Annotated in this window: 55 protein-coding genes (2 of these 55 cut by a window edge); 15 read left to right on the top strand and 40 right to left on the bottom strand. The window is 31.8% G+C overall.

The annotated features are described in order from the left end of the window. Both fdhF and ACRBBL_RS19510 read left to right on the top strand, forming a co-directional pair. A protein-coding gene (gene fdhF, locus ACRBBL_RS19515; RefSeq protein ID WP_431370765.1) for a formate dehydrogenase subunit alpha crosses the window boundary here: on the top strand, positions 1-948 show its final stretch. 1,785 nt of this gene lie to the left of the window's left edge; the window shows 948 of its 2,733 coding nt (coding positions 1,786-2,733); the start codon falls outside the window, past its left edge; its stop codon occupies positions 946-948. A gap of 98 nt (positions 949-1,046) precedes the next feature. Beyond that, positions 1,047-2,327, top strand: a complete 1,281-nt coding sequence (locus ACRBBL_RS19510; RefSeq protein ID WP_431370764.1) for an acetyl-CoA hydrolase/transferase family protein — start codon at positions 1,047-1,049, stop codon at positions 2,325-2,327. Between the two features lie 52 nt (positions 2,328-2,379). Here ACRBBL_RS19510 and ACRBBL_RS19505 read toward each other — a convergent pair whose 3' ends face one another. Next, positions 2,380-3,630 carry an alginate export family protein gene (locus ACRBBL_RS19505; protein ID WP_431370763.1) on the bottom strand — a complete coding sequence of 417 codons (1,251 nt, stop codon included), beginning with the start codon at positions 3,628-3,630 and terminating at the stop codon, positions 2,380-2,382. A 565-nt stretch (positions 3,631-4,195) separates the two neighbouring features. Between ACRBBL_RS19505 and ACRBBL_RS19500 the strand changes: the two genes are divergently transcribed. The 3 genes from ACRBBL_RS19500 (at position 4,196) to ACRBBL_RS19490 (ending at position 6,402) form a co-directional block, all read left to right on the top strand. Beyond that, the gene (locus ACRBBL_RS19500) at positions 4,196-4,762 is read left to right on the top strand and encodes a hypothetical protein (RefSeq protein WP_431370762.1); all 567 of its coding nucleotides are present in this window, start codon (positions 4,196-4,198) and stop codon (positions 4,760-4,762) included. Positions 4,763-4,961: 199 nt separating this feature from the next. Next, the gene (locus tag ACRBBL_RS19495) at positions 4,962-5,735 is read left to right on the top strand and encodes a sensor histidine kinase (protein WP_431370761.1); all 774 of its coding nucleotides are present in this window, start codon (positions 4,962-4,964) and stop codon (positions 5,733-5,735) included. Next, positions 5,728-6,402 carry a response regulator transcription factor gene (locus ACRBBL_RS19490; protein WP_431370760.1) on the top strand — a complete coding sequence of 225 codons (675 nt, stop codon included), beginning with the start codon at positions 5,728-5,730 and terminating at the stop codon, positions 6,400-6,402. The genes ACRBBL_RS19495 and ACRBBL_RS19490 overlap by 8 nt, the downstream gene beginning before the upstream one ends. 51 nt (positions 6,403-6,453) lie before the next feature. Here the strand turns inward: ACRBBL_RS19490 and ACRBBL_RS19485 are convergent, their stop codons facing one another. The 5 genes from ACRBBL_RS19485 to ACRBBL_RS19465 all read right to left on the bottom strand — a co-directional run bounded on the left by ACRBBL_RS19485 (position 6,454) and on the right by ACRBBL_RS19465 (position 8,225). Further along, positions 6,454-6,729 (bottom strand): RebB family R body protein, encoded by a 276-nt coding sequence (locus ACRBBL_RS19485; protein ID WP_431370759.1) that lies wholly within the window; start codon positions 6,727-6,729, stop codon positions 6,454-6,456. A 95-nt stretch (positions 6,730-6,824) separates the two neighbouring features. Further along, on the bottom strand, positions 6,825-7,040 hold the full coding sequence (locus ACRBBL_RS19480) for a hypothetical protein (RefSeq protein ID WP_431370758.1): 216 nt from the start codon (positions 7,038-7,040) through the stop codon (positions 6,825-6,827). 26 nt (positions 7,041-7,066) lie between these two features. Continuing rightward, complete coding sequence (locus tag ACRBBL_RS19475; RefSeq protein ID WP_431370757.1) at positions 7,067-7,405, bottom strand: hypothetical protein; 339 nt, start codon at positions 7,403-7,405, stop codon at positions 7,067-7,069. Between the two features lie 21 nt (positions 7,406-7,426). Continuing rightward, a complete protein-coding gene (locus ACRBBL_RS19470) occupies positions 7,427-7,987 on the bottom strand; it encodes a hypothetical protein (RefSeq protein WP_431370756.1) in 561 nt (186 codons plus the stop codon). A gap of 19 nt (positions 7,988-8,006) precedes the next feature. After that, positions 8,007-8,225: a RebB family R body protein gene (locus tag ACRBBL_RS19465; RefSeq protein ID WP_431370755.1), complete on the bottom strand. Its 219-nt coding sequence runs from the start codon at positions 8,223-8,225 to the stop codon at positions 8,007-8,009. 303 nt (positions 8,226-8,528) lie between these two features. Here ACRBBL_RS19465 and ACRBBL_RS19460 point away from each other — a divergent pair, with 303 nt between their 5' ends. After that, on the top strand, positions 8,529-9,947 hold the full coding sequence (locus tag ACRBBL_RS19460; RefSeq protein ID WP_431370754.1) for a glycoside hydrolase family 25 protein: 1,419 nt from the start codon (positions 8,529-8,531) through the stop codon (positions 9,945-9,947). Between the two features lie 232 nt (positions 9,948-10,179). Continuing rightward, positions 10,180-10,476 carry a hypothetical protein gene (locus tag ACRBBL_RS19455; RefSeq protein WP_431370753.1) on the top strand — a complete coding sequence of 99 codons (297 nt, stop codon included), beginning with the start codon at positions 10,180-10,182 and terminating at the stop codon, positions 10,474-10,476. 9 nt (positions 10,477-10,485) lie between these two features. Here ACRBBL_RS19455 and ACRBBL_RS19450 read toward each other — a convergent pair whose 3' ends face one another. The 15 genes from ACRBBL_RS19450 to ACRBBL_RS19380 all read right to left on the bottom strand — a co-directional run bounded on the left by ACRBBL_RS19450 (position 10,486) and on the right by ACRBBL_RS19380 (position 25,653). Then, positions 10,486-11,229: a LytR/AlgR family response regulator transcription factor gene (locus ACRBBL_RS19450; protein ID WP_431370752.1), complete on the bottom strand. Its 744-nt coding sequence runs from the start codon at positions 11,227-11,229 to the stop codon at positions 10,486-10,488. Between the two features lie 5 nt (positions 11,230-11,234). Further along, positions 11,235-12,968 (bottom strand): ATP-binding protein, encoded by a 1,734-nt coding sequence (locus ACRBBL_RS19445; RefSeq protein ID WP_431370751.1) that lies wholly within the window; start codon positions 12,966-12,968, stop codon positions 11,235-11,237. Then, positions 12,965-13,711, bottom strand: coding sequence for a hypothetical protein (locus ACRBBL_RS19440; RefSeq protein WP_431370750.1), 747 nt, complete (start codon positions 13,709-13,711; stop codon positions 12,965-12,967). Before ACRBBL_RS19440 ends, ACRBBL_RS19445 begins: the two co-directional genes overlap by 4 nt. A gap of 41 nt (positions 13,712-13,752) precedes the next feature. After that, on the bottom strand, positions 13,753-14,340 hold the full coding sequence (locus tag ACRBBL_RS19435) for a hypothetical protein (protein ID WP_431370749.1): 588 nt from the start codon (positions 14,338-14,340) through the stop codon (positions 13,753-13,755). A gap of 240 nt (positions 14,341-14,580) precedes the next feature. After that, positions 14,581-15,408: an alpha/beta hydrolase gene (locus tag ACRBBL_RS19430; protein ID WP_431370748.1), complete on the bottom strand. Its 828-nt coding sequence runs from the start codon at positions 15,406-15,408 to the stop codon at positions 14,581-14,583. Between the two features lie 221 nt (positions 15,409-15,629). Then, positions 15,630-16,370 carry a hypothetical protein gene (locus ACRBBL_RS19425; RefSeq protein ID WP_431370747.1) on the bottom strand — a complete coding sequence of 247 codons (741 nt, stop codon included), beginning with the start codon at positions 16,368-16,370 and terminating at the stop codon, positions 15,630-15,632. A 38-nt stretch (positions 16,371-16,408) separates the two neighbouring features. Next, positions 16,409-16,909, bottom strand: coding sequence for an N-acetyltransferase family protein (locus tag ACRBBL_RS19420; RefSeq protein ID WP_431370746.1), 501 nt, complete (start codon positions 16,907-16,909; stop codon positions 16,409-16,411). A gap of 1 nt (position 16,910) precedes the next feature. Then, positions 16,911-18,482 (bottom strand): N-acyl-D-amino-acid deacylase family protein, encoded by a 1,572-nt coding sequence (locus tag ACRBBL_RS19415; RefSeq protein WP_431370745.1) that lies wholly within the window; start codon positions 18,480-18,482, stop codon positions 16,911-16,913. Further along, entirely contained in the window at positions 18,476-19,624 is a 1,149-nt protein-coding gene (menC, locus tag ACRBBL_RS19410) for an o-succinylbenzoate synthase (RefSeq protein ID WP_431370744.1), read from the bottom strand. The genes ACRBBL_RS19415 and menC overlap by 7 nt, the downstream gene beginning before the upstream one ends. 237 nt (positions 19,625-19,861) lie before the next feature. Further along, entirely contained in the window at positions 19,862-20,581 is a 720-nt protein-coding gene (locus tag ACRBBL_RS19405; protein ID WP_431370743.1) for a hypothetical protein, read from the bottom strand. A gap of 441 nt (positions 20,582-21,022) precedes the next feature. Beyond that, positions 21,023-21,769, bottom strand: coding sequence for a LytR/AlgR family response regulator transcription factor (locus ACRBBL_RS19400; RefSeq protein WP_431370742.1), 747 nt, complete (start codon positions 21,767-21,769; stop codon positions 21,023-21,025). Further along, positions 21,762-23,306 (bottom strand): tetratricopeptide repeat-containing sensor histidine kinase, encoded by a 1,545-nt coding sequence (locus tag ACRBBL_RS19395; protein ID WP_431370741.1) that lies wholly within the window; start codon positions 23,304-23,306, stop codon positions 21,762-21,764. The genes ACRBBL_RS19400 and ACRBBL_RS19395 overlap by 8 nt, the downstream gene beginning before the upstream one ends. Before the next feature lie 252 nt (positions 23,307-23,558). After that, complete coding sequence (locus ACRBBL_RS19390) at positions 23,559-23,984, bottom strand: hypothetical protein (protein ID WP_431370740.1); 426 nt, start codon at positions 23,982-23,984, stop codon at positions 23,559-23,561. A gap of 288 nt (positions 23,985-24,272) precedes the next feature. Beyond that, a complete protein-coding gene (locus ACRBBL_RS19385) occupies positions 24,273-25,205 on the bottom strand; it encodes a hypothetical protein (protein ID WP_431370739.1) in 933 nt (310 codons plus the stop codon). A 145-nt stretch (positions 25,206-25,350) separates the two neighbouring features. Next, positions 25,351-25,653: a RebB family R body protein gene (locus ACRBBL_RS19380; RefSeq protein WP_431370738.1), complete on the bottom strand. Its 303-nt coding sequence runs from the start codon at positions 25,651-25,653 to the stop codon at positions 25,351-25,353. Positions 25,654-25,803: 150 nt separating this feature from the next. On the opposite strand from ACRBBL_RS19380, the gene ACRBBL_RS19375 reads away from it, so the two are divergent. Next, a complete protein-coding gene (locus ACRBBL_RS19375) occupies positions 25,804-25,980 on the top strand; it encodes a hypothetical protein (protein WP_431370737.1) in 177 nt (58 codons plus the stop codon). A gap of 72 nt (positions 25,981-26,052) precedes the next feature. Here ACRBBL_RS19375 and ACRBBL_RS19370 read toward each other — a convergent pair whose 3' ends face one another. The 6 genes from ACRBBL_RS19370 to prfB form a co-directional block, all read right to left on the bottom strand. Then, positions 26,053-26,619: a hypothetical protein gene (locus tag ACRBBL_RS19370; protein ID WP_431370736.1), complete on the bottom strand. Its 567-nt coding sequence runs from the start codon at positions 26,617-26,619 to the stop codon at positions 26,053-26,055. A 27-nt stretch (positions 26,620-26,646) separates the two neighbouring features. Beyond that, the gene (locus ACRBBL_RS19365; protein ID WP_431370735.1) at positions 26,647-26,946 is read right to left on the bottom strand and encodes a hypothetical protein; all 300 of its coding nucleotides are present in this window, start codon (positions 26,944-26,946) and stop codon (positions 26,647-26,649) included. 28 nt (positions 26,947-26,974) lie between these two features. Next, positions 26,975-27,571 carry an aspartyl/asparaginyl beta-hydroxylase domain-containing protein gene (locus ACRBBL_RS19360; RefSeq protein WP_431370734.1) on the bottom strand — a complete coding sequence of 199 codons (597 nt, stop codon included), beginning with the start codon at positions 27,569-27,571 and terminating at the stop codon, positions 26,975-26,977. Between the two features lie 161 nt (positions 27,572-27,732). Further along, the gene (locus tag ACRBBL_RS19355) at positions 27,733-30,171 is read right to left on the bottom strand and encodes a TonB-dependent receptor domain-containing protein (RefSeq protein ID WP_431370733.1); all 2,439 of its coding nucleotides are present in this window, start codon (positions 30,169-30,171) and stop codon (positions 27,733-27,735) included. Between the two features lie 133 nt (positions 30,172-30,304). Beyond that, the gene (gene arsC / locus ACRBBL_RS19350; RefSeq protein ID WP_431370732.1) at positions 30,305-30,646 is read right to left on the bottom strand and encodes an arsenate reductase (glutaredoxin); all 342 of its coding nucleotides are present in this window, start codon (positions 30,644-30,646) and stop codon (positions 30,305-30,307) included. 187 nt (positions 30,647-30,833) lie between these two features. Beyond that, positions 30,834-31,941, bottom strand: a protein-coding gene (prfB, locus tag ACRBBL_RS19345) for a peptide chain release factor 2 (protein WP_431370731.1) whose coding sequence is annotated in 2 segments (ribosomal slippage) — positions 30,834-31,877 and positions 31,879-31,941 — 1,107 coding nt in all. Because the reading frame shifts where the segments join, the coding sequence is not laid out codon by codon here. Positions 31,942-32,080: 139 nt separating this feature from the next. Here prfB and ACRBBL_RS19340 point away from each other — a divergent pair. Both ACRBBL_RS19340 and ACRBBL_RS19335 read left to right on the top strand, forming a co-directional pair. Beyond that, on the top strand, positions 32,081-34,507 hold the full coding sequence (locus tag ACRBBL_RS19340) for a zinc-dependent metalloprotease (RefSeq protein WP_431370730.1): 2,427 nt from the start codon (positions 32,081-32,083) through the stop codon (positions 34,505-34,507). Between the two features lie 99 nt (positions 34,508-34,606). Beyond that, on the top strand, positions 34,607-35,629 hold the full coding sequence (locus ACRBBL_RS19335) for a threonine aldolase family protein (RefSeq protein WP_431370729.1): 1,023 nt from the start codon (positions 34,607-34,609) through the stop codon (positions 35,627-35,629). Positions 35,630-35,688: 59 nt separating this feature from the next. On the opposite strand, the gene ACRBBL_RS19330 is transcribed toward ACRBBL_RS19335, so the two are convergent. Continuing rightward, the gene (locus tag ACRBBL_RS19330; protein WP_431370728.1) at positions 35,689-36,018 is read right to left on the bottom strand and encodes a YegP family protein; all 330 of its coding nucleotides are present in this window, start codon (positions 36,016-36,018) and stop codon (positions 35,689-35,691) included. A 248-nt stretch (positions 36,019-36,266) separates the two neighbouring features. Here ACRBBL_RS19330 and ACRBBL_RS19325 point away from each other — a divergent pair, with 248 nt between their 5' ends. Continuing rightward, the gene (locus tag ACRBBL_RS19325; protein ID WP_431370727.1) at positions 36,267-37,946 is read left to right on the top strand and encodes an OmpA family protein; all 1,680 of its coding nucleotides are present in this window, start codon (positions 36,267-36,269) and stop codon (positions 37,944-37,946) included. Positions 37,947-38,045: 99 nt separating this feature from the next. Here the strand turns inward: ACRBBL_RS19325 and ACRBBL_RS19320 are convergent, their stop codons facing one another. The 3 genes from ACRBBL_RS19320 to ACRBBL_RS19310 form a co-directional block, all read right to left on the bottom strand. Continuing rightward, positions 38,046-38,270 (bottom strand): hypothetical protein, encoded by a 225-nt coding sequence (locus tag ACRBBL_RS19320; protein ID WP_431370726.1) that lies wholly within the window; start codon positions 38,268-38,270, stop codon positions 38,046-38,048. 35 nt (positions 38,271-38,305) lie between these two features. After that, positions 38,306-38,491: a hypothetical protein gene (locus ACRBBL_RS19315; RefSeq protein ID WP_431370725.1), complete on the bottom strand. Its 186-nt coding sequence runs from the start codon at positions 38,489-38,491 to the stop codon at positions 38,306-38,308. A gap of 168 nt (positions 38,492-38,659) precedes the next feature. Then, positions 38,660-38,983: a YbaB/EbfC family nucleoid-associated protein gene (locus ACRBBL_RS19310; protein ID WP_431370724.1), complete on the bottom strand. Its 324-nt coding sequence runs from the start codon at positions 38,981-38,983 to the stop codon at positions 38,660-38,662. A 143-nt stretch (positions 38,984-39,126) separates the two neighbouring features. Between ACRBBL_RS19310 and ACRBBL_RS19305 the strand changes: the two genes are divergently transcribed. The 3 genes from ACRBBL_RS19305 to ACRBBL_RS19295 all read left to right on the top strand — a co-directional run bounded on the left by ACRBBL_RS19305 (position 39,127) and on the right by ACRBBL_RS19295 (position 43,806). After that, positions 39,127-41,187: a S9 family peptidase gene (locus ACRBBL_RS19305; protein ID WP_431370723.1), complete on the top strand. Its 2,061-nt coding sequence runs from the start codon at positions 39,127-39,129 to the stop codon at positions 41,185-41,187. A gap of 85 nt (positions 41,188-41,272) precedes the next feature. Then, positions 41,273-42,313 (top strand): PLP-dependent cysteine synthase family protein, encoded by a 1,041-nt coding sequence (locus tag ACRBBL_RS19300; RefSeq protein WP_431370722.1) that lies wholly within the window; start codon positions 41,273-41,275, stop codon positions 42,311-42,313. 233 nt (positions 42,314-42,546) lie between these two features. Beyond that, positions 42,547-43,806 carry an aminotransferase class I/II-fold pyridoxal phosphate-dependent enzyme gene (locus ACRBBL_RS19295; RefSeq protein ID WP_431370721.1) on the top strand — a complete coding sequence of 420 codons (1,260 nt, stop codon included), beginning with the start codon at positions 42,547-42,549 and terminating at the stop codon, positions 43,804-43,806. A gap of 60 nt (positions 43,807-43,866) precedes the next feature. Here the strand turns inward: ACRBBL_RS19295 and ACRBBL_RS19290 are convergent, their stop codons facing one another. From ACRBBL_RS19290 to ACRBBL_RS19250, 9 genes are all read right to left on the bottom strand, one after another. Then, the gene (locus ACRBBL_RS19290; protein WP_431370720.1) at positions 43,867-44,619 is read right to left on the bottom strand and encodes a hypothetical protein; all 753 of its coding nucleotides are present in this window, start codon (positions 44,617-44,619) and stop codon (positions 43,867-43,869) included. After that, positions 44,616-46,418: a hypothetical protein gene (locus ACRBBL_RS19285; RefSeq protein ID WP_431370719.1), complete on the bottom strand. Its 1,803-nt coding sequence runs from the start codon at positions 46,416-46,418 to the stop codon at positions 44,616-44,618. The genes ACRBBL_RS19290 and ACRBBL_RS19285 overlap by 4 nt, the downstream gene beginning before the upstream one ends. Continuing rightward, positions 46,411-47,886, bottom strand: coding sequence for a hypothetical protein (locus ACRBBL_RS19280; RefSeq protein WP_431370718.1), 1,476 nt, complete (start codon positions 47,884-47,886; stop codon positions 46,411-46,413). The genes ACRBBL_RS19285 and ACRBBL_RS19280 overlap by 8 nt, the downstream gene beginning before the upstream one ends. A gap of 7 nt (positions 47,887-47,893) precedes the next feature. Further along, positions 47,894-48,619, bottom strand: coding sequence for a hypothetical protein (locus tag ACRBBL_RS19275; protein WP_431370717.1), 726 nt, complete (start codon positions 48,617-48,619; stop codon positions 47,894-47,896). Between the two features lie 5 nt (positions 48,620-48,624). Then, a complete protein-coding gene (locus ACRBBL_RS19270; protein WP_431370716.1) occupies positions 48,625-52,215 on the bottom strand; it encodes a hypothetical protein in 3,591 nt (1,196 codons plus the stop codon). Positions 52,216-52,217: 2 nt separating this feature from the next. Beyond that, complete coding sequence (locus ACRBBL_RS19265) at positions 52,218-53,729, bottom strand: hypothetical protein (RefSeq protein WP_431370715.1); 1,512 nt, start codon at positions 53,727-53,729, stop codon at positions 52,218-52,220. A gap of 19 nt (positions 53,730-53,748) precedes the next feature. Beyond that, on the bottom strand, positions 53,749-54,162 hold the full coding sequence (locus tag ACRBBL_RS19260) for a hypothetical protein (protein WP_431370714.1): 414 nt from the start codon (positions 54,160-54,162) through the stop codon (positions 53,749-53,751). 5 nt (positions 54,163-54,167) lie between these two features. Further along, positions 54,168-55,679 (bottom strand): hypothetical protein, encoded by a 1,512-nt coding sequence (locus ACRBBL_RS19255; RefSeq protein WP_431370713.1) that lies wholly within the window; start codon positions 55,677-55,679, stop codon positions 54,168-54,170. Between the two features lie 245 nt (positions 55,680-55,924). After that, on the bottom strand, positions 55,925-56,710 hold the full coding sequence (locus ACRBBL_RS19250) for a DUF4440 domain-containing protein (RefSeq protein WP_431370712.1): 786 nt from the start codon (positions 56,708-56,710) through the stop codon (positions 55,925-55,927). A 306-nt stretch (positions 56,711-57,016) separates the two neighbouring features. Here ACRBBL_RS19250 and ACRBBL_RS19245 point away from each other — a divergent pair, with 306 nt between their 5' ends. Further along, positions 57,017-57,671 carry the 5' portion of a DUF4856 domain-containing protein gene (locus tag ACRBBL_RS19245; protein WP_431370711.1) on the top strand. It continues 551 nt past the right edge of the window, so only the first 655 of its 1,206 coding nucleotides appear in the window; the start codon lies at positions 57,017-57,019; its stop codon lies beyond the right edge, outside the window.

Genomic DNA, 57,671 nt, shown 5'->3' with positions numbered 1-57,671 from the left:
GTTGGATATAAAATTCCTGAAATGTTTGAAGCTGCTTTAGATGGAAAATTAAAAGCTATTTGGATTATAGGAGAAGATGTAGTTCAAACCGATCCAAATACTCAAAAAGTAATAAAAGCATTGAATGCTACTGATTTGGTAATTGTGCAAGAATTATTCATGACGGAAACGGCCAAATATGCAGATGTAATTTTACCAGGTGCTTCTTTCTTAGAAAAGAGCGGAACTTTCACCAATGGTGAACGCCGTGTACAAGCGGTAAACCAAGTAGTAGATCCTATAGATGGTTGTAAACCTGATGGACAAATTATAGTAGACATCATGAATAAAATGGGCTACGCTCAACCTGATTATACGCCAGATGGAATGCTGGAAGAAATCTCTCAAATTGTACCTTTCTTCGCTGGAATATCGTGGGAACGTTTAGGTAAAAATGGATTGCAATGGCCTGTAGCTTCAGATGGAACAGATACACAAATTCTTCATACGGAAGAGTTTAAAAGAGGAAAAGGATATTTTGAATTCAATCCTTGGGAAGAAACTATAGAACTGGTAGAACATGCCAAAGATTATCCATACATCCTAACTACAAATAGAGAGCTAGAACATTACAATTGTGGCGCAATGACACGTCGTACTGCCAATGAGAAAATTCTAGAAGATGATTACTTAATGATTCATCCTGACGATGCACAATCACATTTTATAAATGAAGGCGATTATGTTTGTTTAGAATCTCCTAGAGGAAAAGTAGATGTAAAAGCACGTATTACCGATGAGGTAAAACAAGGGATTTTAAGCACAACTTTTCATTTCCCTGAAATCATGATCAACAATATTACAGGAGATGTTCATGATTCAGAAGCGATGTGTCCAGAATACAAGGTAGTTGCTGTTCGAATTCGAAAAAGTAAAGGGAAATTTAAGCAACAACATTTAGTCGATTAATCATCAAAAAATAGAAGCACTTTAATCCTTTTATATGATGAATATCATATATTCTATTTGGTTTTCAATAGACCTTTGCACTTATAAATTTAACAGAAATGAGTGCAGATATCATAAAAATTGTAACCGCAGAAAAGGCAGTTTCTATTGTAAAATCTAACGATAAAGTTTTTTTTCAAGGAGCAGCGATGACTCCAAACTTATTAATCGATACGTTGTGCGAACGCTATAATGAAGTAAAGAATGTTGAGATTATTCAAGTGCATACACATGGAAAAGCTAAATATTTAGAACAACCCTATAGCGATTCTTTTAAACTGATTAGTTGCTTTGTAGGCGATAATGTTAGAAAAGGGGTAAACTCAAACAATGGAGATTATATCCCTATCTTTTTAAGTGAAATACATTGGCTTTTTAGAAGAAACATATATCCGTTGGATGTTGCTTTTATCCAGGTTTCTTTACCAGATAAGCATGGGTATTGCTCGTTAGGAACATCTGTAGATATTACCTTACCTGCAATACAAACAGCAAAAACGGTTATTGCGCAAATAAACCCGCAAGTTCCAAGAACACATGGCGACGGAATTATTCATGTGAGTAATATTGATTATGCCGTAGAGGTAGATACTCCTATTCATGAATCAATTACAGGAACTCCTTCAACAATAGAAACTAGAATTGGTAAGCATGTTGCAGGATTAATAGATGATGGCGCAACATTGCAAATGGGAATTGGAAACATTCCAAATGCAGTATTACACAATCTTACAAACCATAAACGCTTAGGAATTCATACCGAGATGTTCTCTGATGGAATCTTACCTTTGGTAGAAAAAGGAATCATTACAGGAGAAGAAAAAGAAATTAAAACTGGAAAAATAGTAACCTGTTTTGCGGTTGGTTCCCAAAAATTATATGACTTTATTGATGACAATCCGTTAGTACACTTTAAAGAAGCTGGATATACAAACGATACTTCTATCATAAAACTAAACCCGAAAGTTACTGCGATAAACAGTGCAATTGAAATAGATATTACAGGACAAGTTTGTGCAGATACCATTGGGAAATATCAATACTCAGGAGTAGGAGGACAGATGGATTTTATAAGAGGAGCAGCACTTTCACAACACGGGAAACCTATTATTGCAATGCCTTCTGTGACGACAAAAGGAATTTCTAAAATTACGCCATTCTTAAAAGAAGGTGCTGGTGTTACAACAACAAGAGCACATGTACATTATGTAGCAACAGAATATGGTGTAGTTAATTTATTTGGTAAAAGTTTAAAACAAAGAGCAAAAGCATTAATCTCTATTGCGCATCCTAATTTTAGAGAAGAATTAGAAAGAGAAGCATATAAAAGATTCAATTAATATAAGCTACTAAAAAAGAGCATCTAAATATAGATGCTCTTTTTCTTCATACTTATTTACTCGTTTGAAATAATGTAGGTTTTATCACAATCATAACCCAACCCCAATTGTTGGTATTTCCGTCCATATTTCCTTTTAAAATTTCCATTCCGTCTGAAGCAAACAAATGAGAATATCCAGCTTTTAAAGAAACATATTTCTGCAATTTATAGGCATACACTATATCTAATTCGTTTCCAAGTTGTTTATCGCTAAATTCGGCTGCAGCAGAGAAATTATGAAAGGCAACATTTAAATTCGATTTTTCATTCAGTTTAAAATTTGCTTTTGCATAAAAATCTAGCAACCCAACATTATTGATATGATTTCCAACATAGAAGTAATCCATCAGTCCATTAAACTTATGATTGGTTCCATACAAAGGAGTAAAGGCATTATTATCACCATTAGCTGGAGCGCCATTATCATTACCACTTTGTAATTCTACGCCTAAACCAAGTTTTGTCTTGTTAGAAGCTTTATAAATAGCCTCTAGTCCTAATAAATATGCACTTAAATTGTTGTCAGCGACATCATTTCCAAATTGATAGTACAAGTTTCCAGTAAATCCAAATTTACCTTTGTTGTATTTTAAATGTGTTCCTACAGTTTGACTATAACGTGTATCATTATTATCAGCATTATTTGTGTCGATAAACTGTAAACCATTATTTAAGAATAAGAAACTTCCAGAGAAATTCTCCCAATCTTTATGCAGCCAAGTATATTGAAAACTCTTATATGTATTTGTGTTTAAAGTAGTTCCAGTTAAAGTCTCTCCATCTTGATTAAAGGCAATACCAATATCAAATTTAAATTTATTTTTGCTGTACTTCAACATTGCTACATCATGACTTCTTGCTTGTTGTGCCCAAGCCACATTTCCAAAAAAACGACTATCGTCATATATAATTTCTTGTCGACCAAGTTTTAATGCAAAACCTTCCGATAACCAAATTTTTGCCCAAGCTTCATGAAGTGAAAATCCGTTAGCATCGGCGCTATTTAATTGAGCAACATCTCCCCAAACTCTAACATCTTGTAAGCTAATATAAAAGTCTAACTTTTCCATTGTAAACCCAGCATTTAAGCGTGTTCTTTGAGATACAAATGCTGCAGGATCAGTATTATCTGGGAATAATGTTTTAAAACCATGGCGATATTCAAAACGAGGACGTAGTTCAGCATCAATTTTTAATTGCGCATTCATGTTTGTTGATAAGGCAATAAAAAAGACGATTATATAAATTCTAATTGACTTCATAATTTTGGTATATATGTTATTATCTACCAAAATTAGTTCATCCAAATTCATATAAACATGATAATTGTCAGTTCTTAATAATCACAGTTGTCTCTATTCATTTAAAAAAAAATAAAAAAGCAGTAACTTATTTATATTCCGACTTCTTACTGAAACTACAGGTAAACCAACTTAAAATTGCCTTTCAAAGGTTTCTCGTTTCGTATTTTTGTACGACAAAGGATTTAGTCAATCAAGATGCCGAGTACATATAATATCGTTATCATATAGTAGTATCAATAGTATTTACATTTATCATATAGTTTTCTTCTCATCAGAGATATTTGTAATCGCTAAAGAAATATAAAAGATAACTTCCCTCATTTATGTTTGTTTGAAAATTAGGTTTTCAAGCAAAATTACAACGCATACTATCCTATCTATTCCATTAATTAACCAATCAAAAACCATACACTAAAAAGCATTTGTTTTTTGGAATGAGGAGCTGTGACTAAAATTCTTGTATTCGTATAAATTAAAATTTACAAGATGAGTTCAATCAAAATAATAAAAAATTAGTCACTCAATGGAAGTTACAGAAAAAGAAAATACACAAATAAAAAAATGGTATCATCACGTGCTGGAAGCCTGCAAACGATACCGACTATTTACATACATACCAATTTTAGTGCTTTCTGTATCAGCCTTTAGTCTGCGACAAAAAAATGAAGGTTTGGTAGAGCGAGTAGCACGTTTGGAGACATTGAATGAAACTTTGGTGTCAAATATGATTTTGTACAATAGAAGTTTTGAAACATTTCCGATGCCTATTTTTCAAAAGTTGAAACGAGGAAATGAATTTATAGCACAATATTTTAATCCTGCGTATGTAAAACTGTTAGGACATAATTTTGGGTACAATCGCTATGTATACATAGGTAAAACTGATTATGAGTATTTCCCAAAACGCGAAGCTGATTTGTATCATAATTATGATATTTCGGTTGCTTTCACAGGAATTCCCATGAAAATAAAAGTGACTATGAAAGATTCTTTAAAAAACAAACTAAACGTAGAAGTCATGAAATGGCGACAAATTCGCGAAAGTGATACGTTAATTTATGGAATGATTATTTTAAATAAACCGATGTAGTTTTAAAGTAGCGTTTTGTTGTAATTGACAAGGCGCTATTTTTTTCGCTCATACTCAAATTTCAAACACTAACACGTAACTATTAAGCGTTCAGGGAATTTTTTTCACGCTTCGTTTTCTATTCTTCCAATTTTGTAATCCAATTGTAGCTATTAAAAATGTATTGAATATAGCTCTTTACAGTTGAGAATTATTTCAAATGGAAGTATATATAAAACATATAATAGCTTTTAGTCAGATAGGTGTCGGGATACTCATTTTCGGATTGTACGCTGTGGCTTTTATCGTTTTGTTAGAAAAATTTAATTCAGAAATTAAAAATACTAAAGATCAATTTGCAAAAGTTAGTATCAGTTTAAGAGAAGAATATATACAAAAACTTATCTATTTTCAAGAAGAAGATCGAAGGCGTTTATCAGAAGAATTGCATGATAATGTGATGAGTCGATTTCAATTGATGCGTTTAAATTTATTTGATGGAAATATAGAATTACTCCAAAAAAACCTTAAAAACTCTATGGGAATTGTGCGCGCATTGTCACATAATTTCGCGCCTTTAGAACAACATACAATTGAACTTCCGCTTCTGATCGAAGATTATATTGAACAATTAGAAAGTAAATTAGACGTTACATATTCTGTATCTAGGTTTTTAAAGAGAGAACAACTTTCTACAGAAGTAAAACTAAATATATTTAGAATTTTCCAGGAATTGATTAGTAACATTTTAAAACATTCAAACGCAACAAAAATTGATATTCAACTTCGTTGTACAGCACAATCAACTACTTTATTTATAAAAGACAATGGATGTGGGTTTAATATAGAAAAAGCCTCAAATGGTATAGGATTGAAGAACATTCAGTATCGCGCAGAAATTATAAAAAGTAAGTATAAGTTTAAAACAAGTATAGGAAAATTCACAATGTTTATTATATTTATCCCACAATCGAATCAAAATGACTATGAATAAAATTATAAGAATTGCTATTGTTGACGACGATAAGTTGTTTACGCAGCTTTTAAGTCGATTTATCAATGAGCAAGATTCTATGGAAATTGTATATACTGCTCATACAGGAGAAGCGTTTATTGAAAATTATGAGGAACTATCTATAGATGTTTTATTGTTAGATTTACGTATGGATGATGGAAGCGGTTTGTTTGTATTGAGAGAATTACAAAGAAGAGCTGAAGAGTTGAAAACGATTGTACTTTCTACATTTTATAGACGTTCATTTATGGGGCAAATGCTCAAACTTGGCGCAAGTGCTTTTTTATCTAAAGACATCGATGAAGTTGAACTTATAGAAGTCATACAAACGGTTTATAAAAAGGGACATTATTTTTCAAAAGATCAATTGGAAATCATGCGTTTGCAACTGTCTAAAAAAGTGCCTGAATTTACAGATCATAGTAAAGAAACGCTTACAACTAGAGAAACAGAGATTTTAAAATTGCTCTGCCAGCAATGTACTACCAAAGAAATTGGAGAACGACTTTTTATTTCGCCCAAAACGGTAGAAACACACAAAACAAATCTGTTATTAAAAACAGGTGTGAAAAATACAGCTGGTTTAATTATTTATGCCATTCAAAATAAAATTGTAAGTCCTGACGAATTATTACTACTCGATTAAATACAGCGAGAAAATGCCCTATTATTTTCTCGCTGTATAAGAAGTAGCTTTTTAACCTGCGTTAACAGAAGCATTTAACATTTTTGCTACTCCAATAGCATCTGCAATAGTGTCCATGCTATAAATTTGCATAACTCCTTGCGTAGTTGCAGTTTGTGCTAAAATGTTTTGTTGACTTTGCGCATTTACTGCATTTTCAAACATCAATCCTGTTGAATGTGCAGCAGATTGATACACATTACCTAAAGCTATTGCTGGAGCTTCTCCAACAACTTTTACATTTGATTGCGTTACTGCATCGGTAATTTGTTGATTTACATGATTCATAATAATAAATTAGTTTTTAAGAATGTTTTCATTCTTGGTTAGAAATATACACAACTGGACTATCCAATTGTATGCTTTATATTCGTTATTACTTACTAAGACTTATTTTTATCGTTATAAAAACGACTTGTACGATTCCCTACAATAGGCGAAAGTTTTGACTTTAATTGAGATACCTTTTCAATCTCATTTTTTAGATTATCAATACCAATTTGAAATTGATAATGCTGTTGGTGAATTGCATGCTCAAATAATGAGTTGTCTTCTTGAGCACTTTCTCCAGAATTGTTAATAGTATTTTTTAAAGACATATTTCTGAGTTTTGATGTTGTGTTATTTATTGATGTTTTGACATTCTATTGTGCAATGTTTTCATTCTTGCTTCAATTCGTTGTTCTTGGATTTTCATCTTCTCAAGGGCAGTTGCCTGCATCCTTTCTAGTTGATTTTCATAGCTCAATACTGGATTTTGATTTTTACTTGATTCTATTGCTTGTTGTTTAGAAGCTTCTTCAAGTTTATCCAACAAAGGTTGCAATGCTGTAAGTGTAGCTTTTAAAGCCTTATTTTTAATGTCTACAATAATTTCTTCTTCATTTTTATGAACTATTTCTGAGAGCTCTTCAAATGAATTATATGTTGATTCTTTTTGATGTGATTGTGCTAAATTTTTCATAGTAACTAGCTATTATTTCTTTTAAGAAAACCAATTTGGTTTATCATTTGAATCTTTTTTTTCGGAGTTATCTATATCATTTTTAACAGTAGAAACATCTTCAACTACAGCTGCAATGTCAGAAATATCCTTTTCGACTTTTGAAATTTCATTACTTAAAGACTTAACTGCAGAGCTAATTTCAGCTTTCATCTTACCATATTCACCAACCATAGAAAATAAGCCTTTCATTGCGTCAGACCCTAACTTCTCAGCATTTGGATCTGGAGTTAAATGTAAATTGGTTGTAATAGCATCTTTACCAACTTCCATATTGGTACCATCGGATGGTTTTGGACCAAAATACGTTCCGTAGGTTAAAATATTATTGGCAAGTCGCGCCAAAGCTATAAGTCCAACTTGTTCAAAACCTTTTAAAAAAGATTGTAAATCTTGTACCATCATTCCCGTAGCTTGATCTATCATTGGAGCCGCAGTTCCTTTCATAGGTGTTACATCTGGTTTTAACACACTTTTATTGATAAACTCAATAGCGTTTTGTGTTTGCGACATTCCTTTGGTTATATTTTCTTGATTGGCCATCTGTTCGGTTTTTTAATGATTATTTCAACATTTTAATAGCATCTGCTACAATTACTGCATTCAATTGATTCAAATTCTGCTGATTGGAAACTGAATTTTGCATTGCCATGCCATTTGCGTGTGTTGCTATTTGATATAAATTGCTCAACGCCTGTGCTGGCGATTCGCCAAGTACGGTAACATTGGTTTGCGTTACCGCATCTGTTACTTGTCCGTTTACTGTAGAGTTATCTGCCATAATTTCTAATAATGATTATACAATACTTATAATGAGATTGAATGCTCACAACTTTCTTGTGTGGTTGGTGTTTTAGTTTTGTTATACAAATCTCTGAAAGTAAAGTAATTTTTCTATCAGAGAATTCCTCCAACTTTAAAAGTGAGGGAAAACTCTTGTATTCATTATCAATAAGTTATGGAATTTTACTACTGATAAATAAAGTGTTGTTAAGTGAAGATTTATACTCACTTCAAAATAGAGTATCTATAAGATAAAGCAACCTTTTTTGTATGTAAGCTGTTAACTTAAAAAAGATTAATCATGGATAAAGAAAGTATATCTAACTGTCTCAATGAATTATTTCGTAAAAATGAAAAATTATCATTTAAAGTATTTTTGGAAGAATATTTTAGGCAAAATAAGCAATTAATAGTGCTGCTTTTTCATGTAGAATTCAATCAAGCTATCTTGTATATTCCTAAAGAGTACGCATCAAAACCATATGTAAATGCAGATGTATTTCAGGAGTTTATGAATGAAGTCTTTGAAATGAATATGAATGAAGAAATTGCGTTTACTGAGATATGGGAAAAAGTAGATCAGGACATTATTATATTTAGTAACGTCCTAGGGATTGATCGTGTAGAAGATCAAAAAATAGTATTTTCAAAAGGCTATTATACGAATGATCCTATGGTTATTAAAGATGCACACGGAAAAGTTGCATACCAAGGAACATTTCTCAGTGATGAAACATGTGAGTATTTCAAAAAGCTAATCAACCAAGAAATAAAGCCTACAGTAACACCTTCTAAAGTAGAAGAAATTCAGGATATACTTGTCCCTCAAGCAAAAAATACAACTAAAGCGATACTTCCAGAAGAAAAGAAAAATATAACAGATACAATAAAAAAAGAAATAATTAGTATCGTTAAAAAGAAACATCGACTATTAGTAGCGCTTACTTTAGCAGCACTTATACTTGTTCTTGGACTTATTATATTTTTATCTATCCACATAATCAATCATAATCCACAAATAGATACTGAAACAAAAGAATTGGCAGAAATAAAACCTGTAGCATTAAATTTCCAAACTACAACTTCTAAAGATTATAGCGGTAAAAACATTCAGTATGGTTTAGATATATCAGACTATAACGGAGACATCGTTTCCTTATTGAATACAAGAGATAGCTTGCATTTTGTGATTTGTAAGGCTACGCAAGGCAATTATTATACAGATCCAGATTTCGCAAGCAATTGGAAGCAGCTCAAGGAAAAAGGAATCATTCGTGGTGCATATCATTTTTACGATGCTGAAGTACCGCCTATACTACAAGCAAAATATTTTTTAAACGTAATTGGGGAATTAGAAGATCATGACATAGCTCCAATCGTAGATATAGAAGAATTAGGTTTGAATGGAGAAGAAATATCTAAAACAACTTTACAACGCGATTTAGTATTGTTTTTACAATATGTAACTGCAAAAACTACTCGAAGCCCTATTATTTATGTAGATACTGCTTTTGCGAATTATTATTTGCATAACAAAGAATTTGCAAACTATAGACTTTATTTAGCTTCATGGACACAAGATGATTTTCCTGAATTGCCAACTACTTGGCAAGAAAAAGGCTTGTTTTTATGGCAAAAAAGCGATTCATACCATTTTGAAAATACTATTGATGATTTGGATGTGTTTTTTGGAGATTTAAAAGAACTGTATTTAAATTAAAACTGATTTAAAAACTTCATGTATCACTTAAACCCATGTATACTACACTCATGCTTTAATATCTTACACTTAGAGATTCTATCTACAATTTAGGTGATTATTTCTGCAATTTTGAAAAGTAATCAAACAAATATATTCGATTGAGTAGCTACAAGTATTCTGTTTGATTATAAAGGCGGAATCTGAAAATCCTTTAAAATAGAGTAGGAGCAACGAATTAAAATTTATAATTATGGAGAATTTCGTAATAGCAACAAATACAGATGGAAGAGTTGAAGCATTTTATACAGAGGACAATAAAGTTTATCATACATGGCAACTGAATCCGAATAATAAAACAGCGTGGTCGCAAGGTGTAGAACTTTCAGGGGCTAACGGAACGTTATCAGGTGTCAATAGAATTAGTGTTGCATCAAATTTGAATGGAAAAATTCAAGTTGTAGCTTATACCAATGATGATAAATATTATATATGCTACCAAACCGTGAATGGACCTTGGACAGGATGGTTTGAAATTAATCAACAATAGAAAATCAATTTATCTAAAAAACAAACCATCTTTTAAAAACGCAGCTTTATAACGTTCACTAAAAGGAACTCTATGGTTGGCTCCTAAAATAATTAAGTTGTCTTCTATATAGAGTTCCTTTATTTTTTTAATATTGACTAAATAATTGCGATGTGTTTGTTTAAAATCTGGATTGGCTAAAACCTCTTTTATTTTAGATAAAGAAAGCTTAATGAGGTAATTACCTTCATCGCAAATCAAACTGCAATACTTTTCATTCACTTCGATATAGTTGATCGTACTTACGTTTACTTTTACAACTTTCCGTAGCTTCTTTATAAACAAAAATTCAGGTGCAATTACTGCATTTGTAACTGCTGTACTTAGCGTGTTTTCTTGCCCGTGATAGCTTTCAATTGCCAATTCAATGGTATACAAAAGTTCCATTGGGTTGAAAGGCTTCAAGAGATATGAAAACGGTTTGGTATATTTGGCTTTTTCAAAAACAGCTCTACTTTGAATACTCGTTAAAAATAAAAACGGAATGACAATTCTTTCATAATCCAAGCGTTGTGCAAAATCGATTCCTTCTGGTTTTCCATGAATCATAATGTCTAAAATCATCATGTCAAATGCCTGATTTTTCAATTGTTGATAGGCATCTTGTTTGTCTGTCACATGTGTTACGGTATAGTCATTCGCTTCAAGAATTGACAGTAAGTCATCGGCTTCTTCTTGATGATCTTCTAACAATAAAATATGTAAATTTTCCATGTGAATTAAGTTTTGGGAAGTGTAATTTTTATGATTGAACCTTTCGGATTATTCTGTTCAATGCTGAACACGCCTTTATTCTTTTTAATCAGTGTAACACATAACAGCAACCCAAGTCCAACACCTTTAGAACGATCAATTTTTTCCATTGTAATAGTAGTCAGGTCGTTTATCTTTTCAATTTGTGCAGATGAAAACCCTTTCCCAGTATCAGTTACTTCAATAATAGATTCGTGTGCTGTAGCTGTTGTTTGAATATGAATTTTTCCATATTCATCTGTATATTTCACAGCATTGTCTAATAAGTTTCTAAGTACAATTTTTAGTGACTCTCTATCAAAATTCGCCGCAATAGTTGAATCTAGAGTTGTTTCTAAAGAAATCGCTTTCGCGGATGCTAAATTTTCAAAATCATACACAACATGTTCAATAATTGGTTTCAATGCCAGTTTTTCCTGTCGAAATAATAATTGATTACTTTGCTCCAGCGACCAATGCAATACGTTATTCAATAAACCATACATACTTTCAGAAATAGTTGTTGAAGTGTCAATGGTTTTTTCAAGACTATCTAAATCATTCTTTGCAATTTGATTTTTTAACTTTTTGTGTTGTTTCCGCAAGGCATTTACTGGCGATCGCAAATCGTGTGAAACGACCGAAAATAGGTAGTCTTTGGTTGCATTCAGTTCATTTAGTGTTTCTTTCTGTGTAGCAATTGTTTTGTTGGATTTTACCTTTTCACGATAAAAATAGGTTCCTGTTCCTAGTAAAATCAATAAAATAATAGAAGAGTAAATAAAACCGTTCCGTTCGGCAATTTTGGTTTTATTATCTGCTTCTAAAACGATGACTTCCTTTTGCTTTTCTTTAATAGCGTCTTGTTTCTCACGTTGTGCAGTTTCCCAAATCTTATTCTGGTTATTTAACGAATCAGTCCATTTCTCAAACTCTTTCCGATATGCTAAAGCTTTGGCGAAGTCTTTTCTGTTTTCTTCTACGATAGACATGTTTCTTGCTGCTTCACTCTTTAAACTAAAACTTCTTACACTTTTAACTTTGAGAGCTTTTGAAAGAGTGTGTGCTTTTTCAAAATAGGGAATAGCTTTGTTGTCTTTGTACTGATTATAATAGGAATTGGCAATATTGCCATAAATCCCTATCAATTGCATTGTGTCTTTTTCAATTCCCTGAACCTGAAGTCTTTTGAGTAAATACACTTCAGCTTTGTCATACTTTTCTAAATGGATGTAGCATACTCCTATATTATCTTCAATAATACTAGCCACAATACCAAACTTATCTATATCTTTTATATTCTCTATTTCTTTAAAATAATTAAGTGCTTTTTGATATTGTTCACGTTCTAAAGCGATTTCACCTAAAATCATTCTAACTAAAGGGTAAAAAATAAAATCTGTTGAAATTTGTTCAAATTCTTTTTCGGCTTCTTTAAATATTTTTTTTAATTGGAAACTAACGCCTCTATAGTAATGACAATAATTATTAAGTTCTAAATTGGTATTAAGATTTAGTTGTTTTGCACTATGTACGAGTGTAGAATCCCAAATTTTTTCGATAAAAAAATGAGAAGCTTTTTGAAAATGCTTATTTGAGGTGTGTTCGGCTATTTTCACTTTAACAGCATCAATAAATATTTGTTCATGTTGTTTTTGAGCAAATAAATAAGAGGTGAAAACTAATGCAAAAAAATATATAAAAGGTTTTTTGGTAATCATTGTTTCATTTGCTTGAAAATTGATTCAAATACTGAGAGCGAGAGATGATTAGGAGAAGCTGGACTTGTACTCGAATCTGAATTATGAGTCTGTACAGTAGTAACAGTGCCTCTAGAAGTTCTTGGGTCTTCTTTTATTAAAAAAAGTTGAACTGTTTTAATATTTTCAGACGGAACTTGGTAAATGTTAGTATCTGATTTTCCTATAATTTCCTTTCCTTCAAAATAAATATTTAAATAGTAAAAGTAGTACAAACTTTCATCATCAAGTGTTGGTTCTTTAGGTTCAGAAGACTCAAATGATACATAGATATTTAATTGTTCTTGCCCTGAATTATTAAAACCTATATTATATTTAAGCTTTATTTCACTAGTTTTTACATTAAGTTTTTGTTTGATAAAAATGATGGCTTCTACGTGTATATTTTCAACTTCATACTTCTCATTAGTATTAATATATGACTGTGCTATGGGTGCTAAAAGTCGATTACTTATTGTGACGTCAGATATTGATGGAACTTCATGTCGATTTATGATTTTAAGATATGCATTAGAAGGAGCTTTTTTTTCTGTAGTGATAGGTATTCCGTTTACTTCTATCTTAGTTGTATTCAAAGAATTTATAATTTCGCCTAATTTTAAGTTTAGTATCTTTAAAGTGTTTAGATCTAATGATGATTGACTTGCTATCGTGGTTAAAGATTCAGCTATTTTTTTCAATTCCTTTTTTTGCGTAGTTTCCATTTTAATTAATATAGAATTATTTTGGTTAGAATAATTTATGATTAAGAATTGTGAGTTTGTACTGTTGTAGTAGTTCCTCTGGAGGTTTCGGGATCTCCATTAATTAGAAAAACTTGTACTTTTTTTATATTTTTTACTCCAATCTTAGTTTCGCCCATATTTACCGATCCGTACATATCAAAATTAACAATAGATTCTCCTTTAAAATAAATGTCAAAAGAATTAACACTATAAGTTGTAGCTGAATTATCAATATTATAATACCATATATATATACTTATTTGTGGTTCCCCAATATTACTTAGTGTATAATTATAAAATAGTCTAAAACTAAGAATATCCTGTGTTTGATTTACAAATGCTGTAGTGCAAATTCGTAAAACATCTTCTTTTGCTTTGATAAAAAAACTTGAAACAACAGGAGTTAGAAGTGTTTTAGAATCATAGTCTTGAAATCCAAAGTTTGTTGATAATGTATATTCTATTTTTTTATAATATATGTTTTCTGATTTACCTTTTTGGTATTGAAGTATTTCATATCCAGGTATTCCTGTCGGATTGTGACTCATTGAAGAAGGAGCAGGAGTAGTTGCTTGATTTTTATTCTTTGAACGTTTTTTTTTACTCATTATGGGCTAGGACTTAGGTTAATAATTAGTCACTTTTCTAATAAATGTCTAAGTGGTTTTAACAATATGGCTTGCCTAAAATAAATAAAATATTTATAAAAATTATTGTAATTACTTACATATTTTATAGGTTTTACGTAAAAAAAGATAAGAATTAACTAGCGTAAATCAGCTAGTTGGCAATTGAATTGAGGAGTAATTTACCTGAAAAAAAGACTGTTTTGTTTCTTAGCTTTGTATTTATTTTTTTTGTTTAAATAAAACCTCAAAAGCATTATACACTGCCAAATGTAAAGTGTCTCCGTGATCTTGCGCTTCAAGAAACTTAAAATGTAACGTATAGCTTTTTTCTCCTTCAACATTCAACTTATAATATAACTCTTTGGCAACACGTTCCATAGTTGGTCCTTCTTTTCCAACAGCAATGTATATTGATTTTTGCTGCTTAAAAGGAACTAGATTAAGCTTTAATAGCGATTCATCATCCCACCATAAACTTGGACTTACAATAATATAGTTATCAAAGAGTGCTGGCTTTTTAAATAGAATTTCTGTTGCTACCAAACCACCAAGCGATTGCCCAATGAGAGTTTTAGAATCTGTTATTCTATAATTTTTAGTAATAAGTGGTTGTATTTCTTTTTCAAGTGATTGTATAAATTTCTCCGATCCGCCAGTTGTAGGAAAGTCTTTTTTATCTTTTTTATTATTTGTTGGATAGGTGAAATCGTGTTTTCGATCTATATTAGAAATCCCAACAACGATAGATTCTGGCAGCATATTAATCCACGAAAACGAACCAAATTGTACCAATCCTACAATATGAATAAAATCTTCGTCCATAGAACCATCTAACAAATAAATGACAGGATAATTTTTGGTCGTTTCTTTTGAGTAACTTTCTGGAAGGTAGATGTTAAGCGTTCTTTCTTGATTCAGTATTTTAGATTGAAATCTTACAGATTCTCCAATGGTAATCGGTTTCTTTTGTGTGGTTTTTTGTTGGGCAGAAAGGAGATTACACACTAAAAATGTACAGATATATAGGAAAATATGCTTTTGACTCATGATTGTAATTATTTATGTGATGAAGATACTACGTTTGTTGTAAAAAAAGAAGCTGTCTGAAAAAAATAGAAAGCGTCATTCTGACTTGATTCAGTTTGACGCAATGGTAAATTTTCTGAACAAAGTCGCTAGCGTAGATTTTCAACTTATGCTGATAATGAAACTAAAAAAGCCTCACTATTTCTAGTAAGGCTTTGATTTTATAATATTATTTGTTGCAATTACGAAAGGCAAATACGCTCATGTAATTTTTGCATTAACTTTGTTTTTAACTCTACAATTTCAGGTGTTTGCTCTTGGCGGTGATAATAATCAATCATCAATTTAGCATAATTAATAAATACATCATCTGTTGGAATTGGTCCTGGTTCAAAATCATAAATTTGCTCTTCTGGTAAGTTAAAAAATGCACCACCAGTTGTATGATTTACACGATCGTGTTCCAATTCATAATTCTTTGCATCAGCAGTAATATCTCCAGCTTTTTCACAAGAACCGTAAATATGTAAGGTCATATATCTATCTGTTGATGGATTCCCCATTTGGTGAATCATTGCGTTTACGACCTTTACAATAGAACCTGAAGTTAAAATTTCTTTCTTCGCAAAACGCAATTGATTGTTTTTATTTTGATAGATGAAATGATGTACATTTCCAAATACCTGTACAACGCCCCATTGTGTATATCCATGATTGTGAATAGAAGAATAATCACCTGGATTCCATGACATTGCCATAATTTCAAACTTTCCAGCGTCATAAATCATTTTACGTCCGTAACCATCTTCAATTGGGTGATCAAAATCGGCATAAGCTTCCAAATCTTTCTGTGTAATTTGAGCTTGCTCTACAAAATCCTTAATTAGTGAAGCAGTGACTTTTTCTCCACTGTCAACTGCATCTTGTATCAACGTTTTTAAGGTTTCTAAAGCTGGTGCTAAAACTTCTTCTTGTAACATCATGTCCTTTGCGTTTTTTAAATTCTTAATTTCTTAGTGTACTATTCTATTATGTATTGCATAATAATCATGTCTAACCATTGATTGTTTTTAAAACCAATTTGATTTTGACGACCGACTATAGTATAACCTAATTTTTCATTATATACAATACTTGCCGTATTTGTGGCGAATACTTTTGCGACTAAATGTTTGTATTGTAATTGTTTGCATTGTTCAATCACGTATTTTTTCATTGTCGTTCCATATCCTTTTCCTAGCTTCGTTTCTGTAAAATACACGGCGGTTTCACAGGCAAAGCGATATCCTTCACGATCGCTATATCGTTTAATAATTCCCCAACCAATCACTTCATTATCTTCTGTAAAGACAAATAATTTTTCACGATCGTGAAATTTTTGTATCCAACCTTCAATATCTGCGGCGGTTTTCAACGTTTCTTCCATCGAAGCTGTGCCCAGCTTGATGTATTCATTATATATATTGGCAACTGTTTGATAATCAGTTGTATTTATTGTTCGTATTTCAGTCTTTTGTTGCATTTCAATCTTTCAATGTCAATACTTTTCCGGGTGTTGCATCTTGTATTTTTGTGTGTTGAATGAGATGCGAACCATTTACCCATAAATGTTCAATTCCTGATGATAACTCTCTAGGAGACAAATATGTAGCGTTTGCTTTCACCGTACTCGGATCAAATAAAACGATGTCTGCGTAATAGTCTTTTGCAATTAAACCTCTGTGTTTCAGTTGAAAAAACTCCGCAGGCAAATAGGTTACTTTATGAATGGCTTCTTCCCAACTTAACAGTTGTTCATCAATCACAAAACGTTGTAAAAACTCCGTAAATGCTCCGTAGGATCTTGGATGCGGTTGTCCAATACTTTTTGGTGCATTAATTGGATAACTCCAAGAGTCTGTACAAATCATTGCATTTGGCCACATCACAGCGGTATCAATATCTTTTTGATCAATACAATGATATACAACCCACGTTTCTGTACTTGCCGCTAAAATATCAGCAACAGCTTGTGCCAATGAAATTCCTTGTTCGGCAGCAATTTCAGAAACATTTTTATTGTAATAACTTTTTAAATCATCAGAAATAATTAACATGCGCGACATGTCATAATCTTTCTGAATAATCCATTCCGCAATAGCGGACACATTTGTTGCATCTTTCATTTTATCCGCCACAGCGGCAATTCCGTCTTGCAACATATATTTAGGAATGAATGCGCGCAATTTTGTAGAAACTGCTGTATACGGATATACATCGCAGGCAGCTTGCAATTTGCTCGTTTCATTATATTCCTCAAGCATTTTTAAGACCTTCGGAATTTTTCCCCAATTTTCTTTCTCAGCCGCTTTTATATGACTGATTAATACGCGAATATCAGCTAGCTTACCAATAGTTAAGGCTTCTTCCACAGCTTCTTCCAATCCGTCACGTTCGTTACGTACATGCGAAGCATATACACCGCCTTTTTCGGCAGTTACTTTTGCTAATGAAACAATTTCGTCCATTTCGGCAAAACAACCTGGCGCATATATCAATCCTGTTGAAATTCCCAAAGCACCTTCATCCATTGCTTCGGCTAATGCCGTTTTCATGGTTTCGAGTTGTGTTGGTTGTAAATTGTGCCAATCGTCCATATTTCCAGCACGAAGCGTACTATGACCGACTAAAGTTGCAATGTTGAATTGTATTTTGTCTTGTATTTGTTCGAAATATTCTTCTAGCGATCGCCATTCAAACGGAAAGCCAATTTCGCCAGATAAGCGATTCATGGTTTTGTCCAAATGTTCTCCAATTGGTGCAGGTGATGTTCCGCAGTTTCCGAATATTTCGGTAGTAATTCCTTGATATAATTTATGATCGGCAGCATTTGGAAAGAAATATCCAAAACCTGTAGAGGCATGCGGATCAATAAAACCTGGTGTTAAGATCAATCCAGAAGCATCAATGATTTTTTTAGCAGCTGGAATTTCAAAATCGTCACCTTGATAGTGAATACATGCAATGCGATCATCTTGGATACCGACATTTCCAATTTTGGCAGTTTCCTTATGACCTGTGCAAATTTTTGCGTTTTGTATGTAAAAATCTAACATGTAACTTCTATGGTTTTTTGATCAATCGTGTATTTATCTACTAAATTAGGTTGTACTTGGCAATGTTTCAAGCTTTCAATGGAAACATAACCGCTATTCATTTCTACATTTGGCGCAACGACATCTTCCAAGAAATAACGATCTGAAGGACTTAAATCATGTGCACGTGCGTTTGGTAAATAGGAAGCCATACGTAAATTGAGCGTTCTTCCAATACCCGTTTCAAACATACCGCCAATCCAACATGGAATGTTATGTTTGGCGCAATACTGAATAATTTCAATACTTTTCATGACACCACCAACACGACCAACTTTCAAATTGACTTCATCTAATACACCTAAATGATGCAGTTTCAATACATCTCCAAGCGATTTTATTTCTTCATCATAACAGATAAAAACATCCGGATTTTCCTGTTTCGCTTTCAATAATAAATCGAAGCGAGTAGGAGCAAACGGTTGCTCAATCATGGTTTGATAGGTATTTGCAAAATAATTGAAGACTTCAAAATCATCATCGCCAAAACTACCATTTGCATCAAAGCTCACGTATGTATCTGCTTTGAACAACATGGGGTTGATTTCCTCAAAAAAGTCAATACGTACGTTCGGTGATATTTTGAATTTTAAGCGTCTGTACCCGGTTTCCAATGCGTTTTTTACAACTTCTTTCATTCGGTCTAATTCTGTGTAGAGTCCGAGTGAAATCCCGACAGGTACATCTGCCAATGGTTTATTTTGTAATAATTGGAATGGTGATTTCCCAGTATTTTTTTCTATGACTTGTAAAGCGGCCATTTCAACGGCTGCTTTTGTAAAGTTCCAACCGCGAATTTTATCGAGTCGTTTCACAAGGTCACCAAAAGTTTGTTGTGGTAGTAAAAAAGGAACTATAAATTGGTTTACTAAAGCAATAGCTCCGTCAATAAATTCATCAGAATAATACGGATCAGGGCGGCATGAGCATTCTCCATAGCCTTTAGTTCCGTTCATATCTTCCCATTCAATAATGAGTGCTTCACGTGAATTACGCACACCAATTCCAGAAACAAATTGTTCTTTTTGTGGTAGATTCAGGCGAATCAGTCTAATATTTTTAAATGATATTGGGAGTTTGAGAATTTCTTCTTTTTGAATCATAGATTTTTAGGAGTTCTATCGGGTATTCTTAGGTTTTGCAAATGTACAAAATTTTGAACATTTTTTTGTTAAATTGTTAATTTTTACGGCATAAGTGATGTAAAAATTTATAAATCTACAAAGTTAGTAGGCTTTTATTGCGAATAAAACAAAAAGAGTTGCATCCACTAAAAGTGAAGACAACTCCTTTATAAGTACTTTTTAATTAGAAGTCTTTATTAATAATAATAGCTTCTATTATTTGTACAATGCTTGTAATGATTGTACAGAAATAGTAGCATCTTCTGCATTCTGTGTACTATCAGCATTTATCCAAACGAATTGAGTACCATTACCAGAAAGATTCCAAGTTTTTGACTGGCGAGATTCTTCCGTAATAGTAACATTTGCTTCGGCAGATTTACCGTAGTATTCAATAACACTACCAATTCCACTTGCTGGAGCATTTACACAAATCACTTCTGCTTTAGTTTCTGTAAATTGAACAGAAATAAAAGCATTGATATTGCTGGTAACTTGAGCAGAATACCAATGTGATTCAGGAACTGCATAGTATCGTGTAAATTTTTCAAAAGGATGCATGTTACCATCTAATGGCAAGCTTCTGTTATTGATTCCTCTTGTGTTGGTTGGCATTTTTACACTTCCGATGAATGCTTGTATGTTAGCTCCAGGTTGTCCGTTAAGAATAGAAGCAGCAATAGTTGATGTGTCGTCACCACTTACAAAACATAATGCAGCCAATCCTTGATCACCAGTCGTACCAGGTACAGTAACTGTTATTGGAGGAAATGCATTGTTTCCTGTTACTGTTACATCAGTAGTAGCATCGTTTCCTGCGTAGTTGTAAAAGAATAAAGCATAAAGCTGTCCTTTGTTTAAGTTTCCAGTACATGTTGCTGTATCTCCTTGTCCAAATTCAATAAGTTGTCCGTCGTTCCAATTTATACTTGCCATAATTTCTAGGTTTTTTAATGGTTAATTAATTTCTTACTCGTAAGGCTTTTCAGACTCCGCCTATTTTTAGGTGGTTTTTTCCACATTTTGTTTTTTAGTGATTGTATTTCGTGTGTATATTTTTTGTTTGACTGAAAACTCAGTTGCGTGAATACATTGAAAATGATGACTAAAAAATGGTAGAATTCAACTAGCTAGCGTTTTATTTCTGAAGTGAAATTAGGAAGTAATGGAAGTGAAGATTAAAATAATGGGATAAGATGGAGTTTTTTACCCATAAGATTGAAGAACCTTGGAATTAGATTTTTTTGCTAAATACTAAATGCTAAATGTTGAATGTTGAATGTTGANNAATGTTGAATTTAAAAAGAATTTCTTTTAAGACCCAAGACCCAAGACCCAAGACCCAAGACCCAAGACCCAAAACCCAAGACCCAAAAACTATCTCAGCGTTTGAAACTTATTAATAATGTCTTTATACTTTCCGCTTAAGGTTGCTTTATAATTTCCTGAGAGTAGAATAAGATTGTCTTGCGGAATGATTTCTTCTACCTTATGAATGTTTATGATAAAATTACGATGCGTTCTATAGAATATGGTTTCATCTAATAGTTCCAAAATTTTAACAAGCGAAATAAGAATAACAAATTTTTCTTTTTCCGTAACGATGTTGCAATATTTTTCCTCTACTTCAATAAAAATAATATCGTTTGTACGTACTTTTTTGAGTGATTTTCCTTTTTTGATGAATAAATGTTCTTTGCTAATGATTGTATTTTCATCTTCGGCAGAAAAAGAATCCTCTTGATCGTAAAACTTTTCAATCGCAGTTTCAATGGCATAGATCAATTCTAATTCGTTATACGGTTTGATAATGTAGTTATATGGATGTGTTAATTTTGCACGATTAAAAATTTGCCGACTTGTAGCGCTTGTAAGAAAAATAAAAGGCCTCAGTTTATCGGATTGTAAATCTATAAACTCAGCAATCATAAGTCCTTCAGGATTATTGCCTAAAAAAATATCGAGGATAGCAATATCATAATCTACTTCTTGCAAAGTACTAATAGCTTGTTTGTAATTTTTGGCAACAGCAGCCACATGAAAACCATTATCTTGGAGTATGTAAGTTAAGGTATCAATTTGTTGTTGATCATCTTCAACAATAAGTACATTTATGTTATCCATTTGGTAGGTTTTTAGGTAGTGAAATCATCATTTTTGTGCCTTTTCCTAATTCGCTTTGAATAGAAAATGTACCGTTATTTTTTTTAATCATCGATTTACAAAGCTGCATGCCCAATCCTGTGCCTAAGATGTCTTCGTGCTGCTTTTTGGCTAGGAGTGAAGTGTCTTTCAATAATTCTTTACGTGTAGTATTGTTCATGCCAATTCCTGTATCTTCCACGATTAATTGACAGAAATCTGAGTTATCATTATTTGTGTAAACACTAATTTTATCTTTTGGATTTGAGAATTTAATTGCATTATCAATCAAGTTTCTTAAAATAATTTTCAGTGATTCTTTGTCTACATAAACAATGTTATCTTTTGAAATGGTATTTTTAAAAGAAATTTCTTTATCTGCTAATATCGCTTTGTAATTATATGCTACGTGTTCTACAATACGGAATAAGTGTAGTTTGGTGATTTCAAAATGGGATTGTTTGGTTTGTAATAGTGCCCAATTTAGTAAATTATCCAACAAATTATACGCGCCATTTACAATAGAACTATTGTTTTGTAATAGACTGTTTACTTCTGTTAATTTTTTAGTTTCTAGCGTGTTTATTAATTTTTTATTACTCGTTTTGATTGCATTTACAGACGAACGTAAATCGTGACTGACAATAGAAAATAGTTTGTCTTTTGTAGCATTAAGTTCGTCTAAACGCTCTTTTTGTTCATTGATAATTTTATTCCGTTTTACTTTTTCATGATACAAATATGCACTCACGCCAAGCATTAAGAGCAATACAATTGCAGAATACAAATACGTATTTCGTTCGGCAATTTTTACTTTATTATCGGCTTTAATGATAGCTACTTTTTTTTGCTCCTTCTCAACTTCAATTTTCTTTTCAGCTTGTGCAGTTGCGTAAATTTTATTTTGATCGTTTACAGAATCTTTCCATCGATCATATTCTTTTCGATATTGAATCGCTTTTGGATAGTTTTTAAGCTCTTCTTCTACAACCGACATGTTTAATGCAGTTTTTCTTCTTAAATCAAAATTGTGAGCCATTTTAGATAACTCATACGCTTTTTCAAAATATGGTATGGCTTGTGCATCTTTGTATTGAGAATAATATAAATTGGCAATATCACCATACGAACCAATAAGTTTAATAGTATCTTTTTCTATCTCTTGTGCTTTTGTACTTTTTAATAGATAAAATTCAGCTTTTTCAAATTCTTCTTGAAGTAAATAACAAGTACCTAGATTTTGGTCAATGACGCTTTTTTTAACACCAAATATTTCAGATGTATTGAGTTTTTCAACTTGTTTAAAATAACGAATAGCTTCGGGTACTTTATTTTGACTTAGCGCTATTTCTCCTAAATATAAAATGATATTGTTATGGAATAAAAAGTCTTTTGGTATTTTAGTAAACTCCTTTTTAGCTTCATCGTATAATTGTTTTTTATGAAAGCTAATACCTCTAAATAGCAAGCAATAGTTTTTTAACTCAGTATTGTCTGGAGATTCACTTAATTGTTTCATTGAGTACACCAATGTAGAATCCCAAACATGTTCTAGAAAGAACGATTGCGCTTTGCGAAAATTGACACTTTGGGTAAATTTATCACTTTCAGTTTTTACTGTTTTTTCAAAAAAAGAGAAACCATAATCATTTTGGGAAAAAAGATTATGGCACGGCAGGCAAAGAATTATTAATATGAATAATTTGTAATTCATCATTGTTCTTTCTCGTAATTTAATGAAATATAAATTTCTCTCATAAATTTTCCTACATTATTTTAAATGTGTACTTGATTGAACAGTAACTTCTGTGCCTCTTTTAGTTTTAGGGTCAGCATTCATATCGTCATCATAATCGATAGGATCACTTGGAGTTGTTACTGATACATAAACAACATGTGTTGGGATTATGTCTTTTATATTGAAAGTGAACGCATATGGATATTTGGTCTCACCATTTTCATCATCTACTGTAATGTTAAAATGTCGATCAAAATGGAAGGTGTTTATAATGATCGGGTCATAGATAACTTCATTTACGTCTAAACTCTCTATTTGTTTTTGTGTTAGTAAAAGACACACACAGACATACAATACATCTTCATCTTGAAAAGCAGATACCATGGGGTAAAATGATGTATCAATAGGCTCGTGGTGTAAACTTTCAATAATAAGAGTTTCATTTGTTGTAGTTTTCATATTAGTTGGTTTTAATCAATTCCTACTCTATTTAAGGCTTTTCGGTTTCCGCCATGAATTAATTTATTTCTTCAAATTTGTATAGAATTACTTTGTTTTAAGTTAGTAATTCTATACAAAGAGAATATATATGATATCTATTTAGGAGAAAAATAGAACGAGCTGTCGCTTTTTAGGAATAAGATGTAAAGCTGAAGGAATAAGATTTTTTGAAGAAGTATATAAAAATAAAACAGCGAACCGAAGTTCGCTGTCAAATAAAAAAGTTGTTAGTATGTGCTAAATAAATTATTGCTTTGTCCATGTACATTCAAAACCATCTGTAGTTTTGTAAGTTATAGAATCATCTTTGTTTATTGTCAAAATTTTAGTGCCATCTTTTATTTTGAAAGTAGCATCATATTCTGTTTTTTCAAATGAGAACTCTTTATCTCCTACAAACTGTTTTATTGTATTTCCCATTTTCACAAGTGTAAAAGTACGTCCACAAGAAGATTTCCAGTTTCCATTGATTGTAAATGAATTATTTTGATTCTCAGTAGTTGAGGTTTTTTCGATTTCTTTTTCAGATGAATCATCTGCTTCTATTTCAGCAACTTTATTAGTGTTTTCACCTTCAGTGAACTTAATTCCATACGCTTTTTTTTGTCTACGATATATCATTGCATCAATTTTTTTCTTTCGGAAATGCCTTCTAAATCTTTTAGCGAATTTTATTAAATCTTGTTCAATACTATTATTCCATAAACCGCCAGTAACCATACTTTTCCATTTGATTCCAGCTCCTTTTTTCTTAACTTGGTCATAAGCAAGTACAGGTTCGCACATAGCAAAAACGGGAATTCCTTCAATTTTTTGAACTGTAGCTAAACCACCTTTATCAATATCATCAGGATTCGTAAAACGTATTGCAGTTACATTTTTTCCATTAGTATAAACTATCGCATCAAATTTTTCTCCTGTTTCTTTAGATTCTTTTTGAAGTCGATCAATGTACCTTGTAATCTTGGTAGATATGGAAGAGTTAATGAGTCCACCAGTTAAAAATGAACTCCATTGAATTCCTTTTTTCTTATTAAAAGCGACTTCATATTTTCGTAAAGGTTCATTAAGAATGTAAACTTCAATACCGTTTACTTTGGCAACTTTAGCAAGATCTTTTTGGGAGAAACAGATTCCAATATAAAATAAAGCAATAAATAATAATGTAATTTTTTTCATGTATAGTTGATGATTTGTTTAATCATGCAATTAACATCAAACAATTATTTATGCATTACGGGAATCCGTAAGAGCGTAACTATTTATGAGAAAACAGCGAACCGAAGTTCGCTGTATATAGTATTCTGAATATAACTTAAGTTAATTATTCAGTGTCTTTTAAAATTTTACCCGCTGTAATATCAGTACTAGCAGTATCGATGCTGTATAATGTTTCAAGACTTTGTGTGATAGCTGCTTGTGCAGTTAGTGCGGAATTAGGTTCTTCTGTAGTTGCATTGTGTGCAGCATTACTTAATGCTTCCGAAGTAGCTTCCGTAAGGTTTCCCGTAGCTACTGCTGGCGCATCGCCAAGAACTTTTGTGTTTACTTGTGTAACAGAGTCTGTGATTTGTGAATTTACAGCTGTTGGAAAACTTTTAGGTTGTGCTTTTGTTTTTTTTGCCATGATAAGTGTTTTTATTCCTGAAAAATAATTCAATTACAATTTACGCTATTTTTTATAGAATGTTATGTATAAAAGTTAAGTATGGTTTTGCCGTAGTAAATTGACTTATATTTTTTCTAATTTGAATTTTATTAATTCAAAAATTAAATCATGAAAAAACAAAATCTTCAAAATTTGAAATTGAATAAAAAGCCTATTTCACATTTACAAGGAAAATTACAAGGAGGGAAAGATCACTCTGGAACGTGCCAATCTTTAGATAATTGTACATGGTCGGGACAGTGGACATGTCATAAAAGCTGTCAAGGTAGTTGCAATCCTAAATAATGAATAAGCGGGCTTCGGTTCATGATTGACTGAAGTTCGCTGCGTTTTTATTTATTTAACAAAATCAAATGTTTATTTAGGAATAGTAAGTTTTTCGTATACCATTGATGGAATCATACTTTTTATGAAAGGGGCTAATTTTTTCGAGTATGGTAATATTTTCCAGCCATTAGTATTAATAACAATAGCAAGCGAGTTTCTGTAATAATCTACCTCTTTATTTTTACTTGAATAAGATACATTTTTTTCTTTCGCTTCTATTTTTTTCTTTACATATTGTATTACTTCTTCTTCTACAGAATTTTTAAATTTAAGAAAAACCTGTACTTGATACTCAACCAAAGCATATTGAACATCATTATGAGTAATAATCTCAGAGACAGAAATAATCTTAGAAAATTTATATTTTGCCTCTAACATTTCATTAGTGTCCATCTCTTTTAATTCTTTTAGCAACTCAGATCTTGACATGATTAGATAATACTTTTCATAATAGTAATCAAGAGCCTTTTCATATTTTTTAGCTTCCATAGCTTTTAAATGAGAAGTTACTGCAGTGCGAATATCCATGGAGGTTTTTTGTGCATGACTCACAGATGTATAGATAAGTATTATAAATAGAAACAATACTTTTTTCATATATTTTATTTTTAGTTATCTGTTGTTTTAAGAAGTTAATTTTTGAAGTAATAGAATGAGTGAAATAATTAATGCAATAATTCGGATGAATAGCCATACTGTTATTTTTAACGGTTTGCCATGTTTGCCAAATTCTTCTTCATTAATTTTATCTAACTGTCTATCTTTTATTGTTTTATCAACTTCAAATTTATTTCCTGAAAAATCTTTACATGTGCTATAAAATTTGGCTGAATCATTAGTCAACCCACAAATAATCCCTTTTGTAGAATCAAACTTCTTATGTGTGCATTTGGAACAAAAACTTAATCTATGTTGTCTATCCATTTCTTTTATTGAAACTTAGCATGGAATTTTATACATCACTCTCTTTAATAATACCACGAATCCAATCATTTGGAATCATGTCGATAGTTAAATTTACACGTTCTGTTTTTCCATTATTAATCACTCTATGCGGATCTGTTAAGCGTAAATACCAACATTCGCCAGGTTGCATTGGAACTTCAGAATCGTTCAAGAAGAATTGAATGCCTTCTTTGTTTAAAATCGGTATCGTTAAACGAATCACAGATGCATGTACTTCCAATCCTAATGTAGGATCGGTATGTTGTTGCACTACAGAATCTGGAGCCAAACGTAACAAACGAACCAACGTTACTTTGGTATTGGCTTTAAACGTATCAATCACACTTTGTAAATACGGAGATTCTTCTAAATAATTTGTATCCAACCAATCGCACCAAGAACCATCTGCATAATCATCTGCAGGCGGCGGAAATGGCAAAGAAGTATCTACAGTATGTGCAGGTGCACGAAGTGGAATTACATTGTAATATTCAAACTGATTCAACTTTAATGCTTCAAATTCAGCTAACATTTTTTCAGCATCAAACTGAAAAGGAAGTTTTACTCTATCGGTACTATCTGTTTTAGGAGCTGCGTGTGCCATGGTAAATTCGTTTTATAAAATTCTAAAGTACTAAAAAAGTATAAAAGTGTGGGTACAAAATTTGTAAGTTCCTTCAAAATAGTAAAATCCACGTAAGTGAAATCCTAAAAAAAAAGCTACACGTTTATAGTATAGCTTTTTGTTATATGATAAAAATGTAATTATGGTGCTGCACTAAATCCGCCTTCATCATTGTTATCTTGACCTCGTCCGCCACGTTCTCTTTTCTTTTTCTGATTGAATCGATATGTAAATGATAAGTTGAATGAACGTTCGCGCCATTGAAATTCGCCTTCGCTTCTAAACGTATCGGTAAATGATTCTGATTGTCTTTTTCTAGAATTAAATACGTCGCTAATGTTGAAAGCAATAGAAGCTTTGTCTTTAAATAAATCTTTACTGAATGCTAAATTGGCTGAGAAAATCCCTTTTCGGATATTTTGAGCATCTTCATTTGGACCGCGATAGAATAAACGTGTTTGCCAATCGATATTCCCAGGAAGTGTTACTTTATTATTGATTCGAACGAACCAACTTAGGTTATCGGCACCAAAATTAACACCATTAAATTCTCCACGATTGTACGATTGAAAAAGGTTGAAATTTCCATTAAGTCGCCACTTGCGTGATGGATTATACGTGAGCGTGAATTCAAATCCGAAACGATCGTTTCTAGCCAAGTTAATAGGTGTTCTACGGATAATTGGCACTTCTTCACCATTCAAAATAGTCGTTTGTCCTGTGTCTTCACTGATAAAATTGAAAACATCGGTAGCACGTTGAAAATAGACAGATGTATTCAGCGTAAGCTTTCCAAATCGATTCAAATAGCCTAAGTCAACTCCGTTGGAAAAACTTGGATTAATATCAGGATTCCCCTGAAACACATTGGTAATACTTGAACGCGAAGGAAACGGATTGATAAATCGTGAACGCGGTCTGCGAATTCGTCTATTGTATCCTAAAGTAATGCTTTGATTTTCTGAAATTTCATATCCTAAATTCACAGTAGGGAAGAGGCTTAGATAGTTTTTTCGTTCCAAATCGCTACTAGTTATTTGATTTACGGTAATACGTGTATCTTCTAATCGCAAGCCTAAAAGGAAAGAAAATTTAGAACTAATTTTGTTCCCGTATTGCGTGTAAAATGCATTTACATATTCACGATAATTGAGCTCATTGCTCAAATTTGTATCGGCTACAAACTCATCATTTTCTAAAAAAGCTACTAGATAATCAGTATTTAAATCTAAAAAATTTCCGCGATATCCAAATTCAAATTGAGCTGTTTCACTCAGCGGAAGCGTATAATCGGTTTGTAATAAAATACGATCTTGATTTTCGTCTGTAGTTACTTGTTCTGCCAAATCACCATTTACTAAAATAAACGAATTTTCTACTTCAGAACTACTTTCATACTGAAAATCTGCAGTTAATTTATGTCCGCTTTTTTCAAAATTTTTGTCAAAATTTATTGCATACTGAATCGTTTTGTCATCTTCTGCTTCAGGATCAAAACGTGTACTTACATTTGTAACATTAAAAGCATCATCAAACTGAGTTAAAATATTGGAAGTTTCGCTTTCATTATCACTATTTCTATAGACTATTGAAGTTGTCAGCGAAGTTTTATCATTTATATACCATTCTACACCAAAATTAGAATTGAATCCTTTTCGGATACGATCAAACTCACGATCTTCATCTAAAAATGTATTGGGTTCATCGCCATTAAAATATTCGGTAAATGTGTTCGAATTTCCAGGGACTTCACGGTAATTGTAACCAGAAGTAGTAAAAAAGTTAAAGTCGCCTGTACGATAGTTGATATTTCCTGAAACACCATATCCTTTTGGGTATGAAATGTTGGTTGTAATAGCACCGTTAACGCCTTGCAATTTACTTCTACGCAGAATAATATTTAAAATTCCGGCAGTTCCTTCGGCATCGTAACGTGCAGATGGCGATGTAATAATTTCTACTTTTTCTATCGCTTCCGCTGGAAGTTGACGTAATGCATCTGTAGAATTTAAACCAACCAAACCAGAAGGCTTTCCATTAATTAAGATACGTACATTTTCATTTCCACGTAAGGAAACATTTCCTTCCACATCAACAGAAACTGAAGGTACATTGTCCAACACATCACTTACAGTTCCACCACGAACTGTTAAATCTTTCCCGACATTATAAATCTTTTTATCAAGCTTAATTTCAACAGTTGTTTTCTCAGCAATCACTTCTATAGCTTCTAATGCCTGTGCATCTTCTGCTAGAAAAAAGTTTCCAAGCGACATATCTTTTGTGAGTGATTTTCCTTTTACATATTGCGATTTAAACGAAATAAATTCTACCGTGACATCGTAAACATCAGCAACAACTTCAATAGAAAATGTTCCTTTTGAATTGGTAATTCCGCCTGTAACAGATCTTTTTTTAGCACTATCTTGAAAAATAATAGTCGCGTATTCTAATGGTTGATTGGTAGATTTATCAAGTACTTTCCCTGTAATGGTGACTTTTTTTGCTTGTTTGCTATTTTGTCCTACTACAGTAGTAATTGTTCCTAAAAGACATAGGAAAAAGAGTAATTTTTTCATTTTAATGATTGGTTTCTTTATGTGTATAGCTTTTTTTGATGTCGGTTGGACTGCAAAGAAACGGGAAGGTTTAATGGATGGTCGTTAAAGTTCTGTTAAAAGAAAAACCCAGCTTTTTTGCTGGGTTTTTGTATTATAAAATTGTTTTAATATTTTCCGGTGGTCGTCCGATAACGGCTTTATCTCCGTTGACAACAATTGGGCGCTCCATCAATTTTGGATTGGAAAGCATAAGCTTCATAATATGAGCTTTTGAAATTCGTTTATCCTTATAGTTTTCTTTCCAAAAAGCTTCCTTTTGTCGTACCAAATCAATCGGTTCAATACCAAGTAATTCAATAATCTTTGTTAACTCTGCTAGCGAAAGTCTATTTTCTAAATACTTTATGATTGTAAATTCTTTTCCAGATTCTTTTAAAATTTCCAATCCTTCTCTGGATTTTCCGCATCTTGGATTGTGATATATTTTTAACATAGTTTTATTTTTTAGTAGTGAGTATTGAGGTACTAGTATTGAGAAAGATCATGATTATTTAAGTTATATTAACAAGTCTAACAAATCTAGCAGCGCAGCAGTCTAAGAGGTTTTACGTAAGTAAAAACAAATCTAAGAGCAAAGCGATCTAAAAGCAAAGCGCGTCTATAAGCAAAGCAATCTAACATCAAAGTACATCTTCACCCTTTTCCTGTCCCATCGTCATTAAATAAGCTTTCAAAAACTCATCAATTTGTCCATTCATTACAGCATCTACATTTCCTGTTTCGTGTGCTGTACGTACATCTTTTACTAATTTGTATGGATGCATGACATAATTTCGAATTTGTGATCCCCATTCAATCTTCATCTTTCCAGCTTCAATATCGTCTCGTGCTTCCATTTGTTTTTTCAGTTCAATTTCATACAACTGCGATTTTAACATTTGCATGGCACGCGTTCGGTTATCTTGCTGTGATCGTGTTTCTGAACAAGAAATCTGAATTCCAGATGGTTTGTGTTTTAACTGTACTTTGGTTTCCACCTTATTTACATTCTGCCCACCAGCGCCACTAGAACGCGATGTTACAATTTCTATATCCGCAGGATTGATGTCAATTTCAATCGAGTCATCAACCAAAGGATATACATATACAGAAGCAAATGATGTATGACGTTTGGCATTGCTATCAAATGGCGAAATACGCACCAAACGATGCACACCATTTTCACCTTTAAGCCAACCAAAAGCATAATCACCTTCAATTTCTAAGGTTACAGTTTTAATTCCTGCAACATCACCTTCTTGGTAATTGAGTTCTTTGATTTTGTAGCCTTGTTTTTCAGCAAACATTAAATACATACGCATTAACATGCTTGCCCAGTCACAACTTTCTGTTCCTCCAGCACCAGCCGTAATTTGTAGTACGGCACTCATACTGTCACCTTCGTCAGACAACATATTTCGGAACTCTAAATCTTCAATTTTTATAGTTGTTTTTTCAAATTGAGTTTCTACATCTTCAAGTGTAGCATCACCTTCTTTGTAGAATTCATACAAAACTTCCAAATCACCAATTAAATCACCTACATCATTATAGTCACCAACCCATTTTTTTTCTCCACGGAGTTGTTTCATAATGATTTCGGCTTCTTTCGGATTGTCCCAAAAGTCAGGAGCATACGTTTTTTCTTCTTCGTTTGCAATTTCAATCAGTTTGGCATCTATGTCAAAGATACCTCCTTAACGCACCAAGGCGATTGATAAGATCTTTTATTTGATCTGATGTTATCATGTTTGTTCTTTTAATTCCTACAAAAATAAGATGTTTTGCGTATATTCATAGCCTAAAATAGAAAAACCGAAAGAATCATCAATAAAGCTATTTTTTGTGATGATAAATGAAGTTTTGGTTCTGTCAAAATAATATTCGAATGAAAAAATATACACTACTGATATTCATTTTCTTATGTGCTTCATTTAGCTTTTCGCAAGAGAAAAAGAAAACAAAAACCTATCCCCGAGAACAGTTTACAGGACTTTTTAATTTTTCTTATGAAGAGAAAACGGATAAAATCTTTTTAGAAGTAGAAAAATTGGATGAAGACTTCTTGTATGTGTATTCATTAGCTAGTGGAGTAGGCTCTAATGATATTGGTTTGGATAGAGGGCAAATTGGTGATGGAGTTGTAGTGCAATTCCAAAAAATGGGGGACAAACTTATGTTGGTGCAACCCAATTTACGTTACAGGGCAAACACTACGAACGATCTGGAACGAAAAAGTGTTAAACAAGCATTTGCTAAATCTGTGTTATTTGGTTTCCCGATTATTTCTGAAAAAGACAAAAAATATACAATTGACTTAACACCTTTTTTATTGCAAGATGCACATGGCGTTATTCAAAGTTTAGCAAATAACAAACAAGGCGTTTATAAAATTGATAAAACCAAAAGTGCACTTTCTTTAAATAGAACAAAAGCATTTCCTAATAATGTAGAGTTTGAAGCATTGTTAACTTTTAAAGGAAAACCTAAAGGATCAAACATAAGAAGTGTAACACCAAATGCTTCGTTGGTTTCTGTAATTCAACATCATTCGTTTGTCGAATTGCCAGATGCCAATTACAAACCAAGAGTTTTTGATCCGCGAAGTGGCGCAATCGATATTTCGTATTACGATTATGCAACGCCAATTCAAGAGCCTATGATGAAGCGTTTTGTAACACGTCATCGTTTGGAAAAGAAAAACCCGAATGCAGCAAAAAGTGAAGCAAAAGAGCCGATTGTATATTATTTAGACCCTGGAACTCCAGAGCCTGTACGTTCTGCCTTGTTAGATGGTGCGCGTTGGTGGAATGAAGCCTATGAATCAATTGGATATACAAATGCATTTCAAGTAAAAATGCTACCAAAAGATGCAGATCCGATGGATGTACGTTATAATGTAATTCAGTGGGTACATCGCTCTACGCGTGGTTGGAGTTATGGCGCGAGTGTCGTTGACCCAAGAACAGGAGAAATTATAAAAGGACACGTGAGTTTGGGAAGTTTACGAATTCGTCAAGATTTTTTAATTGCACAAGCTTTATTGAATAAGCCTTTTGGTGAGAATGATAAAAATTATCAACCAATGTTACAAATGGCATTGGCACGAATTCGCCAATTGTCTGCACATGAAGTTGGTCATACTATAGGATTTGCACATAATTTTTCGGCAAGCACTAATAATCGAAGCTCGGTGATGGATTATCCGCATCCAACCATAAAAATCACAAACGGAAAAATTGATTTGTCAGATGCGTATGCAACAGGAATTGGTTCATGGGACAAAGTTACGGTAGCATATTCATACTCAGAATTCAATTCAGCGAAAGCGGAAAAAGAAGGTTTACAAAATATCTTAGACAAGGCATACAAAGCAGGACATCGTTTTATCTCTGATGATGACGCACGACCAGCAGGCGGCGCACATGCAAACGCACATTTGTGGGATAATGGAAAAAGTGCGCCTGACGAATTGGAAAATGTATTGGACGTAAGAGCACTAGCAATCAAGAATTTTTCGAAAGATAATATTCGTAGTTACGAACCGTACACTGTTTTAGAAGATGTGTTTGTTCCGTTGTATTTTTTCCATAGATATCAAACAGAAGCAACTTCTAAGCTTATAGGTGGATTGAATTATAATTATGCTACAAAAAACGATGGACAGTTAATAACAGAAGTAGTTTCGCCAAAAAAACAACGCGAAGCTTTAAGTGTAATTTTACAAACATTGGATGCGAAAACATTAAAAATTCCAACAAAAATACTTGATATGTTTCCGCCGAGAGCATATACATATTCAAGATCAAGAGAATCGTTTAAAGGAAATACTGGTGTCGTTTTTGATGCCGTAAGCCCAGGAGCTACCGCTAGTGATATGACTTTATCATTTTTGTTTCATCCACAACGTGCCGAACGTTTAATTCAGCAAAAAAGCCTGAATACAAAACAATTGGACTTTATGGAAATGACAGAAATGATTTTAGATAAATCTTTGTATAGAAGTTATTCTAATCCCTATGAACGTGAATTAGGGCATGCAGTTAATGTAAATGTGTTGAAGCATTTGATGAATTTGGCAAAACATCCAAGCTCGTCATCAGCTGTAAAAGCGCAAAGTCAGTATATATTGCATACACTTTCTCAAAAAATAGCTGGAAGAAAATACAAGGAGTCTGAGAAAGCATATCAATTTTATTATTTAGAAATGCTGGATCAATTCAAAAAATATCCTGAGAAGTTTACAAAAGAAGCATCTCCAAAAATTCCAGATGGCTCTCCAATTGGAACGGATAATTGTCATTATAATGATTAACGAAGTTGAAATGTTAAATTATAAATGTTGAATTTTAAATTGGAAAAAGTTTTTTCTTAACCCAAAACCCAAAACCCAAAACCCAATACTAAAAAAAGAATGCGAATTAATTTAATAAGTGATACGGTAACTAAGCCGACTCCACAAATGCTAAAAGCAATGTTTGAAGCAAAAGTAGGAGATGATGTTTTTAAGAAAGATGCTTCTATCAATCATTTAGAACAAAAAGTAGCCGAAATGTTTGGCAAAGAAGCTGCGTTATTTTTTCCGAGTGGAACAATGGCGAATCAAACAGCAATCAAATTACATACAAATCCTGGAGATCAAGTAATTTGCGATAAAGATGCACACATATATAATTATGAAGGCGGCGGTGTGAGTTTTAACAGTGGCGCTTCCTGTAAATTAATTGATGGACATCGCGGAATGTTTACTGCCGAGCAAGCCAAAGCAGCAATAAATCCGCCTGATTTTTATCACAGTCCACTGAGCGCATTAATCGCTTTGGAAAATACTGCAAATCGTGGCGGTGGTGCTTGTTGGGATTTTAATGAGATTGAAAAAATTCATGCAGTTGCACGCGAAAATGATTTAGGCTTTCACTTAGATGGCGCACGTTTATGGAATGCATTGGTAGAAAAAGGAGAAACGCCTGAGCAGTATGGAAAATTATTTGATACTATTTCTGTGTGTTTATCAAAAGGTTTGGGTTGTCCAGTGGGTTCTGTATTGGTAGGAGATGAAGAAACAATTCACAAAGCATTGCGTATTCGTAAGATCTTAGGTGGCGGAATGCGTCAGGCTGGTTATTTGGCTGCTGCCGGAACGTACGCATTAGACAATCATGTGGAACGTTTGGCAGAAGATCATGCGAAAGCGAAGGAAATAGGAAAAACGCTTGAAAGTTTAGCAATCATAAAAAAGGTAGAGCCAATTGACACTAACATTATTATTTTCTATTTACAAGATGATATTGATGAAAAAGATTTCTTAAACAAACTAGAAAAGTTAGGAATTGATTTGATCGGAATGGGAAGTGGTAAACTCCGAATTGTAACACATTTGGATTATACTGCCGAAATGCATCAACAATTTTTAAAAGTAATTCAAGAGGTAATATAAAAACAAAAAAGCATAAAAAAAGCAGCTCATTGAGCTGCTTTTTTTATAAAAATGTTTTTCTATTCTGTTGCGTCTTTAGTTTCTGCGCTTCCAGCATTTTTCTTTACAGATTCAATTCCGTTCTCCATTCCAGCTTCACTTGCATACATTTGACTCGTTCCAATAATTTGTCCGTTTCCAGCCTTTAAACTGAAATGGAATTTTCCATTTTTAGCAGTTTTTCGCTCAAATTTACTATCATCAGTAGAGTTCTTTTTACAAGATTCAATACCATTTTTAGCACCGCTTTTATCCGCATATCCTTGACTAGACATGATGATTTGTCCATTCTTAGCTTTTAAATTAAAGTAGAATTTTTGATTGTTTTCACTTTGGAATAATTCAAACATAGTTAATTAGAGATTTAGTTAGATGAGTAAATATATCAAAAATATATGGTAAAAGAAATGCTGTAATGTTCAATTTGGAAGTTTATACAGGATTTTCCCCTAAAAAATGCTTTTTATCGATAAAAAAAGTAATTTGACCTAATAGTATGCTTGCATAGCTTTTTTATAATGGAATTAATATCGTTATAGATAATTTCGTACATTGTTAATCATTAATAACAATAAATAAATAATTAATCATTTAAGACATGAGAAAAAAACTATTTTTTGGACTAGCCTTAGCCTTTGGTTCTTTTGCTTTCGGGCAAGATTTACCAACAAATCCAGAACCAGGTAAATGTTATGTTCGTTGTGTTACTCCTGATGTGTACGAAAATCAGGATGTACAAATTATGGTATCGCCAGCTTACAAAAAGCTGAAAGTTGTCCCAGCAAAGTATACCAACGTGAACGAAACTGTAGTATCTAAAGTTGCAGGAGAAAAATTAGCTATTGTCCCAGCTGAGTACGGAACTGAAACTTTTGAAGTAGTAACAAAAGAAGCATCTCAACGTTTAGTGAAAGTCCCATCACAAACAAGTAGAGATACTGAAACTGTAGTTGTAAAAGAAGCAAGCTACAGATTAAAAATTGTTCCTGCAGTGTATGAAACTAGAACTTTTGATGTGGTTACAAGACCAGCATATCAAAAAGTAGAAATTGTTCCTGCTGTGTATGAAACAAGAGATGTAGTAATTATGGTTAAAGAAGCTTCTCAGCGTATGGAAGTAGTTCCTGCTGAATGGGGAACTGAAACTATAACGTACAAGAAAAGAGAGTACGGATCGTCAATTAGTTTAACAAGAGCATCTTTTACAAAAGACTTTGAAACTATTGAAGTAAAGCCAGCTGCTGCAGAATGGCAAATGAGTGAAATTCCTCCAGCAGACTGTAATTCTTCAAACCCAGATGATTGTAGATACTGGTGTTACAAAGCAATTCCTGCACAAAACCAAGTTGTACCTGTACAACGTTTAGCTGCAGATGCTTCTTCAGTAAGAACACCTGACTGTGATCCTAACAACAATGGTGGAAAACCATGTGGGGAAGGAACTTTCACAAGAACAATTATGGTTACACCTCCAAGTACACGTGTAATTCCAATTCCTGAAGTAACAAAAACTATCAAGAAAACAGTAATGGTTACACCTCCAACGACACGTATCATTGATGTACCTGCTGAGGTAAAAACAATGAAGCGTAGAGTAATGGTAACGCCTCCATCTACAGAAAGAATTGAAATTCCTGCTGTTACTGAAACAGTTAAGAAAAGACTTATTACAAGTGAAAGTACTCGTGTAGAAGATATTCCTTCAGTAAGCAAAACTTTCAAGAAAACAGTAATGACTTCTGCGCCTTCTACAAGATCAATTCCTGTAGCGCAAAAAGAAACTACTTTAAAAACTACTAAATTAGTTGAGGATTCTCGTGTTGTTGAAACAGAAGTTCCTGCGGTTTACAAAACTGTAACAAAAGAAGTATTGACTAAAAAAGGTGGTTTAACTACTTGGAAAGAAGTTGATTGTAAATTATTAACTTACAACAACCTTAACATCAACTGGAACTTAGGAAGCGCAACTTTAACTGCTGCTGCTAAGCGTGAAATTGATAGTAAATTATTACCTGTATTACAAAGTGGAGTTTCTGTAGAGATTGCTTCTCACACAGATTCTAGAGGAACAAAAGAAAGTAACGAAGCGTTATCTCAAAGAAGAGCACAAGCAGTTACTAACTACTTAATTTCTAAAGGAATTAACTCTAGTAAAATTGTTTCTAACGGATACGGAGAAAGAAGATTATTAAACAGATGTAAAGATGGTGTTTCTTGTACTGAAAGAGAACACTTGGCAAACAGAAGAACTCAGTTTAGAGTTTTAGATCAAAAATAATCTAGAAATAGGTTTTGAGATAAATTAAAAAGGGAAGTCAATTGACTTCCCTTTTTTGTGTTAAATAAGAAAATTGCATTGCTAAGCTAACAATACAAATTATAGTATTGTACTAGCAATTGTGCAAATAGTTATGTTAATAGATGGAAACACAGTTTTTGGTGCACAAGGTTCACAGTTAGAATGAATTTCAGGACATCTCGATTTTAATCTTGATGGATGTACACATGAACCAGTTTCGTCATTTTGTCCACCTAAATTCATTTCTAAATTAGAGATTGATACTTTATTTAAAGTAAGACTCTTAATGCTTCTCTTCTTCATAATAAATGTTTTAATATGTAAAATAAATGTAGTGTTTAGTTTCCACTTGGACTTGGATCTGGATTTGCAGGTGGTGCTGGTTTCGGACATTCAATGATAAGTGTAATTGTGTTACATCCTCCTGTTTTAGAATCTGAGTTAAGTCCTCCAGTAATACTGTATTCAAAATTTGAAATTGATTGCTTGTTTAAAGCAAGATTTTTAATGCTTCTTTTTTTCATAATAAATGATTTTAATGTTTAATGTATTTTTTTGTCGACAGAATAAACTTAAGATCATTTATAAAAATAGCTTCAAACTACTTTCTGAAAAACGTATTTCACTTTCTAAAACTAAAAAAGAGCTACTTTTTACAGTAACTCTTTCTCAATAATGTATATGTATGTATTTTAAGAAAACATGTCCATGCCAGGAATATTTGGCATGCCATCTTTTGCTACAGCAGATACTTCTGTTTCATGAACTTCTCCTGCACGTTTAATAGCTTTATTTAAGATTAAAATTAAATAATCTTCTAGCTGTTCTTTATCTTCTAATAATTCATCAGAAATTTGAATCGATTTAATCTCTCTATTGGCAGTTGCAGTTACGCTTAATAAGCCATCTGAACTTTTCTCATCAATCAAAACAGAGTGTAAACGTTGCTTTGTTTCTTCTACTTTTTTCTGGGTTTCTTTCAATTTACCCATCATTCCCATTAAGTCTCCAAACATTTGTATATATAATTAAAGGTTACTATTGACAAAATTATTAAATTGTGGGCTTTTAATGCACTTTTCAAATGAAAAAAAAGAGGAACCGTCTTATTGATTAATTTTACTACTCATAAATTCCTGTAAAAAGAATACTTCAAAACATGAAAAAAGAAATACCTGTACCCATACTTGCCAAGAAACCTACAAAACTTGAAAAACATGGCGATGTGAGAATTGACAACTATTATTGGTTAAATGATAGAGAAAATTCAGAAGTCATAGCTTATTTAGAAGCAGAAAACGCCTATAATGATGCAATGACGGCACATACGAAAGATTTTCAAAAAGATTTATTTGAGGAAATTAAAGGTAGAATTAAAGAAGATGATTCTTCCGTTCCTTATAAATTGAATGGCTATTGGTACATAAAAAAATATGAAGAAGGAAAAGATTACCCAATTCATACACGAAGAAAAGGTTCACTAGATGCTCCAGAAGAGATTTTATTTGATGTGAACGAAATGGCAAAAGACTATTCGTATTATAAACTTTCGGGTATAAGTATAAGTCCTAACAACAAATTAGTGGCTTATGGTGTAGATACGGTAAGTAGACGTCAGTATGTAATTCATATCAAAAACCTCGAAACTGGAGAAATTTATAAAGAACGTATTGAAAACACAACAGGAAGTGCTACATGGGCAGCAGATAATAAAACATTATTCTATGCCAATAAAGATGAGCAAACCTTACGATCAGAGAAAATTTACAAGCACAAACTTGGTGATGAAGTAGCCAATGATGTTGTGGTTTTTCATGAAGAAGACGAAACATATATTACATTTGTTTACAAAACAAAATCTAAAAAATACTTAGTCATTGGTTCTTATAGTACTTTGACAATGGAATACAGAATCTTAGAAGCTGATACTCCTGATGGTGAATTCAGAGTATTTCAAGAACGTGTTCGTGGTTTAGAATACAGTATTTCGCATTACAAAGATCATTTTTATGTGATGAGTAATAAAGATAAAGCTACAAATTTTAAGCTCTCTAAAACTCCAGAAAATAATACAGGAAAAGAACACTGGGAAGATATTATTCCGCATCGTGCAGCTGTTTTGTTGGAAGATATTGAAATCTTTAAAGACTTTTTTGTATTGAGTGAGCGTGACAATGGTTTAAATAAAATTAGAATCATTCGTTGGGACGGAAAAGAAGATTATTATTTACCGTTTGACAACGAAACATATACCGCAAATACGAGTGTAAATGTAGATTTTGATACAGAAACTTTACGATACACATACAATTCAATGACAACGCCTGCTTCTGTGATCGATTTTAACATGGTTACAAAGACTAAAGAAGTTAAAAAAGAGCAAGAAGTACTAGGAGGGAAGTTTGATAAAAATAACTATACTTCAGAGCGTTTGTGGGCAACTTCTAGTGATGGAACTAAAATTCCGATGTCAGTTATGTATCGTAAGGGAATCAAAAAAGATGGAACAAATCCTGTTTTTCAATATGCGTATGGTTCGTATGGAAGTACCATAGATCCGTATTTTTCTTCTGCACGTTTAAGTCTGTTAGATAGAGGATTTATTTTTGTACTTGCTCACGTTCGTGGAGGTGAATACTTAGGTAGAAACTGGTACGAAGATGGAAAATTAATGCACAAGAAAAATACTTTTACAGATTTTATTGACTGTTCTAAATATCTAATCGAACAAAAATATACATCGGCAAAACACTTATATGCATCTGGTGGAAGTGCTGGAGGATTATTAATGGGGGCAATTTCTAACATGAATCCTGAGTTATATAATGGAATTATTGCTTCTGTTCCTTTTGTAGATGTAATTACTACCATGTTAGATGATAGCATTCCGTTAACGACAGGAGAATATGACGAATGGGGAAATCCGAATGAGAAAGAATATTACGAGTATATGAAGTCGTATTCACCATATGACAATGTAGAAACTAAAGAATATCCAAACATGTTAGTTACAACTGGTTTGCACGATTCGCAAGTGCAATATTGGGAACCTGCAAAATGGGTTGCAAAACTACGTGAACTTAAAACAGACAATCGTATTTTGCTATTGCATACTGATATGGAAGCAGGACATGGAGGCGCTTCCGGACGCTTCGAATCTTTGAAAGAAGTAGCCGAAGAATACGCGTTTTTACTGGACTTAGAGAATATAAAGGAGTAATTAAAAAATTTAACTTAAATTTGCAAGGTTTTGCGTATTTTCAAAACTTATAAAAATAAAACCCTGTACCAACTTAATAGTTTTTATGGAACAACAAATTAATGCTTTTGATAATGTACTCGAGCTTATCGGAAACACACCTTTGGTAAGATTAAATCACATCACAAAAAATATTAAAGGAAATTTCTATGCAAAGGTTGAGGCATTCAATCCTGGACATTCAACAAAAGATAGAATCGCTTTATATATTATTGAAGAAGCAGAAAGGAAAGGTATTTTAAAGCCTGGAGACACCATTATAGAAACGACATCAGGAAATACAGGATTTAGCATTGCAATGGTAAGTATCATAAAAGGATACGAATGTATTTTGGCGGTAAGTTCTAAATCTTCTAAAGACAAAATAGATATGTTGCGTTCTATGGGCGCAAAAGTATATGTATGTCCTGCACATGTTAGCGCCGATGATCCACGTTCATACTACCAAGTAGCTAGGCGTATTCACGAAGAAACAAAAGGTTCTGTGTATATTAATCAGTATTTTAATGAATTAAATATTGATGCACATTATAACAGTACAGGTCCAGAAATTTGGAAACAAACTAATGGGAACATTACGCATTTTGTAGCCTGTAGTGGAACTGGAGGAACTATTTCTGGAACAGCAAAATACTTAAAAGAGCAAAACCCGAATATTAGAGTTTTAGGTGTTGATGCCTATGGTTCTGTATTAAAAAAATATCACGAAACAAGAGAATTTGACGCAGACGAAATCTATCCATATCGTATAGAAGGATTGGGTAAAAACTTAATTCCAACGGCAACTGATTTCGACGTGATTGATAAATTCATCAAAGTAAAAGATGAAGAAAGCGCGCACAAAGCACGTGAAATTTCAAAAACAGAAGGTTTATTTGTCGGATACACAAGTGGTGCTGCAATGCAAGCAATTGAGCAATTGGCTGAAGAAGGTGAATTTGACGAAAACAGCAATGTAATTGTAATCTTTCCAGATCACGGTTCAAGATACATGAGCAAAGTATATAGCGATGAATGGATGAGCTCGCAAGGTTTCTTTGATAGTAAAAATTTAGAAGAAGCTCAAAAAATAGAATATATCAAATAAGAAGAAAACTCGTATTCTAACATATTTAAAAACAGCATACTATATATTATGCTGTTTTTTTGTATTATAGACTAATATTCCGCAAAGATTTCCTCAAAAAAATAGCAATTCAACATAAAAGTATAATTATTATGATTGACACGTAAAAATATTTATTTTTGCCGTTGAAGTTTTCAAAAAAACTTCATACATTACAATAACCCGAATTGATACATAAAGAAAAACAGAGATAGATGAAGGATTTATTTGCTAAAATATACAAGGATAAAGGACCATTAGGAAAATGGGCATCACAAGCAGAAGGATATTTTGTTTTTCCGAAACTAGAAGGAGAGATTTCAAATAGAATGAAGTTTCAAGGAAAAGATGTGATTACTTGGAGTATTAATGATTACTTAGGTTTAGCAAACAACCCAGAAGTACGTAAAGTAGATGCAGAAGCTGCTGCCGCGTATGGATCAGCCTATCCAATGGGCGCGCGTATGATGTCTGGTCATACTGACTTACACGAGCAACTACAAGATGAATTGGCAGAATTTGTTGGAAAAGAAGCAACATACTTACTAAACTTCGGATACCAAGGAATGGTATCTACCGTTGATGCATTGGTTTCTAAAGATGATATCATTGTATACGATGTAGATTCACATGCATGTATTATTGATGGTGTGCGCTTGCACATGGGAAAACGTTTTACGTTTAAGCACAATGACATAGAAAGTTTAGAGAAAAACTTAGAGCGTGCTACCAAAATGGCAGAACAAACTGGCGGAGGAATCTTAGTGATTTCTGAAGGAGTTTTTGGAATGCGTGGTGAGCAAGGAAAGCTGAAAGAAATTGTAGCACTTAAGAAAAAATACAACTTCCGTTTATTTGTAGATGATGCACATGGTTTTGGAACGCTTGGCGCAACAGGAGCTGGAGCAGGACAGGAGCAAGGTGTTCAAGATGATATTGATGTATACTTTGCAACCTTTGCTAAATCGATGGCAAGTACAGGTGCATTTATTGCGGCAGACAAAGAAATTATTGATTACTTAAAATACAACTTGCGTTCACAAATGTTCGCAAAATCATTGCAAATGCAATTGGTTGTTGGTGCGTTAAAACGTTTAGACATGTTACGCACAATGCCAGAATTAAAACAAAACCTTTGGAAAATCGTAAATGCACTACAAAGCGGATTGAAAGAAAGAGGATTTGATATTGGAACTACTAAAAGTTGTGTAACGCCAGTATACTTAAAAGGAAGCATTCCGGAAGCAATGGCATTGGTAAAAGACTTGCGTGAAAACCACGGAATCTTTTGTTCAATTGTAGTATATCCAGTAATTCCAAAAGGATTAATCTTATTAAGAATGATTCCTACGGCATCGCATACCTTACAAGACGTAGAAGAGACGTTAGTAGCATTCTCTGCAATTCGCAAGCGTTTAGAAGATGGAACTTATAAAAGAGTTTCTGCGAAGCTTATTGAGATGATGGGAGAGTAGTAGTTTACTTGAAAAATATATAAAACAATCCATAGCTGAGAAGTTGTGGATTTTTTGGTTTTAATTATGAGTCGCTGAATACTCAATTTTAGGAATGATTTGAATAGAAAAGCGTTTATTATTTTCTTCATTTTCGTCTCTACAGAGACCGTTAAATCCGCTTCCGCATAATAATACTTCTGCATTGTAATCCCTAAGGTCAATTGAGTATTGTTTCCATAGTTTATATACAGCTAAAGCTCTTTCAAAACTCTTTTTATATCCATGATTTGCATCTTTATTATACGTTTGATCTAAAGTATTAGCAGTATTCCCTTCAATAATAACAAGGTAGGAAAATTTTTTATTTGCTGAATTTAGTGTTTTTAAGAGGTTTTCTAATTTTCTTCCGACTTCTATAGTAGCATTTCTGTATTGGTACTTTATAGTAGCTTTATTTTCCTCAAATATTTCAAGATTACTTAATTCTCTTGAGATATATTTTTTACATTCTGAAAGATAAATAAAGTCTTTGTCTTCTTGCAGTGGCTTAAACTGTTGTTCCAATTTTAGTACTTGATTCAATTTTTCTAACTCAACTCGGAGTTTTTCTTTTTCATTCTCTAAAGTGTCGGTTAAAGCGATGTATTCTTCATTTTTTTTCTCTAGCTCTTTAGAAATTTCAAAATAATTTTCATTTTTCGCCTCTAATTCTTTCTGTTCTTTTCTAAGAAGTACATACGTCACTACATACAAAACCAATACGACAAAAAAGAGACTTGTCATTAAATCTGCAAAACTGACCCAAAAGAGGTTTTTATTGGATTTTTTCATCTAATAGAGTTTTGATTCTTTCTTGTTATTTTTTTATTAAATTTATCTAATGACTTTCTTAATGAGTACAAGAATAAAAATAAGATGAAAAGTATAAAAGGGATTATGAGATAATGAATATTGCCTATTTCAGTCTGATAAATCAAATAAAAATTTTCAATACTACTGGATAAATAATAAATGAAATATATGGTTAAAAAAGATAGAATTATAATTGGAGTCCAAAAATCTCTTTTATTAGAGATTTTATTATATTTTTTTAATGAAAAAAGACAATATATCGGAACAAGTATAATCGAGATGGAACTGATAAAGTAGAGTAATATTAAGTAAACACAAGCCGTTATTGGTAGTATGGGTTTTAAAATGATTGGTTTTCGTATTATATTAGTTGTATTAGGATAGTGTATCTCCAGGAAAGAGTTTTTATTGTCATAATCATCTGTAAATAAAGAAACATTATAAATTTCTCTAGAATTGATCTTTGTAACACTAAAAGGGTAGAGTTTACATTCAAAGTTATCTCTTCGATTTTTTAGTTTCAAATAATTATATTTACTTACAAAGATCTTGGGTTTTAATCTATTTCCATAACCAATCATTAAATAGTCACCCTTTATAGTATCTTGAAAAGAAATACCACCAATATAATCATGTTTATAACTTATACTATCATAAGAATGATAAAGGGTAATAGGTTTCTTATGATCAATTGTAGAACTAAACATATGATTGATTTGATCTTCACTTGGAATGTTTTCTTTTAAATACTTTTCAAATTCATAAAAATAAATATCATTAAAATTATCTCTGAATAAGTCTTTTATTTTTCGAGAAATTTTCAATGAGGCTTGATTTGAATTTCTAAAGGAAATTAAATTTACTTGATTATAATATCTTTTAAGTTTTTCTAACTCGTTTCCGATTTGATAAAAAATTTCTTCAGAATTAGGTACTTCATGATAAAAATCGCTTAAAAAAATTAAACTAGAATGATCAAAATCACCATCGTTAATATACTGTTTGTCATTTAGCTCTTTTATAAAATCATAAAAATTAGTATCTCTTGAATTAACTAAATCTTTGTCTATATTCTCTAATGAATATAATATGTCCTTATAGGCAGTATCTAAAATGTTCTTATTTGAATATTTATTTTTATCACTGAATTCTATATTTACAACTAATTTATCATTTGTTATGGTTTTTTTATCATTTTTAATTTTCTCCCCATATCCTTCATAAATAATTATTTGAACTTGAGTTTTTTCATAACTTGAGAAATCTTGAGAAACTCTATAAAGAGAGGTTAATAAAAATAAGTCTTCAATATTCAAATCTAAGCTTTCAACACTACTTAGTTCTTTAGATTTTTTCTTTAAATTTTTATTAAGTTCTTTTTTGATTCGATCTTGATATTCTTTTTCTATTTCATCAGGAACAAGCGACCCAGTCTTATCTAAAATAATAGTGAATTTTCTACTTTTCTTTTTAATTCTCTCTTCATCATTTAATGAAATATTTGTTATAGGGTAAGATTTTTTATAATTAATAGCGAATTGCTCTTTTGGGAAATTTAAGATATCTTCAATATTAAACCAGTTATATTGTAATTCACTATGATTACTATATTTATCATAACTTGAAAAAATGTCAGTGTGTATACCAAAAATAAATGTTATTAAAGCTAAAGATAATATAAGTATTTTTGCTATTATTTTAGGAAATACTTCTCTAAGTATTATTCTTAAAATCACAAAGGATTTATATAATGCTATATTTGTAATTTTCTTAAACATTGTCTCCTGTCCACCAAATTTTTAATCGTTTTACCCAAGATGTTTTCTTTTGTTTATTTTGGAGATGATTATTGATTTTAATTTCCCCCAAAATAGCTTCCAGCACATTCTCATTACGTTGCAATTTGGAAGACATCTCTTTCTTTAGCTCTATGGAATGTTGCGTTAAATCATTTAATAAAGACAAGTTTGCCAATTGCCCTCTGTTTTCTTCAAAGGTTTTTTCCATCAAATCTTCTTCGCGTACTGTAATTTCTTTAATGGCTTGGATTTTAGTAGCTGTATGATCGCGAAGTGCTACTAATGATTTTACTAAAACATCATCTACATTTTTCACAGCGTCCGTAATGACTACACCTTTATTTTCTAAAACATCAAAATGTTCTTTTAAAAATTGTAGTAATAAGTTACTTTGCTCAGTACGTTCATCTAATTTTTTAGCAAGTCCTTTAAAATTGTCTGTTTTTTCTAAGAGAGACATAAAGTAACCAGATAATTTAGTAGTACCAGCCAATGAAGAATTCATGACTTCAACATATTCATTAAATTTTGATAAGTCTTTTGTTGTTTCTCTTAACTTTTCTAAAATAGTAACATTAGCTTTTGCAAACGCTGTGATGTCAATTTTTTCAAGGTTATTTAAAATTTGATCTTGCATTTGAATAGCATCGTAATTTTTGTGGAGTAGACCAGAAAGGCGATCAATATTTATGGTGAAGTCTTCGTTAAATTTCATCAAGTTTGCATTGAAAGCATAAAAGCCAGATGATTCACTTAAGCTCAATACAGGAAGTAATTCTGTTTGAATAAATGTGTAAAAATCATTTTTACCATCTTCTACAATACGGCTTGCATTTTTATACCTGAAATTTGAATTTATAACTGTCCAAAATAATCCATAGACACTTGCTAACATCGCAATTGAAACGCCAATTAAAAAACCTTGAATCTCAAAATCATTTCCGTTATAAGAAGCTAAAATAAAGTTAATAAGTCCAAAAATGATCCCTAGAATCGTTCCCATCAACCCTAAATACAAAGGTGTTGTGATGGTTTGGTTGATCTCTTCTTCTTCCATGTCAATATTACGTTCTGTAATATCTTTAATAAGATTAAAATCAGTAGTAGCTCCTTTGTTTCTTAAAAGATATACATTGATGGCAATAAGAATTTTATTAAAAACAGGAGATACATTGCCTTTTATTTGTACAAGACTTATGATATTTTCTTTGACATTTTCATCCGTTGATTTTGAAGCGTAAGAATTTAATTCAATTAATATGGACGTAGGAGATTTTTTTTGCAAATATTCTGCAGAAATATTGAACTTTCTTATTTGAAAAAGCCCTTGCTTTGGTACAATCATTTTTAACTGTTTGATCTTTTTAGCAGCTTTTAAAGCACGCACAGTTTGTATGATGATAATTGAAATAATTACCACAAGCTCTACAACAGTAAAAATATTCATGTAGTTATTATTCATATCTAATATCTGCTTTCTCTATAATAAACCACAGTTCCCCTTTTTTATTTACGATACCATGGTTTTCAGTAATAATTTTTTTGGCACGTTGATCCAACTCTTCTAATGAATTACATGCAGGCTCAATAAATTTCTCAGGAGAATCAGTAGCGTTTAAAACATTATCTCCAAAATTTAAAAATTCAAAATAGGCGTTGTCTTCATCTGTTAAGAAGAATTTGTAATATTTACCTTTTTTATCAGTTTCTGACATAGAACTGCTTATAAAGGCACCTTCTGAATTTGGCTTAGAACCATACATTACTTTTTTTCCAGTCAGATCAATACTTGTTCTGTTTGGTTTTGATTTGTTATTATCTGCGGTATGATTAGTTTTTTGACTTTTTAGTGTCTGGGTTTCATTTAACAAGCTTTCTGATTTGTCACCATGTATTAATTTTTCAATATCCTCACTAATATAATACACATCATTTGCGATATCATTTGTCCTTTTTTCATACTCATTGAACCTTAAAGTGCTTTCATTTTTGTGTGAAGTTAGTTGCTCATTTAACATTTTTATTTTTTCTTGTAATTGAACTAAATTTATATTTTCAGAATTACTTTCCTTATCATTATTAGTTACAGATGAGCCATTTTCTGATTTTTCAATTTCTTCAATGAGATTGCTTAGTTCATCACCGATTTTATTTAATGTATTAAGTATTTTTGAAGTCATACTCTTTACGCTTTAGAATTCGCAACAATTTTGTGTGCTAGATTGTTAAGAGAGCCCACAAGTGGATAAAAGAATAGTGTTTCTTCAATGTTGATACCTGTGTCTCCATATAGAGAAGCTTTTTTTCTTGAAATCCCTTCACTGAGATATTTTCTAATATCTCGTATTAAGGTATCTTTATACATATCAAAATGAGTTGGATTGATACCAAAGTAGTTTTTGAAATTCAATTGCTCATGTAATGAGAATAACATCTTCACAAATTCTTCATGTTCTTTTTCAATACTTGCAATTAGTGTTTTATCATTACTAAGTGTGTTATATGTAATATTCTTTTTAATAGCGTTTTTATCGTCAGTCTTTTCCTTGGTAGACTTATTACTATTATTTCCTAATTTTTCACCATTGGTATTTGCCTCTGATTCTTGGTCTTCGGCAGCCATATTATTTATAGTATTTGTTAGAGAAGATATAGAGTTATCAAGATCACCAATTAAAACACTTCTAATATCTTCGAAATCACTAATATTATTATTCTCAAGTTCTAATCCTCCTTTACAAGTTACTTCCTTTGGATTTTCTTCAATTTTTAGTTCTATCTCTCTTGTGATTTTTTTATTATAAACTTTACTAAAAATTAATGTTGTTAATTTATGAAGCTTGTTCAAATTTCTTGTGCCGCTAGTAATGAAAATAACTTTAGAGCCAGTACCACTAAATAAAATTTCTTCAGGATACTCCAAATTATTATGTTTCATGAGTTTAGCAATATGATAAATGATAGAGCTAAAAAATGTTAGAAATACAATTTTGAGCTCTTCATCTTCAGATAATGATTTTTCGAGTAATAGAGGAATTCTCTTTTTAACAACAGTTGGATTATTGGCTAGTGAAAAATAAAGCGCAATAATATCCTCAGATTTACCTTTTTTGTTGATTTGCTTAACAGCTCTACTAATTTCTCCAAGCTCATTACTTACAATTAAATTGTCAAATTGATGTTGGTATTTTTGTACAAATCCATTATTTATAGGTTTGGAACCATAGCCATCTCCAAAAATACTATTAGCAGCGTACATAGCAGAAGATGACAGAACAGGTTCTCCTTTTTTGAAAACAACAATATCACTAGTTCCTCCACCAATGTCAATAGAAACAACAGGTTTATACGCATCTGAAACATTTCTATGATTTTTATAGAAATAGAATGGCGCTATGGATTCTGAAATGCTGATTACTTTATCGATACCAATATATTTCTTAGCAATAGTATTCCAAGTTTCACCTAATATTTCACGCTTTCCAATATCCATACTTGAAGGATAAAACCATGTGATTTCAGTTTTTGCTAATGAGCCATTATTTGTAAGAACTTTTGCCCTTATTAATAAAGCTATTTTTTCTAAAAAGCAGACTACTCTTGCTTTATTGTTACTTTCTCCTTTGTTAAAATCTGACCATTTTAGATTGGTGGTTATAGAGGTATTACGTTTACTAGCATACTTTTCATAATCAAAAGGAATATTAATATCTGCCATCGCATGTGGAGTTGCCCTGTAATCTAAACTTTCGCTTTCACCAGTAACGGTTCTTAATGGAAATTTAAACTCATATTGAGCGCCAGTGTTTTCAGGAATAAGTTCGTGACGAATATATTCATCAATATTATCAAGCTCATCTACAATCGTTTCTTCAACGGTTTTATTATTCTTAAAACTAGTATGTAATTTTTCATATTGTATGTCTTCGGGATTAATCTCAAATGGATATGGTCCATCGTCTTCTATTTTATATTCAATATGTGTATTGGTAGTCCCAAAATCGACGGCAAATTTCAATCTTTTAGTTCCAGTTTCATTTTTAAATTTTGGAATAATAATTCCATTAGCTTGGTTTTGTTCTAAGACTATATATTCAAAATTGTCTTCTAAAACATAAAATGTAGTTTCAATTACATCATCATATTTTTTTGACCTTTTTTTAGCATCAAAAGCTATATGTTTTTTAGAATTTTCATTTGTGTAAAATTTAAGATCGTAATGATAATGAAGTGTATCTCCCCGATCTTTGTCCAGTAACATTACTCTGTAATGAGCGGTGCTTTTTTGAGTTTTTATAAAAGGATGTACCACCAATGAAACTTTATTTTCCATGATGCTTCCTTTATTTTGCTCCAAATCTGGGCTATTTCTAATGATGCCTTCGTTTTGATAAGTTCTAACAAAAGTCACATATCTTGTATTGTTATTACCTTTAATAGGAACTCTAAGCTTAACTTCCAAGGAATTGGCATATACTTTCATTTCAAACATTGGCGAACCATCATGAAGCGATTTTTGCAGGTCTTCAGTAGTAAAGTATTCAAAGAAAGTTTTACTAATAGGTATCAGATATGAATTATTTTCGTCTCCGGATTCATATTTTACATTACCATTAAAATATTTATCATCATTTAAAGAATATGGTATTTGCATTACATAAGGTTCTAAAAAATCACTAACTGTTAAGTAGGGATATTTATCTAATTGACCTGGCAATGTTCTTTCTTGTATTTCTTTTTCATCTATGTATGGTATTTTCCAATGACGATCCCATAATACACTCTCGTCAGTATATATTAAAGGAGTAGAGAAACCATTTTGTAAAACTAACGGAGGAAATTTACCTTCGGGAATAGGTTTTGTTGTAGCTATAATAAACTCACTTTTTTTAGAAATTGTTTCTTTTCGGTCTGCAATTTTTCTCTTTTTTAGATATACTTTTATTATTTCGATATTATCATCATCTATTCCTGTATCTAATTTATCATAGTTTCTATTTAAATCTTCTTGTAGTTTATTAATATCACCATTTCTGATATTAGCTATTTCATTTCGCAAATTACCATCATTCAATTGATCGTAACTTTGTTTGAGATATTCAGCGAAATCCTTCATTTTCTCAGTTAATATAGGATTTGCTCTAAATAATGTTTGTAAATATTTTTGAAAAGCACCTTCTCTTTTATGTAGAGGGACTAATTTATCGTCAAAAAAGATATCATTCCCATGCTCAATATTTGCAAAACTTAAATCATTTGCAGAAGTGAAAAACAATGTAGTAGGAGAAGTACCACCAACAATTTTATTTTTATAATAAATGAAATGTAAACGTTGAATATCATGAAAATTGTTTGAATATCCATCTTGCTCTAGATATAACTGTAGCGTTTCTCCATATAATTTGTGTTTAGGATTATTAGAGTTTAAAAGCTCGTCTAAGTCTCTATCTTTATCCCATTGTTTTAAGGTTATATTGTCTCTTAGTTTATCAATATTGAAAAATAATTCAGCAACATCCAAACAATTTGAAACAAGTTGATGATAGATGGTATTTCCTTCTAGTTGATTTTTTTTAGTTACATAATTAAATGCAGAACGGATCAAATCAATTCTAGCAAATGGACTAGGGATAGAAGTAGGAGCAACAACTGATTGATCTCCATCTGGGTTTTCAATTTTTTCAGTCCTGCTTGGACCATAATGTTCATTAATTGATTCCCAATCTGTAATAGCCTCTTTATTTTCGTTTAATAAATTGAATTGTTTTGTAGACATAACTAAAATAATTTTGTATCAATTAATGATTCTGTAGCTCTTGAAAATATTCCGATAAAACGTTTGTTTGTATCAGGAGCATCTTTTATTTCTGCAGCACTATCATTTAAATGTGCTCTATACAACTCGTAATTTTTTTTCTTTAAAAAACCAAACCCACTTTTACGTTCGGGGATATTGTTTAATAGTGTAAAAATATTGTCAGAGCCTACACTGAAATCAATGATGTTATACTGATTATCTTTAGTAGGGTTTATAGCAAAAGGAGCAAAAGAAATATCATTATCTTTTAATTCTGCCAACCATATTCTGAACGATTTGTTAAAATCTGCAAGCACCTTATAGAAAGGTTGCGTAAAAAAGTTTTCATCAATTGAAGGTTCATGCTCTCTTGCAAATGGATCTTTTAGGTTTTTAATAATTTTTTCTTTATCAAAAAGGTTGAAGTAAAAATACTTTGTCAAACTTTTTTTAATTAGTTTTTCAGTTTCAGTATATAATTCCTCAAAAGAAATTGTTTGACAATCTTTAATGCCAAATTCTTTATATTTAGGATGAAGAGCTGAACCATTACTTACCTCTAATTCAAAATCTTCAATATTAGCAAAGTCTATTATTGACAGAGCAGATGCTAGTTCTACAAAATGGGCTTTATTTTTCTGAGAAGCACCACCTTCTATATTTTCATATTCTGTTTTTGCTGTGTCTCCTATGTAATACATTGTATTTATTGAATTATTTCCAGTGATACTAGTAGCATAGTAATTTAAAGCTGCTTTTGTTTTTGTAATAAAGTTATGACTGTCAATTTCTGACTCATCATTTTTACCTAATGTGAAATAAGGTTGAACTGTGATAGCTCCAATCTTTGCATTTTTTAAGGTTTCATAGTTAGCATTATCAATTTTTCCTTTTCGTATATTTTTTAGAAGTAAGGGAAAACCAGCTGCGCCTGTTCCACCGAAAATAGAGCTTACTATGAATATTCGATCTTCGGATTGAAAGTTAGTTGCAAAAGTTTGATAAAATTCAGATTTAGTGAATTGATTTAATACTACACTACCGATATTAGGATTTCCTTTAAATCCAACTTCTAAATCGGCATTCAAGTTTTTCTCAGAAAAAAGCAATTCTGTGAGCGCCATGTTGTTAGTATTTAGAGTATTATATCCAATAAAGTCTTTAAACTTATCATTTTGAATACCGTTTAATTCAAATTGGAAACCATCAAAAATTTTCCCACCACGACTTTGATCTTTTGCAATATCTCCAAGCGTAGTTATTTTATTCTTAAAGAAATCACAATGTTCGTAATTGTCAATAGCGTCATAAATTTGTTGATACTCTCTTAGTATTTTCGAAGTTCTATTTAAATCACCTCCAGCCCCATCTGGATCAATAATGATAGGTACAATATCAAATTTAGTTTGTACACCTGTTGCAAGAAGCATTGTTAATGATTTTAAAACTCTTCCTCCTGTACCACCTATGCCGAATACATATAATTTAGCCATATTGCTTTATTTTTATTAATTAAAATTTCCCGAATAATTTTGGAGTTCCTTGACAATGTGACTTGAACCATTTGAAAATATATGACCAAATGATAAACATGAAAGTTGCAATTAATCCGCTTTTTAATGCAAATACTAAATATTCAATAAATTGATATTCTAAATCTAATCCTGTGAAGACACTTTTAGGGTATAAATAACCTATAACTAAGCAAAGGGCAAAGTTCCCAATAAGGAAGAAAAACCAATGTTTAATAGAGTTATAATTGGGCTTATTAATAAAAAAGTAATAAGATAAGACTATTACTAAGCTTATTAAAAGATTAATTATTCCCAAAGAAGTATATAGACCTTCCTGAAATAAGTCTTCTGAAAAGGTTCCTGATCTACCAAGTAATTCAAAAACTTTTGAAAAAATGTCGTTTAATTCCATTATGTTTATTTTTTGATTTCTATATTGATTGTAAAGTGAGTAGTATTATCACTGTCCTGTAAGAGGTATGCTTCTTCAACACCTTCCATGATGTAGTTTAGTCCAAACGTTTTATCTAATTGTGACATGATATTTTTATCATCAGAGCTACTACTGTTGGAGACCCAATTAGGAAGTGATTTATTAAGAGATAACTCTAAATTACTAATTCCATATTCAGGTTTTAGTTCTATGGTAAATATGTGTGTAGCAGGGGTTTTATTTATATTTGGATAGTCACGTTTATGAACTGATGTTGGAGTTATTCGTTGTATATTATTAATAATAAAACCATCTGATATTTTATAATTTTCTTTATTGAATAAAGTAGTACTACTTACATTTATATCCTTTAAATCAACAGCAACCGTAAATTGAAATTTTCCATCTCTTAATTTCACATTTTCAATATCTTTAATAATTCTAGAGGATCTATCTATTTGTTTAAATGTTCCTATCTTGTTAGTTTCTCTTAAAATTGAAAAGAAAGGATTTTTATTTTTCTCAAGGTTAGTTGCTAAATAAAAGTTATCGAAACCTTTTAATTGATCTAGGTTTATTCTATCTAAGAAGTTAAACATCTGATTATCAGATCCTATAATCCAGATGTAATATGGTCTTTGTTTTTTAGATAAATTTGTCCTAACATTTTCATAATCATAATAAGTGCCTTCAAAATTTGAATGCATTTTTAAGATAAGAGTTGAGAAATCAAATTCTTTTGTTTTTTGGGCAAATGCTGATTTAGTTAAACTTTTTTCAAAAGCTAACGCTCCTTTTGTGTCCCCTTTCTTTGAAAGAGAATAGATGCAATCAGAAACAAAAATGGAAATATTATCTTTTGAAGTATTTTCTAAAACCATTTTCAATATTTCATTTAATTTACTAGATGTTCTAACACCTACTTCATATGGCAATCTATTAGGTTCTAATGCTTCTACAAATTTTTCTATTTCATCAACTTTTGAAGGATGAATTTCTTCATTAATAAAACTTACATCAAAGGCTTCACTATCATAATGATATTTTATTTGTACTAAAAGCTCTGAGATTGCAGCTTCAAATTCTGTAGTATTAGTGACATAACCATCCATGCTTGCTGAGTTTTCAATAAAAACTTTCACATGAGTTTTTTTATCAACAGTACTAGCTTTCTTTGGTTTTATAATTTTAGGAGATTCATTGTCTCTTCGTTTAGATGCTATAGTTAAAATGTAATTTTCCAACTTATCATCACTTATAATATTATCTGTATCAGAATATAATTGTTTGAAACTATCTTTATTGTCACTTATGTAAGTTGAAATATCATTCCATTCTTTTTCATCGATCGTATTATCTTCTCTTAACCCTTTTTTTACTTTATTTACAAGGGTGTCTTCAGGACTCGAACCACAAGAGTATAAAAGTGAAAAAAGTGATACAGTAAATAAAAAAAGGATGTAACGAAATGTACAGGGAAAAGTATTTTTGGTCATAGGTGTCTACAATTTGAAAATTAGCTAAGATATCTTCTTGTAAGAATATGTTTTAAATATTCAGCATCAAGTATATTGATTATTTTAGGATAAAACTTACGGAAATCCGTAATTTGTAAAAAAAATGTTAATTTTTAATCAATAAAATAATTAAAAGCTTTTTATGTTGAGAATATGGTAAGTATGAAAAAGGTCCCTGCAATTATAAAAATTGCAGGGACCTTAATATGTAACTAAAATAAAAACTACTCCACTCGCAAAGCCTCCTCCACAGCCTTCCCATTCTCAAAAACAGTAAACTTCACAACCTTTCCATTAGCATCTTTTTCAAACTTAAAGCGTAATGGTGCTTCTTTCATAAACAGTGAAGTTTCAGATTGCGCAAACAATTCTGATTTCATTTTTCCAGCTTTCATACGCAAAGTGTTATTTTCTATAGAAATAGTGATAGTTCCTGTATTTGGAGCTTTGTATGTTCCTGCTAAAGATTTCATGGACGACATTGACAATTGAATACTCAGTTTATTTGAGTTTTTTGAAGCCTTTTGATGATCGTAACTCAACACGCGTGACATACGCCATTTTCCATTTTCGTTTTGCCAAACATGTGTGAACTTAGCAGATTCAACTAACCTTTCTTTAGCTCCGTTTTCTGTCAAATAAAAAAGATGTTCACCTGTAATAATGGCGCCATAATTCTGTAGTGGATACACTTTTACAGTTCCTTTTATAGCTTCTCTCCGTAATTTGGTATTTGAGTCAGCGCAAAGATTGTCTTTAACCGCCCCAACTAATTTGTCAGCAGTTTTTGTCAATCCGCCTTTATCATGATAAAACTCTAAATCGTCGGTTAAAAACTGTTTAAAATCGGAGACGGCACAAGTGTTATATGCTTTCCAAAACTGAGCATCCAGCGCAAGAATCTTATCTTCTAAACTTTCAGGACTTCCCATTTCTGATTCTTGAGATACAGCAGAATTTGATACCATAAACATTCCCAAAAAGAGAATAGCTAAAATGTAATTTTTCATTGATATTATTTTTTTGATTGATGAATAGTTATATCGTTAAGACGATTCAGAAATGATTCGGTTACAAAAACCATTTTCTTTTCTATAAAAGACACCGAAAAGTGTTATAAATGATCCGTTTAATATGCTAATTTCAATGAATTGAAATTTATTTTGCTAGATTTTAATTTTAAAATATGTTGTAAGTCAGTTGTTTGTGTTCTTGTTTTTAATTTAATTAAGATTAAGTCTAAATAAACTTTGTAAATTCAAAATCCCATAATATATTTGCCAAAACAAAAAATAATACCATTTAAAACAACTATAATGAAAAAAATAATAGTCGGTTTATTGACACTTTCAACTTTTGTATTTACTTCATGTTCTAGCGATGATGATGGAGGAAATCCAACAGATACTAACGAAGTAATTGCACCTGCAACGTATGCATTTAGTAGAAATGGAAATTCTACAGTAAGTTATAGCGGACAAACTACGAGAATTCAAATGGGAGAAGAGTTTATTACTGCTTTAAAAGACAATTCAAAAACAGAAGCTCAACTTGATGGAATGTTTGCACATGCAGAAGGAAACAATGACTTTAGCGATGCAGATTTAAATGCTTCTAACAAAAGTATTCGTAGCAAAACTGCTGCTTCATCAGATTATTTTTCAGCAAACACAACGGATGCAAACGCAATTAAAGCTGATTTCGATTCATGGATTGCTGCACAAGTATCGGAAGTATTTCCTGCTTGGGCTAACAATGCAACTGCTGGTAATGCAGGGCAATTACAAGAAGCTGGTGGAGGTGCTACACGTTACATCAGTGGAAAAGGTTTAGAATACAATCAAGCAGTGAATAAAGGATTGATTGGTGCATTGATGGCAGATCAAATGTTGAATAACTATCTAAGTACATCAGTTTTAGATGCTGGAGAAAACAGAGCAAATAATGATGCTGGAACTGTTGAAGAAGGAA

Source organism: Kordia sp., assembly GCF_050633145.1.
GTDB lineage: Bacteria > Bacteroidota > Bacteroidia > Flavobacteriales > Flavobacteriaceae > Kordia.
Note: the sequence above shows the minus strand (reverse complement) of the source record. Positions and strands in the feature narration are given on the sequence as shown.

Coding starts and splice junctions, on each gene's coding strand:
- ACRBBL_RS19360 (WP_431370734.1), bottom strand. CDS start 27,571: ATGGCACACGCAGCTCCTAAAACAGATAGTACCGATAGAGTAAAACTT.
- ACRBBL_RS19435 (WP_431370749.1), bottom strand. CDS start 14,340: ATGAGTAAAAAAAAACGTTCAAAGAATAAAAATCAAGCAACTACTCCT.
- ACRBBL_RS19385 (WP_431370739.1), bottom strand. CDS start 25,205: ATGAAAAAAATTACATTATTATTTATTGCTTTATTTTATATTGGAATC.
- ACRBBL_RS19275 (WP_431370717.1), bottom strand. CDS start 48,619: ATGACTTCAAAAATACTTAATACATTAAATAAAATCGGTGATGAACTA.
- ACRBBL_RS19510 (WP_431370764.1), top strand. CDS start 1,047: ATGAGTGCAGATATCATAAAAATTGTAACCGCAGAAAAGGCAGTTTCT.
- menC (WP_431370744.1), bottom strand. CDS start 19,624: ATGATTCAAAAAGAAGAAATTCTCAAACTCCCAATATCATTTAAAAAT.
- ACRBBL_RS19470 (WP_431370756.1), bottom strand. CDS start 7,987: ATGGCCAATCAAGAAAATATAACCAAAGGAATGTCGCAAACACAAAAC.
- ACRBBL_RS19260 (WP_431370714.1), bottom strand. CDS start 54,162: ATGGAATTAAACGACATTTTTTCAAAAGTTTTTGAATTACTTGGTAGA.
- ACRBBL_RS19480 (WP_431370758.1), bottom strand. CDS start 7,040: ATGTCTTTAAAAAATACTATTAACAATTCTGGAGAAAGTGCTCAAGAA.
- ACRBBL_RS19330 (WP_431370728.1), bottom strand. CDS start 36,018: ATGTTTGAATTATTCCAAAGTGAAAACAATCAAAAATTCTACTTTAAT.
- ACRBBL_RS19335 (WP_431370729.1), top strand. CDS start 34,607: ATGCGAATTAATTTAATAAGTGATACGGTAACTAAGCCGACTCCACAA.
- ACRBBL_RS19485 (WP_431370759.1), bottom strand. CDS start 6,729: ATGAATCATGTAAATCAACAAATTACCGATGCAGTAACGCAATCAAAT.
- ACRBBL_RS19255 (WP_431370713.1), bottom strand. CDS start 55,679: ATGACCAAAAATACTTTTCCCTGTACATTTCGTTACATCCTTTTTTTA.
- ACRBBL_RS19440 (WP_431370750.1), bottom strand. CDS start 13,711: ATGGAAACTACGCAAAAAAAGGAATTGAAAAAAATAGCTGAATCTTTA.
- ACRBBL_RS19310 (WP_431370724.1), bottom strand. CDS start 38,983: ATGTTTGGAGACTTAATGGGAATGATGGGTAAATTGAAAGAAACCCAG.
- ACRBBL_RS19280 (WP_431370718.1), bottom strand. CDS start 47,886: ATGAATATTTTTACTGTTGTAGAGCTTGTGGTAATTATTTCAATTATC.
- ACRBBL_RS19455 (WP_431370753.1), top strand. CDS start 10,180: ATGGAGAATTTCGTAATAGCAACAAATACAGATGGAAGAGTTGAAGCA.
- ACRBBL_RS19265 (WP_431370715.1), bottom strand. CDS start 53,729: ATGGCTAAATTATATGTATTCGGCATAGGTGGTACAGGAGGAAGAGTT.
- ACRBBL_RS19490 (WP_431370760.1), top strand. CDS start 5,728: ATGAATAAAATTATAAGAATTGCTATTGTTGACGACGATAAGTTGTTT.
- ACRBBL_RS19250 (WP_431370712.1), bottom strand. CDS start 56,710: ATGAAAAATTACATTTTAGCTATTCTCTTTTTGGGAATGTTTATGGTA.
- ACRBBL_RS19340 (WP_431370730.1), top strand. CDS start 32,081: ATGAAAAAATATACACTACTGATATTCATTTTCTTATGTGCTTCATTT.
- ACRBBL_RS19450 (WP_431370752.1), bottom strand. CDS start 11,229: ATGGAAAATTTACATATTTTATTGTTAGAAGATCATCAAGAAGAAGCC.
- ACRBBL_RS19325 (WP_431370727.1), top strand. CDS start 36,267: ATGAGAAAAAAACTATTTTTTGGACTAGCCTTAGCCTTTGGTTCTTTT.
- ACRBBL_RS19295 (WP_431370721.1), top strand. CDS start 42,547: ATGAAGGATTTATTTGCTAAAATATACAAGGATAAAGGACCATTAGGA.
- ACRBBL_RS19420 (WP_431370746.1), bottom strand. CDS start 16,909: ATGCAACAAAAGACTGAAATACGAACAATAAATACAACTGATTATCAA.
- ACRBBL_RS19305 (WP_431370723.1), top strand. CDS start 39,127: ATGAAAAAAGAAATACCTGTACCCATACTTGCCAAGAAACCTACAAAA.
- ACRBBL_RS19365 (WP_431370735.1), bottom strand. CDS start 26,946: ATGGATAGACAACATAGATTAAGTTTTTGTTCCAAATGCACACATAAG.
- ACRBBL_RS19285 (WP_431370719.1), bottom strand. CDS start 46,418: ATGTTTAAGAAAATTACAAATATAGCATTATATAAATCCTTTGTGATT.
- ACRBBL_RS19400 (WP_431370742.1), bottom strand. CDS start 21,769: ATGGATAACATAAATGTACTTATTGTTGAAGATGATCAACAACAAATT.
- ACRBBL_RS19370 (WP_431370736.1), bottom strand. CDS start 26,619: ATGAAAAAAGTATTGTTTCTATTTATAATACTTATCTATACATCTGTG.
- ACRBBL_RS19290 (WP_431370720.1), bottom strand. CDS start 44,619: ATGAAAAAATCCAATAAAAACCTCTTTTGGGTCAGTTTTGCAGATTTA.
- ACRBBL_RS19465 (WP_431370755.1), bottom strand. CDS start 8,225: ATGGCAGATAACTCTACAGTAAACGGACAAGTAACAGATGCGGTAACG.
- ACRBBL_RS19430 (WP_431370748.1), bottom strand. CDS start 15,408: ATGAGTCAAAAGCATATTTTCCTATATATCTGTACATTTTTAGTGTGT.
- ACRBBL_RS19475 (WP_431370757.1), bottom strand. CDS start 7,405: ATGAAAAATTTAGCACAATCACATCAAAAAGAATCAACATATAATTCA.
- ACRBBL_RS19315 (WP_431370725.1), bottom strand. CDS start 38,491: ATGAAAAAAAGAAGCATTAAAAATCTTGCTTTAAACAAGCAATCAATT.
- ACRBBL_RS19375 (WP_431370737.1), top strand. CDS start 25,804: ATGAAAAAACAAAATCTTCAAAATTTGAAATTGAATAAAAAGCCTATT.
- ACRBBL_RS19270 (WP_431370716.1), bottom strand. CDS start 52,215: ATGTCTACAAAACAATTCAATTTATTAAACGAAAATAAAGAGGCTATT.
- arsC (WP_431370732.1), bottom strand. CDS start 30,646: ATGTTAAAAATATATCACAATCCAAGATGCGGAAAATCCAGAGAAGGA.
- ACRBBL_RS19390 (WP_431370740.1), bottom strand. CDS start 23,984: ATGAAAACTACAACAAATGAAACTCTTATTATTGAAAGTTTACACCAC.
- ACRBBL_RS19505 (WP_431370763.1), bottom strand. CDS start 3,630: ATGAAGTCAATTAGAATTTATATAATCGTCTTTTTTATTGCCTTATCA.
- ACRBBL_RS19500 (WP_431370762.1), top strand. CDS start 4,196: ATGGAAGTTACAGAAAAAGAAAATACACAAATAAAAAAATGGTATCAT.
- ACRBBL_RS19425 (WP_431370747.1), bottom strand. CDS start 16,370: ATGATGTTACAAGAAGAAGTTTTAGCACCAGCTTTAGAAACCTTAAAA.
- ACRBBL_RS19415 (WP_431370745.1), bottom strand. CDS start 18,482: ATGTTAGATTTTTACATACAAAACGCAAAAATTTGCACAGGTCATAAG.
- ACRBBL_RS19495 (WP_431370761.1), top strand. CDS start 4,962: ATGGAAGTATATATAAAACATATAATAGCTTTTAGTCAGATAGGTGTC.
- ACRBBL_RS19380 (WP_431370738.1), bottom strand. CDS start 25,653: ATGGCAAAAAAAACAAAAGCACAACCTAAAAGTTTTCCAACAGCTGTA.
- ACRBBL_RS19355 (WP_431370733.1), bottom strand. CDS start 30,171: ATGAAAAAATTACTCTTTTTCCTATGTCTTTTAGGAACAATTACTACT.
- ACRBBL_RS19395 (WP_431370741.1), bottom strand. CDS start 23,306: ATGAAACAATTAAGTGAATCTCCAGACAATACTGAGTTAAAAAACTAT.
- ACRBBL_RS19405 (WP_431370743.1), bottom strand. CDS start 20,581: ATGGCAAGTATAAATTGGAACGACGGACAACTTATTGAATTTGGACAA.
- ACRBBL_RS19445 (WP_431370751.1), bottom strand. CDS start 12,968: ATGATTACCAAAAAACCTTTTATATATTTTTTTGCATTAGTTTTCACC.
- ACRBBL_RS19460 (WP_431370754.1), top strand. CDS start 8,529: ATGGATAAAGAAAGTATATCTAACTGTCTCAATGAATTATTTCGTAAA.
- ACRBBL_RS19320 (WP_431370726.1), bottom strand. CDS start 38,270: ATGAAGAAGAGAAGCATTAAGAGTCTTACTTTAAATAAAGTATCAATC.
- ACRBBL_RS19300 (WP_431370722.1), top strand. CDS start 41,273: ATGGAACAACAAATTAATGCTTTTGATAATGTACTCGAGCTTATCGGA.